Origin of the sequence: Kitasatospora sp. MBT66 (assembly GCF_000710405.2) — a bacterium.
Classification (GTDB): domain Bacteria; phylum Actinomycetota; class Actinomycetes; order Streptomycetales; family Streptomycetaceae; genus Kitasatospora; species Kitasatospora purpeofusca.
The window spans coordinates 415,134-470,716 of the sequence record NZ_JAIY01000003.1 but is presented as its reverse complement, the minus strand read 5'-3'; the positions used below and the strand labels follow the sequence as shown (position 1 = coordinate 470,716).

At 73.8% G+C, this 55,583-nt stretch carries 51 protein-coding genes, 1 pseudogene and 1 riboswitch (1 of these 53 only partly in view); of the genes and pseudogenes, 21 read left to right on the top strand and 31 right to left on the bottom strand.

All coding sequences use genetic code 11. The features are described from left to right. Window positions 1-807: the 5' portion of a substrate-binding domain-containing protein gene (locus tag BI06_RS04025; protein WP_051740200.1), read on the bottom strand. 207 nt of this gene lie to the left of the window's left edge; the window shows 807 of its 1,014 coding nt (coding positions 1-807); its start codon is at window positions 805-807; its stop codon lies off the left edge, out of view. Window positions 808-1,135: 328 nt separating this feature from the next. On the opposite strand from BI06_RS04025, the gene BI06_RS04020 reads away from it, so the two are divergent. Further along, window positions 1,136-2,296, top strand: coding sequence for an esterase family protein (locus tag BI06_RS04020; protein ID WP_030392059.1), 1,161 nt, complete (start codon window positions 1,136-1,138; stop codon window positions 2,294-2,296). Between the two features lie 140 nt (window positions 2,297-2,436). Here BI06_RS04020 and BI06_RS04015 read toward each other — a convergent pair whose 3' ends face one another. After that, window positions 2,437-4,029: a PucR family transcriptional regulator gene (locus BI06_RS04015; protein ID WP_043465091.1), complete on the bottom strand. Its 1,593-nt coding sequence runs from the start codon at window positions 4,027-4,029 to the stop codon at window positions 2,437-2,439. A gap of 438 nt (window positions 4,030-4,467) precedes the next feature. Between BI06_RS04015 and BI06_RS04010 the strand changes: the two genes are divergently transcribed. The 5 genes from BI06_RS04010 to BI06_RS03990 all read left to right on the top strand — a co-directional run bounded on the left by BI06_RS04010 (window position 4,468) and on the right by BI06_RS03990 (window position 11,606). Continuing rightward, a complete protein-coding gene (locus tag BI06_RS04010) occupies window positions 4,468-5,355 on the top strand; it encodes a xanthine dehydrogenase family protein subunit M (RefSeq protein ID WP_043465088.1) in 888 nt (295 codons plus the stop codon). Further along, window positions 5,352-5,852, top strand: a complete 501-nt coding sequence (locus tag BI06_RS04005) for a (2Fe-2S)-binding protein (RefSeq protein WP_030392056.1) — start codon at window positions 5,352-5,354, stop codon at window positions 5,850-5,852. Before BI06_RS04010 ends, BI06_RS04005 begins: the two co-directional genes overlap by 4 nt. Beyond that, window positions 5,849-8,305: a xanthine dehydrogenase subunit D gene (gene pucD / locus BI06_RS04000; RefSeq protein ID WP_233289995.1), complete on the top strand. Its 2,457-nt coding sequence runs from the start codon at window positions 5,849-5,851 to the stop codon at window positions 8,303-8,305. Before BI06_RS04005 ends, pucD begins: the two co-directional genes overlap by 4 nt. A 373-nt stretch (window positions 8,306-8,678) precedes the next feature. Further along, window positions 8,679-10,175, top strand: a complete 1,497-nt coding sequence (locus BI06_RS03995; RefSeq protein WP_043465085.1) for an NCS2 family permease — start codon at window positions 8,679-8,681, stop codon at window positions 10,173-10,175. Between the two features lie 219 nt (window positions 10,176-10,394). Continuing rightward, entirely contained in the window at window positions 10,395-11,606 is a 1,212-nt protein-coding gene (locus BI06_RS03990) for an XdhC/CoxI family protein (RefSeq protein ID WP_051740199.1), read from the top strand. A gap of 20 nt (window positions 11,607-11,626) precedes the next feature. On the opposite strand, the gene BI06_RS03985 is transcribed toward BI06_RS03990, so the two are convergent. Further along, window positions 11,627-11,923 (bottom strand): hypothetical protein, encoded by a 297-nt coding sequence (locus BI06_RS03985; RefSeq protein WP_030392052.1) that lies wholly within the window; start codon window positions 11,921-11,923, stop codon window positions 11,627-11,629. Between the two features lie 218 nt (window positions 11,924-12,141). Here BI06_RS03985 and BI06_RS03980 point away from each other — a divergent pair, with 218 nt between their 5' ends. Next, the gene (locus tag BI06_RS03980; protein WP_030392051.1) at window positions 12,142-12,435 is read left to right on the top strand and encodes a hypothetical protein; all 294 of its coding nucleotides are present in this window, start codon (window positions 12,142-12,144) and stop codon (window positions 12,433-12,435) included. A gap of 19 nt (window positions 12,436-12,454) precedes the next feature. Here BI06_RS03980 and BI06_RS03975 read toward each other — a convergent pair whose 3' ends face one another. Together BI06_RS03975 and BI06_RS03970 are read right to left on the bottom strand one after the other, a co-directional pair. Further along, window positions 12,455-13,108 (bottom strand): LysE family translocator, encoded by a 654-nt coding sequence (locus tag BI06_RS03975; protein WP_043465083.1) that lies wholly within the window; start codon window positions 13,106-13,108, stop codon window positions 12,455-12,457. Between the two features lie 109 nt (window positions 13,109-13,217). Next, entirely contained in the window at window positions 13,218-13,430 is a 213-nt protein-coding gene (locus BI06_RS03970) for a cold-shock protein (RefSeq protein ID WP_030392049.1), read from the bottom strand. A 118-nt stretch (window positions 13,431-13,548) separates the two neighbouring features. Here BI06_RS03970 and BI06_RS03965 point away from each other — a divergent pair, with 118 nt between their 5' ends. Further along, window positions 13,549-14,553, top strand: a complete 1,005-nt coding sequence (locus tag BI06_RS03965; protein WP_043465081.1) for a YafY family protein — start codon at window positions 13,549-13,551, stop codon at window positions 14,551-14,553. Here the strand turns inward: BI06_RS03965 and BI06_RS03960 are convergent. From BI06_RS03960 to BI06_RS03895, 14 genes and pseudogenes are all read right to left on the bottom strand, one after another. Then, the gene (locus BI06_RS03960) at window positions 14,544-15,461 is read right to left on the bottom strand and encodes an SDR family oxidoreductase (protein WP_030392047.1); all 918 of its coding nucleotides are present in this window, start codon (window positions 15,459-15,461) and stop codon (window positions 14,544-14,546) included. The two genes, BI06_RS03965 and BI06_RS03960, sit on opposite strands and share 10 nt — an antisense overlap. Window positions 15,462-15,725: 264 nt before the next feature. After that, a complete protein-coding gene (locus BI06_RS03955) occupies window positions 15,726-16,142 on the bottom strand; it encodes a PIN domain nuclease (RefSeq protein ID WP_043465079.1) in 417 nt (138 codons plus the stop codon). Beyond that, entirely contained in the window at window positions 16,135-16,332 is a 198-nt protein-coding gene (locus tag BI06_RS03950) for a type II toxin-antitoxin system VapB family antitoxin (RefSeq protein WP_043465077.1), read from the bottom strand. The genes BI06_RS03955 and BI06_RS03950 overlap by 8 nt, the downstream gene beginning before the upstream one ends. A 74-nt stretch (window positions 16,333-16,406) precedes the next feature. Next, window positions 16,407-18,143 (bottom strand): SDR family oxidoreductase, encoded by a 1,737-nt coding sequence (locus tag BI06_RS03945; protein WP_043465075.1) that lies wholly within the window; start codon window positions 18,141-18,143, stop codon window positions 16,407-16,409. Next, window positions 18,140-19,021, bottom strand: coding sequence for a M24 family metallopeptidase (locus BI06_RS03940; RefSeq protein WP_051740198.1), 882 nt, complete (start codon window positions 19,019-19,021; stop codon window positions 18,140-18,142). The genes BI06_RS03945 and BI06_RS03940 overlap by 4 nt, the downstream gene beginning before the upstream one ends. A 27-nt stretch (window positions 19,022-19,048) precedes the next feature. Next, a complete protein-coding gene (locus BI06_RS55030; RefSeq protein WP_030392042.1) occupies window positions 19,049-20,146 on the bottom strand; it encodes a PDR/VanB family oxidoreductase in 1,098 nt (365 codons plus the stop codon). A 92-nt stretch (window positions 20,147-20,238) separates the two neighbouring features. Beyond that, on the bottom strand, window positions 20,239-21,153 hold the full coding sequence (locus BI06_RS03930; protein WP_030392041.1) for a metal-dependent hydrolase: 915 nt from the start codon (window positions 21,151-21,153) through the stop codon (window positions 20,239-20,241). Between the two features lie 276 nt (window positions 21,154-21,429). Continuing rightward, window positions 21,430-22,209: an IclR family transcriptional regulator gene (locus BI06_RS03925; RefSeq protein WP_043465071.1), complete on the bottom strand. Its 780-nt coding sequence runs from the start codon at window positions 22,207-22,209 to the stop codon at window positions 21,430-21,432. A 306-nt stretch (window positions 22,210-22,515) separates the two neighbouring features. Further along, a complete protein-coding gene (locus tag BI06_RS03920; RefSeq protein WP_030392039.1) occupies window positions 22,516-23,976 on the bottom strand; it encodes a catalase in 1,461 nt (486 codons plus the stop codon). A 318-nt stretch (window positions 23,977-24,294) separates the two neighbouring features. Next, window positions 24,295-25,395 (bottom strand): annotated as a pseudogene (gene alc / locus BI06_RS03915) (allantoicase); the annotation flags it as partial. Continuing rightward, window positions 25,392-26,768 (bottom strand): allantoinase AllB, encoded by a 1,377-nt coding sequence (gene allB / locus BI06_RS03910; protein ID WP_030392037.1) that lies wholly within the window; start codon window positions 26,766-26,768, stop codon window positions 25,392-25,394. The pseudogene alc and the gene allB, both read right to left, overlap by 4 nt. Before the next feature lie 167 nt (window positions 26,769-26,935). After that, on the bottom strand, window positions 26,936-28,078 hold the full coding sequence (locus BI06_RS03905) for a glycerate kinase (protein WP_051740197.1): 1,143 nt from the start codon (window positions 28,076-28,078) through the stop codon (window positions 26,936-26,938). Window positions 28,079-28,490: 412 nt separating this feature from the next. Beyond that, window positions 28,491-29,378, bottom strand: coding sequence for a 2-hydroxy-3-oxopropionate reductase (locus tag BI06_RS03900; RefSeq protein ID WP_030392035.1), 888 nt, complete (start codon window positions 29,376-29,378; stop codon window positions 28,491-28,493). Window positions 29,379-29,431: 53 nt separating this feature from the next. Beyond that, window positions 29,432-30,283 carry a TIM barrel protein gene (locus BI06_RS03895; RefSeq protein ID WP_051740353.1) on the bottom strand — a complete coding sequence of 284 codons (852 nt, stop codon included), beginning with the start codon at window positions 30,281-30,283 and terminating at the stop codon, window positions 29,432-29,434. A 204-nt stretch (window positions 30,284-30,487) separates the two neighbouring features. Here BI06_RS03895 and BI06_RS03890 point away from each other — a divergent pair, with 204 nt between their 5' ends. The 7 genes from BI06_RS03890 to BI06_RS03860 all read left to right on the top strand — a co-directional run bounded on the left by BI06_RS03890 (window position 30,488) and on the right by BI06_RS03860 (window position 36,443). Further along, window positions 30,488-30,793, top strand: coding sequence for a thiamine-binding protein (locus BI06_RS03890; protein WP_063794907.1), 306 nt, complete (start codon window positions 30,488-30,490; stop codon window positions 30,791-30,793). Next, window positions 30,790-31,170, top strand: coding sequence for a helix-turn-helix domain-containing protein (locus BI06_RS03885; RefSeq protein ID WP_043465068.1), 381 nt, complete (start codon window positions 30,790-30,792; stop codon window positions 31,168-31,170). Before BI06_RS03890 ends, BI06_RS03885 begins: the two co-directional genes overlap by 4 nt. Before the next feature lie 201 nt (window positions 31,171-31,371). Next, window positions 31,372-31,875 carry a 2-oxo-4-hydroxy-4-carboxy-5-ureidoimidazoline decarboxylase gene (gene uraD / locus BI06_RS03880; protein WP_051740196.1) on the top strand — a complete coding sequence of 168 codons (504 nt, stop codon included), beginning with the start codon at window positions 31,372-31,374 and terminating at the stop codon, window positions 31,873-31,875. 98 nt (window positions 31,876-31,973) lie between these two features. Further along, window positions 31,974-32,309 carry a hydroxyisourate hydrolase gene (gene uraH, locus BI06_RS03875; RefSeq protein WP_030392030.1) on the top strand — a complete coding sequence of 112 codons (336 nt, stop codon included), beginning with the start codon at window positions 31,974-31,976 and terminating at the stop codon, window positions 32,307-32,309. Window positions 32,310-32,337: 28 nt separating this feature from the next. Beyond that, entirely contained in the window at window positions 32,338-33,258 is a 921-nt protein-coding gene (gene pucL, locus BI06_RS03870) for a factor-independent urate hydroxylase (protein ID WP_043465065.1), read from the top strand. A gap of 274 nt (window positions 33,259-33,532) precedes the next feature. Further along, a complete protein-coding gene (locus BI06_RS03865; RefSeq protein ID WP_078879673.1) occupies window positions 33,533-35,002 on the top strand; it encodes a nucleobase:cation symporter-2 family protein in 1,470 nt (489 codons plus the stop codon). Window positions 35,003-35,057: 55 nt separating this feature from the next. After that, window positions 35,058-36,443: an 8-oxoguanine deaminase gene (locus tag BI06_RS03860; protein WP_030392027.1), complete on the top strand. Its 1,386-nt coding sequence runs from the start codon at window positions 35,058-35,060 to the stop codon at window positions 36,441-36,443. A 239-nt stretch (window positions 36,444-36,682) separates the two neighbouring features. On the opposite strand, the gene BI06_RS03855 is transcribed toward BI06_RS03860, so the two are convergent. Then, a complete protein-coding gene (locus tag BI06_RS03855) occupies window positions 36,683-37,972 on the bottom strand; it encodes an MFS transporter (RefSeq protein WP_051740194.1) in 1,290 nt (429 codons plus the stop codon). Window positions 37,973-38,027: 55 nt separating this feature from the next. Between BI06_RS03855 and BI06_RS03850 the strand changes: the two genes are divergently transcribed. After that, window positions 38,028-39,038 carry a helix-turn-helix transcriptional regulator gene (locus BI06_RS03850; protein ID WP_043465062.1) on the top strand — a complete coding sequence of 337 codons (1,011 nt, stop codon included), beginning with the start codon at window positions 38,028-38,030 and terminating at the stop codon, window positions 39,036-39,038. A 186-nt stretch (window positions 39,039-39,224) separates the two neighbouring features. Here the strand turns inward: BI06_RS03850 and aceB are convergent, their stop codons facing one another. After that, on the bottom strand, window positions 39,225-40,874 hold the full coding sequence (aceB, locus tag BI06_RS03845) for a malate synthase A (protein ID WP_043465060.1): 1,650 nt from the start codon (window positions 40,872-40,874) through the stop codon (window positions 39,225-39,227). A 248-nt stretch (window positions 40,875-41,122) separates the two neighbouring features. Here aceB and BI06_RS03840 point away from each other — a divergent pair, with 248 nt between their 5' ends. Together BI06_RS03840 and BI06_RS47665 are read left to right on the top strand one after the other, a co-directional pair. Then, window positions 41,123-41,863: an IclR family transcriptional regulator gene (locus BI06_RS03840; protein WP_030392023.1), complete on the top strand. Its 741-nt coding sequence runs from the start codon at window positions 41,123-41,125 to the stop codon at window positions 41,861-41,863. Window positions 41,864-42,030: 167 nt separating this feature from the next. Beyond that, window positions 42,031-42,654, top strand: coding sequence for a hypothetical protein (locus BI06_RS47665; RefSeq protein ID WP_149030250.1), 624 nt, complete (start codon window positions 42,031-42,033; stop codon window positions 42,652-42,654). 24 nt (window positions 42,655-42,678) lie between these two features. On the opposite strand, the gene BI06_RS45870 is transcribed toward BI06_RS47665, so the two are convergent. Then, a complete protein-coding gene (locus BI06_RS45870; protein ID WP_255360184.1) occupies window positions 42,679-43,947 on the bottom strand; it encodes a family 16 glycosylhydrolase in 1,269 nt (422 codons plus the stop codon). Between the two features lie 3 nt (window positions 43,948-43,950). Further along, a riboswitch (cyclic di-AMP (ydaO/yuaA leader) is annotated at window positions 43,951-44,116 on the bottom strand. A 322-nt stretch (window positions 44,117-44,438) separates the two neighbouring features. On the opposite strand from BI06_RS45870, the gene BI06_RS47660 reads away from it, so the two are divergent. Continuing rightward, entirely contained in the window at window positions 44,439-44,768 is a 330-nt protein-coding gene (locus BI06_RS47660; protein WP_030392020.1) for a MoaF N-terminal domain-containing protein, read from the top strand. Between the two features lie 90 nt (window positions 44,769-44,858). Here the strand turns inward: BI06_RS47660 and BI06_RS03820 are convergent, their stop codons facing one another. Together BI06_RS03820 and BI06_RS03815 are read right to left on the bottom strand one after the other, a co-directional pair. Next, the gene (locus tag BI06_RS03820) at window positions 44,859-46,007 is read right to left on the bottom strand and encodes an esterase family protein (protein ID WP_043465056.1); all 1,149 of its coding nucleotides are present in this window, start codon (window positions 46,005-46,007) and stop codon (window positions 44,859-44,861) included. Window positions 46,008-46,279: 272 nt separating this feature from the next. Beyond that, complete coding sequence (locus BI06_RS03815; RefSeq protein WP_233289994.1) at window positions 46,280-46,900, bottom strand: TetR/AcrR family transcriptional regulator; 621 nt, start codon at window positions 46,898-46,900, stop codon at window positions 46,280-46,282. A 137-nt stretch (window positions 46,901-47,037) separates the two neighbouring features. Here BI06_RS03815 and BI06_RS03810 point away from each other — a divergent pair, with 137 nt between their 5' ends. After that, window positions 47,038-47,802, top strand: coding sequence for an SDR family NAD(P)-dependent oxidoreductase (locus BI06_RS03810; RefSeq protein WP_043465052.1), 765 nt, complete (start codon window positions 47,038-47,040; stop codon window positions 47,800-47,802). A 130-nt stretch (window positions 47,803-47,932) separates the two neighbouring features. On the opposite strand, the gene BI06_RS03805 is transcribed toward BI06_RS03810, so the two are convergent. The 5 genes from BI06_RS03805 to BI06_RS03785 all read right to left on the bottom strand — a co-directional run bounded on the left by BI06_RS03805 (window position 47,933) and on the right by BI06_RS03785 (window position 51,924). Further along, a complete protein-coding gene (locus BI06_RS03805; protein ID WP_043465049.1) occupies window positions 47,933-48,853 on the bottom strand; it encodes a phosphotriesterase in 921 nt (306 codons plus the stop codon). Continuing rightward, a complete protein-coding gene (locus tag BI06_RS03800) occupies window positions 48,850-49,386 on the bottom strand; it encodes a carboxymuconolactone decarboxylase family protein (protein WP_233289993.1) in 537 nt (178 codons plus the stop codon). The genes BI06_RS03805 and BI06_RS03800 overlap by 4 nt, the downstream gene beginning before the upstream one ends. A gap of 17 nt (window positions 49,387-49,403) precedes the next feature. Then, window positions 49,404-50,018, bottom strand: a complete 615-nt coding sequence (locus tag BI06_RS03795) for a DUF4865 family protein (protein WP_043465046.1) — start codon at window positions 50,016-50,018, stop codon at window positions 49,404-49,406. 40 nt (window positions 50,019-50,058) lie between these two features. After that, window positions 50,059-50,625 carry a TetR/AcrR family transcriptional regulator gene (locus tag BI06_RS03790; protein ID WP_043465043.1) on the bottom strand — a complete coding sequence of 189 codons (567 nt, stop codon included), beginning with the start codon at window positions 50,623-50,625 and terminating at the stop codon, window positions 50,059-50,061. Between the two features lie 267 nt (window positions 50,626-50,892). Next, entirely contained in the window at window positions 50,893-51,924 is a 1,032-nt protein-coding gene (locus BI06_RS03785; protein ID WP_043465040.1) for an LLM class flavin-dependent oxidoreductase, read from the bottom strand. A gap of 362 nt (window positions 51,925-52,286) precedes the next feature. On the opposite strand from BI06_RS03785, the gene mgrA reads away from it, so the two are divergent. Further along, on the top strand, window positions 52,287-53,279 hold the full coding sequence (gene mgrA, locus BI06_RS03780) for an L-glyceraldehyde 3-phosphate reductase (protein WP_043465037.1): 993 nt from the start codon (window positions 52,287-52,289) through the stop codon (window positions 53,277-53,279). A 234-nt stretch (window positions 53,280-53,513) separates the two neighbouring features. Here the strand turns inward: mgrA and BI06_RS03775 are convergent, their stop codons facing one another. Continuing rightward, window positions 53,514-54,590, bottom strand: a complete 1,077-nt coding sequence (locus BI06_RS03775) for an LLM class flavin-dependent oxidoreductase (protein WP_030392010.1) — start codon at window positions 54,588-54,590, stop codon at window positions 53,514-53,516. A gap of 3 nt (window positions 54,591-54,593) precedes the next feature. Beyond that, window positions 54,594-55,529, bottom strand: a complete 936-nt coding sequence (locus tag BI06_RS03770; protein WP_043465034.1) for an ABC transporter substrate-binding protein — start codon at window positions 55,527-55,529, stop codon at window positions 54,594-54,596. Window positions 55,530-55,583: the final 54 nt, after the last annotated feature.

Below are 55,583 nucleotides of genomic sequence, written 5' to 3'. Positions count from 1 at the left end.
CACCTGCGTGCCCAGGTCGAAGGTGTCGAGCTCGACCGGGCGGCGGGCGTCCTGGATCGCCTGGAGTCCGGTGGCGGCCATCGGGCCGGAGAGGGTGAGCACGGTGTCGATGGCGGGGTCGGCCTGGAGCTTGGCGGAGAGCGCCGCGCGGGCGTCGGGCATGTTGACGCCGTCGACGTAGAGCACCTGGAAGGCGCCGCCGGCGGTGCCCTTGGCGCCGCCGCAGCGCTGCTCCTGGCCGACGTTGCCCTGCTCGTGGATGACGCAGAGGACGTTCTTGCGGCCGCGGGCGGCCAGCTCGGTCCCGGCGGCCTGGCCGGCGGTGCTCTCGTCCTGGCCGATGTGGGTCAGCGCGCCGAAGCGGGCGGAGAACTCCTGACCGGAGTTGATCGTGATGACGGGGATGCCGGCGGCCTTGGCCTTGCCGAGCACGTCGGCCATCGCCTCGCCCTTGGCGAGGGTGACCAGCAGGCCGTCGACCTTCTGGTCGATGGCGGCCTGGACGAGCTGGACCTGGTTCTGGGTCTGCGCGTCGTTGGAGTACAGGAAGGTGATGTTGTCCTTGGCGGCGGCCTGCTCGGCGCCCTTGCGCACGGTGTCCCAGAAGGCGTCGCCGGCCCCGGCGTGGGTCACCATGGCGACCTTCCAGCGCGGGGTGGTGACGGCGCCGCCGGCGGCGGCGGAGGCCTTGGCGCGGGCCTCCTCGGCGCGTCTGCCTCCGGTGCTGCTGCAGCCGGCGACGGCGACCGTCAGGGCCAGGACGGCCAGCGCCGCAGCGACGGGCCGGAGCCGGCGGACGGGACTCATGCGGGTTGTGCTCATCCCCATAGTCTCGCTTCCCGGCGGACGGGCGTTCGCACCGCCTCGCCCGGCGGGCCGATCCGTCCGGACGGTATCGTGCCCTGCGGGGGGATTCCTGGGAGTCCGCTGGACGCCAGGTCCGGGCAGAGCCTGCCAGGGTGGCAGACTGGGGCGGACCCGAAAAGGGAGCTTCACGGAAACGTGATGTTCCTCTCAGGTTCCGCACAGATTCGGACGGCAACCGATCCCCGTTACGGGCCGTCTGATGCCATTGAGGTGGCGTTCCGGGCGAGTGGGGCCCGGGCGGCTTCGAACCCGGATACGAGAAACATTCATGCAACTGACAGGTACGCCGTTCTTCGTCTGCACGGTCATTCTCGTGCCGATCTCCATCGCCGTGGCGATGTGGGCCTGGGCCCGGGTCAAGGGACCGAAGCCCCTGCGCGTCCTGTCCAGGCTCGCCATGATCGTCTTCTGTCAGGCCACCGCGGTGGTCATGGTCTTCGTGATGGTCAACAACGCCAACCTGATCTACGGCAACTGGGACGACCTGCTCGGGACCGGCAAGCACGTGCGGGCGGTGCCGGTCGTGCCGCCGGCCGACCCGGCCGCGGGGGCCGGTCAGGGCGCTGCCACGGGCGCGCCCGCCCCGGCGGGCGACGCGGCGCACCCGCCGGCCAACAAGGTCCAGCAGGCCTTCCGCGGCGTCGACGACCCGAAGGTGCCGAACGACGTCCAGAAGACCGACCTCAAGGGCCAGCTGTCCGGTGTCGACGGCGAGGTGCTGGTCTGGCTGCCGCCGCAGTACAACGACCCCGCGTACAAGGACAAGAAGTTCCCGGTGGTCGAGCTGATCCCCGGCTTCCCCGGCTCCTCCTCCACCTGGTACGGCACGCTGAAGGTCTCCGAGCAGCTCAAGCCCCTGATGCAGCAGGGCAAGGTGGCCCCGTTCATCCTGGTCTCGCCGCGCACCCTGCTGCTGGGCAACCGCACCGACGCCGGCTGCACCGACGTGCCGGGCAAGGTCAACGCGGACACCTGGCTCACCCGGGACGTCCCGCAGATGGTCCTGGACAACTTCCGGGCCGACCCGTCCGCCGACCGCTGGGCGATCGCGGGCTACTCGGCCGGCGCCCACTGCGCCACCAAGCTCTCGCTGGCCCACCCGAACCGCTACCGGGCCGGCGTCAGCCTCTCCGGCTACAACGACCCGGCGAAGGAGCCGGACTCGCTGGTCGGCAAGGACGCGAAGCTGCGCGACGCCAACAACCCGGTGACCATCGTGAAGGCCGCGCCCCAGCCGCCGAAGGTCTCGCTGTACATCTCCGGCAACAAGGGCGACGGCTTCGAGGACGGCCAGGCCGTCGCCGGTGCCGCCAAGGCGCCGACCACGGTCCAGGTGGTCGAGACCACCGGGCCGCACACCAGCGATGTGTGGAAGGACATGGTGCCGGGCGTCTTCGAGTGGCTGACCGGCATCATCCCGGCCCACTGACGGAGCGCCCCGCACGAAGCACCACGCGCGAAGGACCACGCGCGAAGGACCTCGCACGAAGCACCCCGAGCGAAGCACCCCGCGTACGGCGGCGGCCCCGGAGCACCGAGCTCCGGGGCCGCCGGCGTGCGGAGGGGCCGTCAGGCGAGTTCGAGGGCCAGGTAGAAGTCCACCCGGTCCTCCAGCCGGGACAGGTCACGGCCGGTCAACTCCTCGATGCGGCCGATCCGGTACCGCAGGGTGTTGACGTGGACGTGCAGCTGCGCGGCGCACCTGGTCCACGAACCGTCCGAACGGAGGAACGCCTCCAGCGTGCGGACCAGGTCCGCCTGGTGCTCGATGTCGTAGGCGATCACGGTGTCCAGCAGCCGGCTGCGGAAGGCCCGGCGCACCTCGTCCGGGACGGCCGCGAGCAGCAGCACGTGCGAGGCCAGCTCCTCCGGCCCGGCCACGCAGACCCGGCCGACCCTGGCGGCGGCGATCCGGCGGGCGTGCCGGGCCTCCTCCAGCGCGCCGCGCAGACCGACCGCCTCCTTGGCGGGGGCCGAGACGCCGAGGGTGATCCGGCCCTCCGAACCGAGCCCGGCCTCCAGCGGGGCGAGCAGCTCGCGCAGGGTGTCGGCGGGCACCGGGCTGTCCAGCGCGGGCAGCACCACCACCGCGCCGGCCCCGGCGCCGGCGACCAGCGCCCGGTCGCTGGTACCTCCCAGCGCCTCCTCCAGGATCGCCCGCACCGCGCCCTCGGGCAGGCCGGTGCCCTCGGCGCTGAGCACCAGCCAGGAGCCCTCGGGCGCCTGCGGCTTCGGCTCGCGGCTCTCGTAGCGGGCGGCCATCGCCGAGGAGGCGTACAGGGTGCGGCTGATCTCGGCCGGGTCCGCGTCGCGCTGGAGCAGGGTGAGCACCTCGTCGGCGAGGCGGCGGCGCAGCCGGCGGCCCTCGTCCCGGCGCTGGCGTTCGGCGGCGACCAGCCGGGCCAGGTTCTCGGCGAGCTGCTGGCGCTTGGCGGTCCACTCGGTGACGTCGCCGGCGACCGCGAGCACCCAGTCGGCGAGCGGCGCCTCGGCCTCGGGCGCGGCCGGCGCGGGCAGCAGCGAGTAGGCGCCGGCCGCGAGGCGGGCCCGGTGCGGGGGGCGGCGGCGCTGGCGCTGGGCGGCGAGGTGGGCGCGGATCAGCTGGTCCCGGTCGGCGGGCGGGAGCCGGTCGACCGGGCCGGCGATCACCGCGCCGGTCGGGGTGAGCACCCAGCAGTCGAGGTCGAGGTCGCCGCCGAGCAGGTCGAGGACGGCGTCCAGACCGCCGCCGCCGGCCGCCGAGACCAGCAGCCGGTGCCGGTCGACCAGGGCCGCCAGGTCGGCGGCCCGGTCGGCGGAGACCTGGCGGCCGACGAACTCGGTGACGGTGCCGAAGGCGATGTCGTCGGGCACGGCCAGCAGCGGCATCCGGTGCCGGCGGCAGGCCTCGACGAGGTCCTCGGGGACGGGGCCGACCTCGGCCTCGCCGGCCGCCAGGGCGACCGCGCCGCCGGCCACGATGGTGCGCACGAAGCGCTCCGAGTCGGCCGGGGCGGTGCGCCAGAGCATGCCGGTGAGGACCAGCTCGCCGCCGTGCAGATAGCGCCCGGGGTCGTGCAGGTCGGTCGTCATCACCCCGCTGACCTGCCGGTCCAGCTCCTCCTCGGCCGCGAGCAGACGCAGGCGCGGGGCGCCGGGGGCGAGCAGGTCACGGACACGCATCCGGAGGCTCCTAACGGGCGGGCGGCGGGGGTGGGGGCGGTCCGAGGGCTCGGTCCGGGGTGACAGTGTGCCCGAACATCCGTGCTCGGCGTTACGTCCCAACGGGTGCCCGGATCACGAGGCCGTAGCTCGGGAATCACGGCCGGATTACGGTCGTAGGTGTGGCCCGGCCGACGGCTGGGCTGCGCGATCGTCCTTCTTAGAGGAACGTACAGGATGCCGGGCGGGACCACAGCCGGGGCTTCATGCCATCGGTGACTGCCAGTGGCCCCCGTCACAGCGGTTCACTGGCCACACGCCGCCGGACACACCCCGGTGACCGAAAACCGACGCGGAGGCGACGACGCGGAGGTGCCGGTCCGAACACCGGGGCCCGGGCGACCGGGCCGGGCACTGTGCCCACCCGTCCGGACGGTCACGACTTGAGGAGACACCCGCATGGAGTTCCTTCGGCCCGCCACCTGGGACGAGGCGCTCGCGGCGAAGGCCGAACACCCGACCGCGCTGCCCATCTCGGGCGGTACGGACGTCATGGTCGAGATGAACTTCGACGTGCACCGGCCACCCGCGATTCTCGACCTGAACCGCGTCACCGAGCTCACCGAGTGGTCGAACGACGGCGAGGTGGTCCGACTCGGCGCAGCCGTCCCCTACAGCCGGATCATCGACGAGCTGTCCGGACCGCTGCCCGGCCTCGCGCTGGCCGCCCACACCGTCGGATCCCCGCAGATCCGCAACCGGGGCGGCGTCGGCGGCAACCTGGGCGCGGCCTCGCCGGCCGGCGACTCCCACCCGGCGCTGCTGGCGGCCGGCCGGGACGTCCTGGTCGAGGCGGCCTCGGTCCGCGGGACCAGGCTGATCCCGATCGACGACTTCTACGTCGGGGTGAAGCGCAACTGCCTGGAGCCGGACGAGCTGATCCGGGCCGTGCGGATCCCGGTCGCGGACGGCCCGCAGCAGTTCTCCAAGATCGGCACCCGCAACGCGATGGTGATCGCGGTCTGCGCGTTCGGCTTCGCGCTGCACCCGAGGAACGGCACCGTCGGCACCGGCATCGGCTCGGCCGCCCCCACCCCGCGCCGCGCCGTCGAGGCCGAGGAGTACCTGCGGGACGTGCTCGCCGAGCGCGGCCTGTGGGAGAGCGGGGAACTGCTGGGCGCCGAGGTGATCCAGCGGTTCGGCGAGCTGGTCAAGGCCGCCGCCTCCCCGATCGACGACGTCCGGGGCACCGCCGACTACCGGCGGCACGCGCTCGCCGTGATGGCACGGCGCACGCTCACCTGGACCTGGAACGACTACCGCAAGCAGATCAGGAGCGCGGCATGAGGGTCACGTTCACCGCCAACGGCAAGCCGGTCGAGGCCGACGACGTGTGGGAGGGCGAGAGCCTGCTCTACGTGCTGCGCGAACGCGTCGGCCTGCCCGGTTCGAAGAACGCCTGCGAGCAGGGCGAGTGCGGTTCCTGCACGGTCTACCTGGACGACGTGCCGGTCTGCTCCTGTCTGGTCGCGGCCGGCCAGGTGCAGGACCGCGAGGTGCGCACCGTCGAGGGGCTCGGCGGCGAGGACGGCGAGCTGGGCCTGGTCCAGCAGGCGTTCGTGGACGCGGGCGCCGTCCAGTGCGGCTTCTGCACGCCCGGCCTGCTGGTGCAGACCGACGCGCTGCTGGAGCAGGACGCCCAGCCGTCGGACGCGGACATCCGCGAGGCCCTGTCGGGCAACCTGTGCCGGTGCACCGGCTACGAGAAGATCATGGACGCGGTGCGGCTGGCGTCCGCCCGCAAGTGCGCCGGCGAGCGTGCCGGCGGGGCGGTGGCGGAATGAACGCGCGGACGAGTGCCCAGAACAGTGCCGGGACCGGTGCCGGGACCGGTGCCCGGACCAGTACCGGAACCAGTACCGGGACCGGTGCCCGGACCATCCAGGGCCAGAAGAACCTCCAGGACATCCGGCAGTCCAGCAAGGACGGCATCGGCGGCTCGCCGCTGCGCCCGGACGGCACGCTGAAGGTGCGCGGCGAGTTCGCGTACTCCTCCGACATGTGGCACGAGGACATGCTCTGGGGCATGGCGCTGCGCTCGCCGCACCCCCGGGCGAACATCCTCTCCGTGGACATCTCCGAGGCGCTCGCCGTGCCCGGCGTGTACGCGGTGCTCACCCACGAGGACATCCCCGGCGCCAAGTACTACGGCCTGGAGATCGCCGACCAGCCGGCCCTGGCCATCGACAGGATCCGCTACCACGGCGAGTCGATCGCGCTGGTCGCCGCCGACCACCCGGAGACCGCCCGGCGCGCGGTGAAGAAGATCAAGGTCGAGTACGAGGTGCTCACCCCGATCGTCACCGAGGAGCAGTGCCTCGACCCGGAGACGTACGGCTACGTGCACGAGCCGCACGAGTACAAGTCGCACGCCTACGGCAACATCTGCCACGAGCAGAAGCTCGTCTCCGGCCTCGGTGTGACCGACGAGGTGCGGGCCCTGGCGGACGTCGTGGTCAGCGGCACCTACGAGGTCGGCATGCAGGACCAGGCCTTCCTCGGCCCGGAGTCCGGGCTCGCGGTGCCCGCCGAGGACGGCGGCATCGACCTCTACATCGCCACCCAGTGGCTGCACGTGGACCGCCAGCAGATGGCGCCGGTGCTCGGGCTGCCGGAGGAGAAGGTCCGGCTCACCCTGGCCGGTGTCGGCGGGGCCTTCGGCGGCCGCGAGGACCTCTCGATGCAGATCCACGCCTGCCTGCTGGCCCAGCGCACCGGCAAGCCGGTCAAGATCGTCTACTCCCGGGACGAGTCCTTCTTCGGCCACGTGCACCGCCACCCGGCGAAGATGTACTACGAGCACGGCGCCACCAGGGACGGCAAGCTGGTCTACGCCGACGCCCGGATCGTGCTGGACGGCGGCGCCTACGCCTCCGCCTCGCCGGCCGTGGTCGGCAACGCGGCCTCGCTGGGCCACGGCCCCTACGTCGTCCCGAACGTGCGGATGCACGCGATCGCGCTCTACAGCAACAACCCGTCCTGCGGGGCGATGCGCGGCTTCGGCGCGGTGCAGGCGGCGTTCGGCTACGAGACCCAGATGGACCGGCTGGCCGCCGAACTGGGCATGGACCCGGTCGAGTTGCGCCAGCTCAACGCCATGCAGCAGGGCGACCTGATGCCCACCGGCCAGGAGATCGACGCACCCGCGCCGGTCGCCGAACTGCTGCGCCGGGTCAAGGACATGCCGCTGCCGCCGCCGCTCGACACCGACGACCTGGACGTGCGGCTGCTGCCCGGCGCGCTGTCCAACACCTCGCACGGCGAGGGCATCGTGCGCGGTGTCGGCTACTCGGTCGGCATCAAGAACGTCGGCTTCTCCGAGGGCTTCGACGACTACTCCACCGCCCGGGTGCGGCTGGAGGTGATCGGCGGCGAGCCGGTCGCCATGGTGCACACCGCGATGGCCGAGGTCGGCCAGGGCGGCGTCACCGTGCACGCCCAGATCGCGCGGACCGAGCTGGGCGTCGAGCAGGTGACCATCCACCCCGCCAACACCGAGGTGGGCTCGGCCGGTTCGACCTCCGCCTCGCGCCAGACCTACATGACGGGCGGCGCGGTCAAGCTGGCCGCCGAGGCGGTCAAGCGCGAGCTGATCGAGAAGGGCCGGCGCCGCTACGGCTGGACCCAGCAGGACCTCACGCTGGCCGGCGGCAAGGTCGTCTCCGAGTCGGCCGGGGCGCTGGTCTCCATGGTCGACCTGCTCGGCGAGGACGCCATCGACCTCACCCGCGAGCACCACCACCGCCCGACCGTCCCGTTCGACAAGGAGACCGGGCAGGGCTTCGGCCACGTCCAGTACACCTTCTGCGCCAACCGCGCGGTGGTCGACGTGGACGTCGAACTCGGCCTGGTCAAGGTGGTCGAGCTGACCGCCGTCCAGGACGTCGGCAAGGCGCTCAACCCGCTGTCGGTGGTGGGCCAGATCCAGGGCGGCTGCACCCAGGCGCTCGGGCTCGCGGTGATGGAGGAGATCATCGTGCGGGACGGCAAGGTGCGCAACGCCTCCTTCACCGACTACCTCATCCCCACCATCCTGGACACCCCGCCGATCCCGGTGGAGATCCTCGAACTCCCCGACCCGCACGCCCCGTACGGGCTGCGCGGGGTGGGCGAGGCGCCGACCGTCTCGGCGACGCCGTCCATCGTGGCCGCCATCCGCAACGCCACCGGCCTCGCGCTGCGCCGGATCCCGGTGCGACCCGAGCACCTGACCACCGAACGGCCCGGGGAGCTGTGACCGGCTCCTGACCACCACGACTCCCCGGGGCGGCGTCCGGTCTTCCCCGCCGCCCCGGGGCCGAGCACCACCCGCACGACCCGCGTCACCCGCACGACCCGCGTCATCCGCACCACCCGCACGACCTGCGTCATCCGCGTCACCCGCTCAGCCTGCACGATCTGCACGGCACCACCCGGCACTACTGGCACCGCCGGCACCACCACGGCACTGCCACCGCACCAGGACCGCCGCCCGCCCACGCCGGGGCCCGGCGACGGCCCGAACCACCCGTGCAACCGTGAGTCGAATCGTCCCCCTGTGCCACGCCTTCGTCGCCTGGCTGCCAGGTCGGCTCGCCCACCCCAACCCCCTTTGACACTTGGGAGTGGACATGACCAGGATCCCCACGGAGCCCGGCACCACTGCAGACAGACCCACCGAGGCCGACGAGGCCACCGGGAACGACGCCCCCACGTCGCCCCCGGCCGCGCCCAGGAACGCGCTGGACGCCTACTTCAAGATCTCCGCCCGGGGCTCGACCCTCGCCAATGAACTCCGTGGTGGACTCACCACCTTCATGGCGATGGCGTACATCATCCTGCTGAACCCGCTGATCCTCAGCGGCGCCGACGTCACCGGCGTCAAGCTGGACCACGCGGCGCTCACCACCGCCACCGCGCTCGCGGCGGCCGTCACCACCATCCTGATGGGCGTGGTCGGCAATGTGCCGCTCGCCCTCGCGGCCGGCCTCTCCGTCTCCGGCGCCGTCTCGGCGCTGGTCGTACCGCACACCACCTGGCCGCAGGCCATGGGCCTGTGCGTCATCTACGGCCTGCTGATCGTGCTGCTGGTGGTCTCCGGCCTGCGCGAGAAGATCATGAACGGCATACCCCTGCCGCTCAAGCACGCCATCACCATCGGCATCGGCCTGTTCGTCACCGTGATCGGCCTCTTCAAGGCCGGCTTCATGCACACCGGCGGACCCACCCCGCTCTCGCTCGGCCCGGCCGGCGAGCTCACCGGCTGGCCGGTCCTGGTCTTCTGCCTCACCCTGCTCGCCATCTTCGTGCTGATGGCCCGCAATGTGCGCGGCGCGATCCTCATCGGCATCGCCGGCGGCACCGTGGTCGCGATGGTCGTCAACAAGCTCGCCGACGTACCCGCCGAGGCCTGGCGCAACTCCGCGCCGGTCTGGCCCGGTTCGCCGGTCGCCGCGCCCGACTTCAGCCTGTTCGGCGACGTCGACCTGTTCGGCGCCTTCGGCGGCCAGGGCCTGGGCGCGATCAGCGCCTCGGTGGCGGTCTTCACCCTCGTCCTGGCCGGCTTCTTCGACGCGATGGCCACCATCATCGGCGTCGGCACCGAAGCCGGACTCGCCGACAAGCGCGGCCGGATGCCCAGCCTGTCCAAGGCCCTGTTCATCGACGGCGCCGGCGGCGCGGTCGGCGGCCTGGCCGGCGCCTCCGGGCAGACCGTGTTCGTCGAGTCCGCGACCGGCGTCGGCGACGGCGCCCGCACCGGACTCGCCTCCACCGTCACCGGCGGACTGTTCGCCCTGATGCTGTTCTTCTCGCCGCTGGCCGCGATCGTGCCGGTCGAGGTGGCCTCGGCGGCGCTGGTCGTCATCGGCTCGATGATGATGAGTCAGGCCCGGCACATCGACTGGTCCGACCGCGAGGTGGCCATCCCGGCCTTCCTCACCTGCACGCTGATGCCGTTCACCTACAGCATCACCGCCGGTGTCGCGGCCGGTGTGATCTCCTACACGGTGATCAAGGCCGGCCGGGGGCGGTGGCGCGAGCCCGGGACGCTGATGTGGATCCTCACCGGGGTGTTCGTCGTGTACTTCGCGCTCGGCCCGGTCAAGTCCTGGCTCGGCGTGCACTGACCGACGCGCGCCGACCGGCCGACCCGGCCGTCGGAGCACCCGCCGCCGTACGGGATCGTTCTCCCGTACGGCGGCGGTCCCACCGGCCCGTCCCGTCCCCGACCTCCCCTGTCCTCCCGACCGTCTCGCCCTCCCCGACCGCACCGACCGCACCGACCGCCCCGAACGCCCCGAACGCACCCGATTGACTACCCTCGAAAGCGCAAAGGAGCTTCCGTCATGCAGGACATCGCCGAGCAGCTGCTGGCCTGGCACACGTCCGGCCGCTCCTTCGCCGTGGCCACCGTCGTCGGGGTCACCGGCAGCGCTCCGCGCGACCCGGGCGCCGCGCTCGCCGTCGACGCGGACGGCGAGGCGGTCGGCAGCGTCTCCGGCGGCTGCGTCGAGGGCGCCGTCTACGAGCTGTGCCGGGCCGCGATCGAGTCCGGCGAGCCCGTGCTCGAACGCTTCGGCTACAGCGACGAGGACGCCTTCGCCGTCGGCCTGACCTGCGGCGGGATCCTGGACGTCTTCGTCCAGCCGGTGCGCCCCGGGGCCGACCCGGCCCTCGACGCCGGTATCGCGCTGATCGCCGACGGCACCCCGGTGGCACTCGCCCGGGTCGTCGCCGGACCGGCCGGACTGCTCGGCGCCACCGTCGCCGTCACCGCCGACACCCACCACGGCCTGCTCTCCCCCGCACCCTCCGTGGCCGCCCCGCTGGACCGGGCGGTCGTCGCCGAGGCCCGGGCCATGCTGGAGGCCGGCCGCACCGGCCGGCTCGTCCTCGGCCTGGACGGACGCCCCTGCGACGAGCACGGGCAGGGCACCGTCACCCTCTTCGTGGAGTCCTACGTGCCCGCGCCGCGGATGCTGGTGTTCGGCGCGATCGACTTCGCCGCCGCGGTGGTACGGATCGGCAAGTTCCTCGGCTACGACGTCACCGTCTGCGACGCCCGGCCCGTCTTCGCCACCGAACGGCGCTTCCCCGAGGCCGACCGGGTGGTCGTCGACTGGCCGCACCGCTACCTGGACACCCAGCTGGACCGGCTGGACGGCCGGACCGTGCTCTGCGTGCTCACCCACGACGCCAAGTTCGACCTCCCGCTGCTGGAGCGCGCGCTGCGGCTCCCGGTCGGCTACATCGGCGCGATGGGCTCGCGCCGCACCCACCGCGAGCGCGAGGCCGGACTGCGCGCGGCCGGACTGACCGATGCCGAGATCGGACGGCTGCGCTCGCCCATCGGCCTCGACCTCGGCGCCCGCACCCCCGAGGAGACGGCCGTCTCCGTCGCCGCCGAGATCGTCGCCCACCGGCGCGGCGGCAGCTGCCTGCCGCTGAGCGCCGGGACCGGGCCGATCCACCACGACCTGGCGCAGGACCTGGCTGCGGCCGAGGACAGCCAGCAGACAGCGGCGGCCCGCCGGACCCGCAAGCCGCACGCCGCCTAGGGACCGTCCGCCCCGGGCGGTCAGCGCACCACGTTGTGGGCCTCGCAGATCAGCGGCGGGCCACTCACGATCCCCACCTCGCGGAGGATCGGCAGCAGCACCGCCGCGAAGTGCTCATAGGCGTCCCGGGACTCCCAGACGTCCGTCACGTGCCAGCCCGCGCCATCCGGCAGCGGGCCGGCCGCGTGCGTCAGCAGCCCGCGCACCGGCCAGTCCTCGGGCCGGTTCAGCCCGGAGCCGCCGGTCAGCCGGTCCACCGCCTCCTCGTACTGCTCCCGGCTGGCCCCGGGAAGGTCCGACACCACGATGACCGCCATCGGGAGACTCCTGTCCTGCGCCGCCCGCGTCTCCTGCGCCGCCGCGCTCCGGGGCGGCGTCCGCTCACCACCCGGCCGCCTCCCAGTGCAGCCCCGGAACCGCCCGGACGGCCACCCGGTACCGCCGAGCGGGTGAATTGCGGGCCCCACGGGAGCGGAGCACGCTGGAAACGAGGACTCGTCCGGGCCCTCGCCCGCGCCCGGGAAGGGGCATCGCCATGCGCGCCCTGCTGGAGATCGAACTCGACACCCAGACGGCCAACCGGGCCGTCGCGGACGGCGCCATCATGGCGAGGTTCAACCAGATCATGGCCGACCTGAAGCCCGAGGCGGCCTACGCCTTCCCGCGCAACGGCCGGCGCTGCCAGATCGTGGTGGTCGACGTCGCCGACGAGGCCGCCGTGGTCGCGATCTGCGAGCCGTTCTGGCTGGAGTTCAACGCCCACATCGACATGCACATCTGCATGACCCCGGACGACCTCCGCGAGGGCCTCGGCCGCGTGGCGCGCTGAGCCGTCCGACCGGTCGGAGTCAGTCCGAGACCGCGAGCTTCACGCCGAAGCCGACCACGGCCAGGCCCGTCACCCGGTCCATCGCCCGGCGCGCGGACGGGCGGCGCAGCCAGCCGCGCAGCGCCTGGGCGAAGCCCACCAGCACCGTCGACCAGAGCAGGCCCTCGACCACGTGCACGCAGGTCAGCGCGACCCCGGCGGCGAAGTGCGGCGCCCCCGCCGGGATGAACTGCGGCAGCACCGCGACGTAGAAGACGCCCACCTTGGGGTTGAGCAGATTGGTCAGCAGACCGCGCCGCCAGCCCGCGGCGAGGCCGTCGGCCGGACCGTGCGCGGGGGTGTTCGCCGGGGTGTCCGCCGCGGCGGCGTCCTCGGGCTCGGGGTGCGCGCGGGAGCGGAGCATGCCCACGCCCATCCACACCAGGTACGCGGCACCCGCCCAGCGGAGGATCTCGTAGCCCAGCTGCGAGGCGGTGAGCAGCGCCGTCACCCCGGCCGAGGTGAGGGCTCCCCAGAGCAGCGTGCCGGTCTGGATGCCGAGCACCACGCCCCAGGCCTGCCGCCGGTGGCCGAGCGCCGAGGTGCGGAGGATCAGGGCGGTGTCCAGGCCGGGGGTGAGCGTCAGCAGGCCCACCACGAGGGCGAAGGACCACAGGGCGGTCGTCATCTCCATGGCCCACGATCGTACGGGGGCCGGGCGGCCCGGCCGCAAGGAGATTTGCGACCGGGCCGGTGGAGGGCCGGGCCGGTGGCGGGCCGGGCCGGGCGGACGGCGGGAGGGGTCAGGCCGGGCGGCGTACCCGCTCGGCCACCCGGCGGCCCTCCTGCTCGGTCGGGTCGAACTCCACCCGCTGCCCCTCGACCAGCGTCCGGTCGCCGCCGTCCGCCGCCACGATCGAGTCGTAGTACACGTACAGCGCCGGGCCGTCGTCGTCGGGGGTGATCAGGCCGTAACCGTGGTCGGCCTGGTAGGACTGCACGATGCCGGTGGCCATCGGGGTCTCCTCGGGTCCGTTCGTCGGCACGCGGGCCGCAGGCTCCCCCCTCGCCACCCATGATCGGTGCAGAACCCGCCGGGCGCACGCCCCGGCCCGAACGGAAGGACGGCGACGGATGCGGACGGCCCGCGCGATCTCCCTGCTCCTGCTGCTCCAGGCCCGCCGCAGCATGACCGGCGCCGAACTCGCCACCGAGCTGGAGGTCTCCGAGCGCACCGTGCAGCGCGACGTCCTGGCGCTGGCCGAGGCCGGGGTCCCGGTGTACTCCGACCGGGGGCGGGCCGGCGGCTACCGGCTGCTCGACGGCTACCGCACCCGGCTGACCGGGCTGGACCGGACCGAGGCGGAGGTCCTGCTGCTGGCCGGGCTGCCCGGGCCGCTCCAGGACATGGGCCTCGCCGATCCGGCGCTCGCGGCCCGGCTGAAGGTGGCCGGCGAGCTGGGCGGGGCACCGGTCGCCGGGGCGCGGCGGTTCCACCTGGACGCGCCCGGCTGGTTCCGCGACGCCCCCGTGCCGCCGCTGCTGGCCGAGGTGGCGCGGGCGGTGTGGGGCGGGCGGCTGCTGCGGGCGCGCTACCGGCGGCGGCCGGAGGCGGACCCGGTCGAGCGGGTGCTGCGGCCGGCCGGTCTGGTGCTGAAGGCGGGCACCTGGTACCTGGTCGCCCGGCCGGACGAACAGGACGGTGCGCACCGGGTGTACCGGGTGGACCGGCTGCTCGCCGCCGAGCCCTCGGACCGGCCGTTCACCCCCGACGGGGCCGACGCGGACTTCGACCTGGCCGCGTTCTGGGAGGCCCGGGCGGCCGGCTTCGCCCGCTCGCTGCTCCGGGAGACGGTCACCCTGCGGCTCACCCCGCTCGGCCTGGACCGGCTCCCGAGGCTGCTCGAACCGCTCGCCGCCCAGGAGGCGCTGGCGAGCGCCGGGGAGCCCGACGGGCAGGGGCGGGTGACCGTCCGGCTGCCCGTCGAGTCGCTGGACGTCGGCTACGAGGAGGTGCTGCGGCTGGGGCCGGAGGCCGAGGTGCTGGAGCCCCCGGCCCTGCGGCGGCGGCTGGCGGAGGCGGCGGCCCGGGCCGCCGCCCTGTACGGCGTACCGCCCGCCGACCGGCCTCAGCGGTAGCCGGCCGGGTCCACCGGGCCGTCCGCGCCCTCGATGTCCACCAGGTAGCGCCAGGCGTCCGGGCGGCTCCCGTCCAGGTCGGTGAAGCCGTACTCCAGGGCCAGGCCGCCGCTGGACAGCGAGGTGCCGTTGAACCGCGCCCGCCCGGGATCGGCGGCCAGCGCGGCCACCGCGCGGCCCACGTACGCCGGGGACTCCGAGATGCCGAACTGCGGTTCGGCCGCCGTCGCCTCCCGCCACGTCGCCTCGGTGACGCCGAAGTGCTCCAGCATCATCTCCGAGCGCATCCAGCCCGGGGTGAGCGCCACCGCCGTCGCCCCGCGCGGGCCCAGCTCGTGCCCCAGCGCGAAGGCCATCCGCAGCACGGCGGCCTTGGCGATGTCGTAGAAGAAGGAGTTCCGGTAGCGGGTCGCGTTGTACTCGGCGGTGCCGTCGGTCATCTCGACCACCAGCCCGCCGGGGCGGCGCAGCAGCAGGGGCAGCAGGTGGTGGCTGGTGACGGCGTGCGTCTCGACGGCCAGCCGCAGCAGGCGCAGGCCCTTGTCGAGGTCGTGCTCCCAGACCGGGACGTTCCAGCCGAACAGCTCCTCGCCACCCCAGATGTCGTTCACCAGGATGTCCAGCCCGCCCTGCTCGGCCTCGACCCGGGCGGCCACCGCCGCCACCTCGGCCGGGACCAGGTGGTCGGCGCGCACCGCGATGCCGCGCCCGCCGGCGGCCGTCACCAGCTCCGCCGTCTCCTCCAGGGTCTCCGGCCGCCCGTACTCCCCCCGGTGGCCCTCGGCGCTGCGCCCCGTCCCGTACACCGTCGCCCCGGCGGCCCCCAACGCCACCGCGATGCCCCGCCCGGCTCCCCGGGTGGCTCCGGCCACCAGTGCGACCTTGCCCTTGAGCGGCTGTTCCGTCATGTCTCGCCCTTCCTCACGTGCTGCGGTGTCTCCACCCGTCGCGTCCGATACTCCCCGGGAATCCCGACACCTCCTGTCGGGATTCCCGGGGCGTCCTGGGTCGCGCGGCAGGTCGCCGCCCGTCCCGAACGGGATCAGGGCCGCTCGTGACCGGACCCGGGGCGCGCGGTGGCACCGCGCGCCCCGGGTTTCGGCGGTTCGGGTCAGGTGACGTTCAGGCGGGCGGCGAGGCGGAGGAGGCCGGGGGCGGGGCGGCTCCGGAGTTCAGTCGGCGGAGCCCGGAGGAAGGACCCAGCGGGTCGACTGACCCGTGACGGCGGCGATCATGTCGTAGTCACCGTCGTAGTGCAGGACGGTGGCCCCATGGCGTTCGGCGGTCGCGGCGATGACAAGATCGGCCACGGAGAGCGCCCGCCAGTTGCCGACCGCCGTGAGCATCGCCTGGACCTCGACCGCCCGGTCCCACACCTCGTCCGGAGTGGTCAGCCAGTCGAAGCCGCGCAGGCCCTCCCGGATCCGGTCGGCGTCACTCTTGGACCGGGCGCTGTGCATGATCTCCAGCTCGACGGCACCGCAGAGCGCGAGCCGTCCTTCGGCGAACAAGCGGTCGATCACGACCCGCACCGCCGGCTTGGGGTACCGGGCGAATGCCGACGTGTCGATCAGGAACCGCTCACTCACCGGTGCCCACCGGTCCGGTCAGGTCGGGCAGCCCGCCCTCGGCGAGCCAGTCGAGGAACTCCCTGCCCTTGCGGCGCTTGACGGCGTCCTCGAGGGCGGCATTGACGGTCGCGACCTTGGTCGTCGTCCCGAAGATCTCGGCGGCCTCCGCCAGGAGGGCGTCATTGACGTCTATCACGGTACGAGCCACGGTGGACCTCCCGGGGGCACAGGCCTGCGATATCAAATCCGAGTCTATTCGATATCACAGGCCTGTGGGGCCGCTCAGGTGACGTTCAGGCGGGCGGCGAGGCGGAGGAGGCCAGGGGCGAGGCGGCTGAGGAAGCGGGCGGCCTTGGCCTCGGGGGTGACGGGGACGACGGGGCGGCCGGTGCGGACGGCGGTGAGGACGGCGGTGGCGACCTTCTCCGGCGGGAAGCCGCGGCGGGCGTAGAGGCGGGCGGCGCGGGCCTGCTTGGCGGCCTGTTCGTCGGCCGTGGTGGCGGAGAAGGTGGAGGTGCGGGTGATGTTGGTGTTGACGAGGCCCGGGCAGATGGTGGAGACGCCGATGCCGTGGCCGGCGAGTTCGGCGCGCAGGCAGTCGGAGAGCATGAAGACCGCGGCCTTGCTGGTGGCGTAGGCGGTGAGGGCCTTCGAGGGCAGGTACGCGGCGGCGGAGGAGAGGTTGACGATGTGGCCGCCCTCGCCCCGGTCGGCCATCAGGGTGCCGAAGGCGCGGCAGCCGTGGATGACGCCCCAGAGGTTGACGTCCAGGACCCGCTGCCACTCCTTCTCGGTGGTCTCCAGGAAGGTGCCGGAGTGGCCGATGCCGGCGTTGTTGACGAGCACGTCGGGCACGCCGTGCTCGGCGGCGACCTGTTCGGCGAAGGCGTCGACGGCGGCGCCGTCGCTGACGTCGACCCGGTAGGCGTGGGCCGGCGGGCCGATCAGGGCGGCGAGTTCGGCGGTGCGGCGGGCCGCGTCGAGGTCGAGGTCGCAGACCACCACCCGGGCGCCCTCCGCGGCGAAGGCGAGCGCGGTGGCCCGGCCGATGCCGCTGCCGCCGCCGGTGACGACGACGAGCCGGCCGTCGTCGGGGGTGCCGGCGGGGGCGGTGTCCGCCCCGGCCCCGGTGCGGGCGACGTGCTCACGGACCAGTCCGGCCACGGTGGTTCCCTTCTCCAGCAGTGCGGACCAGTGGGTGGCGCGCAGGGTCCGGCGGGTCAGCCTGGGCACCCAGCGCTCCAGGCCCTCGGAGAGGTAGGTGCCGACGTAGTGGTCCTCGGTGAGGGTGATCAGCTGGACCGGCACCTCGGTGGGGCGCTCGCGCGGCCGGCGCAGGGCGGGCCGCATATTGGCCCGGTAGAGCTCGATGCCGCGCACCGCGTCGCGTCGCAGGGTGGGCTGCGGGTGGTCGGCGCGCGGGGTGACGCCCTCCAGGTCGCGCAGCACCCGGGGCCAGGCCCGGGCCAGGCCGAGCCGCCAGACGCCGGGGGCGAGGAAGGGCAGGTGGAAGGCGGTGATGTACCAGGAGTGGGCGCCCTGGGAGAGGAGCTGCCGCAGGTGGCGCGGGGTGGGGCGGCGCAGGCGCTCGCGCAGCCAGAAGCCCATGTGGTCGAGGCAGGGCCCGGACATCGTGGTGTAGGAGGCGAGGCGGTGTTCGGCGCCGGGGGCGGTGACGGCCTCCCAGGACTGCAGCGAGCCCCAGTCGTGGGCGACGAGGTGCACCGGGCGGTCGGGGCTGACGGCGTCGGCGACCGCGAACAGGTCGGCGGCGAGCTGCTCCAGGCGGTAGCCGGTGCGGTCGGCGGGGACGCCGGAGGCGCCGGCGCCGCGCACGTCGTAGCGGACCACGTGGTGGTCGCGGGCGAGGTCGGCGGCGACGTCGTCCCAGACCGCGTGGGTGTCGGGGTAGCCGTGGACCAGCAGCACGGTGGGGGCGGAAGGGTCGCCCTGTTCGAAGACCGCGAGCGGGAGGCCGCCGGACCGGACGGTGCGGGCGCGGGTGGCGCTGGTGCTCATCGGGCGGCTCCCTCGGGGGCGGAGGTGGTGGCGACGGCGGCATCGGCGTCGGCGTCGGCCCAGCGGCGGACGTGCGGGAGGTCGTCGTCGAGCCAGTAGGCGTCGTCCTCGGTCACCACCAGCAGTTCCTCGAACTTGATGCCGACCTCCCGGAAGCCGATGTGCGGCTCGACCGCCCACAGGCCGGGGGTGGGCGCGTGCCGGGAGGATCGGCCGTCCGCCCAGAGCGGGGAACGGCCCTGCAGGCGCTCGCTGATGAGCTCGCGGCCGAGCGTCTGGATGGTCCGCACGCCGAAGCCGAGCACGTTCACCCCGGCCGGGCCGCGGGCCGTCGTCCGGGTGACCTGGTGCCCGATCACCCGGCCCGGGTAGACGCGGTGGCGGTTGTCGTAGCCGTGCGCCTCGATCTGGGCGTCGACGGCGGCGTACACCTCGGCGAGCGGCTTGCGGGCCCGGACCTCGGCGAGGATCAGCTCGCGGTAGACCCGGAGGTCGGCGGCGAGGCGGTCCCAGACGCGGTTCTCGCCGACCTTGCCGCCGTAGCCGATGTCGGCGGTGTAGCCGTCCACGACGGGGGCGCAGTCCAGCACGTAGGGCATGCCCTCCTGGAGGCGGCGGTTGCCGGCGAAGAACTGCAGCGGGGTGTGGAAGTGGCGGAACGCCGTCCGGTCCCCGAACCAGGCGAACGGGACGTGGAAGAAGTCCTGCACACCGGCGGCGACCAGGCGGCGGCGCAGCTGGGCGGTGGCCTGGCGCTCGGTGACGCCGGGTTCGATCCAGGCGGCGACCTGCTCGGCGCAGTCGTAGGCGAGCTGCTGGGTCTCCCGGAAGCGGGCGAGGTCGCGCTCGGTGTACGGGAAGGCGGGAGTGCGCGGCACGGCGGGGGCTCCTTCTTGCACTAGTGGCTAGAGGTCCAGCACGAGGGTCTCGCCCGCGGCGGCGCGGGAGACGCAGGGCAGCAGGGCGCCGTCGGCGCGCCGTTCGGGGGTGAGGCGGCGGTCGCGGTGGTCGGGGGCGCCGGCCAGCAGCCGGACCTCGCAGGTGCCGCAGAAGCCCTGCTTGCAGGAGTACGGGAGGTCGGGGCGGGCCTCGCGGAGCACGTCCAGGGCGGAGCGGTCGGCGGGGACGGGCAGTTCGGGGCCGTCGGCGCCGAGGCGGACCGTGAACGGCTCGCCGTCGGTGACCGGGGCCGCGCCGAACCGCTCGAAGTGCAGGGAGGCGGCGGGCGAGGCGTCCAGGGCCCGCTGGACGGCGGTGAGCATCGGGGCCGGGCCGCAGCAGTAGACGGCGGCTCCGCGCGGGGCGTGCGCGAGGAGTTCGGCGCCGGTGGGCGGGCCGCCGTGCTCGTCGTCGGTGCGCTGGTGGACCCGGGCCGGGTCGAGGGCGCGCAGTTCGGCGGCGAACGGGAGGGTGTCGGCGCTGCGGCCGGTGTGGACGAGGTGCCAGTCCAGGCCGTTGCGCCGCGCCTCCCGGACCATCGGGAGCAGGGGCGTGATGCCGATGCCCCCGGCCAGGAAGAGGACGGCCGGCTCGGCGCAGAAGGCGAAGCCGTTGCGCGGGCGGCGGGCGGTCAGCCGGGTGCCGGGGTGGAGGGTGTCGTGGATCTCCGCGGAGCCGCCGCCGCCGTCGGGCAGGTGGCGGACGGCGATCCGGTAGCCGGACCGCTCGGCCGGGTCGGCCGGGTCGCCGCAGAGCGAGTAGTGGCGCTCGCGGCCGGAGGGGAGGGCGAGGCGCAGGTGGGCGCCGGGCTGCCAGCCGGGGAGCGGGCCGCCGGAGGGGTCGGCGAGGGTGAGCTCGACGACGTCGGCGGCGACCCGGCGGCGGGCGGTGACGACCAGTTGCAGGGCCTCGGTGGGGCGGCTGTAGGGGCGGCGCGGGTTGCGTCGCAGCAGCGGGCTGCCGAGGGCCGGGCTGTAGCGGTCGCCGAAGGCGGTGAGGAAGCGGAAGAAGGTGTCGGCGCGCGGGCGGCCGTAGAGGTCGGGGGGCGGGGTGCTCAGGTCCATCCGGCGGGGTCCTCGGTTCCGGTGGCGGCCGACGGCGGGGCGCGGGCGGCCGGGGTTGCGGGCGGGGAAGGGGCGGGGGTCTCCCCCGGGGGTCACCGCCCGGCGGCGGCGCGGGCGGCCGGGGAGGTCGCGAGGTAGCCGAGGGCCTGGCTGGAGGAGCCCTCCTGGGTGGGGTGGTAGCCGGGCCGCAGGTAGCGCAGTCCGGAGCGGATCGACCGGACCGGGTCGGGCAGCAGGCCGCGCTTGGCGATCCGGCCGGTCTCGCGCCAGGTGGGCCTGAGCCGCCCGTCGAGGGTGGGGTCGGCCGCCAGCAGGAAGCGGGCGCCGCGTACCCAGAGGTGGACCAGCAGCGGGCCGGAGACGAGCATGCCGCGGATCCGGCGGGCGTAGCCGGGGTCGAGGTGGACCATCAGGTCGAAGGCGACGCTGCGGTGCTCGACCTCCTCCGCGCCGTGCCAGCGCAGCAGGTCGAGCATCGTCGGGTCGGCCTGGGCGCGGTCCAGGCCCGGGGAGTTGAGCGCCCAGTTGCCGAGGAAGGCGGTGAAGTGCTCGATCGCGGCGACGAAGGCGACCCGTTCGATCAGGTTCTCGCGCTGCCGGGCCGGGCTGAGGCCGGGCTTGTCGCCGAGGACGCGCTGGAACAGCCAGGAGACCTGCCGGACGTAGGGGCGCGGGTCGAGGCCCTGGCCGAGCAGGTGGTCCAGGACCTCCTGGTGCGCCTCGGCGTGGATGGCCTCCTGGCCGATGAACCCGAGGACCTCCTCGCGGAGCTGCTCGTCGCGGATCAGCGGGAGGGCGTCCTTGAACACCTTCACGAACCAGCGCTCGCCCTCGGGGAGCAGCAGGTGCAGCACGTTGATGACGTGGGTGGCCATCGGCTCGTCGGGGATCCAGTGCAGCGGCAGCGCGGCCCAGTCGAAGCGGACGTCGCGGGGCTCCAGGACGAGGCTCTCGTGCACTCGGGCGGCGGGCGCGGCGAGGGCGGGGACGGGGGTGGTGCTGGGCATGGGAGGGCCCTCCTGACCTGCGGGTGGCGGCTCGACCCGGCAAAACGTACTCGCGGGTAGCCCGCGCCACAAGGGGTTCGGCACGCCTTATCGACATCGAGTCTAATAAGTGATGTGCACCGCGCGGACCACCGGGAAACGCGGACCGGCTGGAAACGCGGACCGGCTGGAAACCCGGACCACCGGGAAACCCGGACCCGCTGGGAGCCGGGACCGCCCGGAGGGCCGGAAACGCGAAGACCCCGCCGGAGCGGGGTCCCGTGGGCGCGCGGGGCGTCAGACCGCCATCGCCAGCATCAGCGGCGCGGCGCGCGCGGCCAGCAGTTCGGCGGCCGCCTTCAGCCGGTGCGCGTCGCCGACCGGCATCGAGGTGGCCAGGCAGCCGACCGTGCTGCCGGCGGTCACCGGGACGGCCGCGCAGACCGTGCCGACGGCGTACTCCTGGATGTCCAGCACCGGTACGGTGGCGGGCTGCCGCTCCAGCCGGTGCATCAGCTGGTCGGCGTCGGTGACCGTCCTGGAGGTCAGCCGGGCCACCGGGTGGCGGGACAGGTGGTCCCTCCGGCCGTCGTGGTCGAGCTGGCCGAGCAGGCACTTGCCGATCGCGCTGGCGTGCGCGGTGGCCCGGAAGTCCACCCACTCCTGCACCGCCGGCGCCAGGTCGGAGGCCGAGACCGCCACCACCGACAGCTCCCCGTCGTGGTACCGGGAGAAGTACACCGCCGCGCCCAACTCCTCGCGCAGCTCGTCGAGTTTGCGGTCCATCCGGGCGCGCACCAGCTGCTCGCGGTTGTACTGGCCGAGCAGGGCGAAGGTGCCGCCGAGCACCCAGCCGCCGTCCTGGCAGTCGAGATAGCCCTCGACCTCCAGGATCTCGGCGAGCCTGCGGACCGTCGGGAGGCCCAACGAGGTCTCCCGGGCGAGGGTCACCAGGGTGGCGCCACCGGGGTGCCGGTCGACCGCCTCCAGCAGTCTGAGGGCGTGTCGCAGCGAGGTGAACGGACCGGGCGCTCCCTGCTCCGGTACGGCGTGACGGCCCGGGGCTGGTGTCGACATGTCGTCCCCTTCCGATGTCCACCCGCCAGGTGACCCGCGGGTAGGGTCCACCCTATCCACCGCCCGCCTCCGCCCACTCCCCCTCGTGGAATATTCGGGTGGACACGGTGAATCGCTTGACTGGCATATGCCCCACCGAACACCCGCTCACTCCCGCCCGCTCCGCGCGAACACGGGGCCGAGGAACGCGGCCCGGGCCGCTCCCCCACTGCCATCGGGGGAACGGCCCGGTCGGGAGGGGCGGCCGGCGTGCGGGGCCGGCCGCCCTGGAACGGGGGGTGGGGACTCGGGGTCAGGACTTCGGGGTCAGGACTCGTCGACGGCCCGCAGCTTCGCCACCGCGGCCTCCAGCCGGGTGCCGTACTCCTCGTCGGCCGCGTGGAAGTGGGCGAGGTTCTTCTCCACGATGTCGTCCCGGGTGACCTGGGCGAGCGAGCCCGCCAGGTTGGCGACCAGCCGGCCCCGCTCGCCCTCCGACATCAGTCGGTAGAGCTCGCCGGCCTGGAAGAAGTCGTCGTCCTTGGTGTGGGCCGGGGTGGTGTAGGTGCCGGTCCAGCCGGTCAGCTCGGTCGGGGCGGCGAGCGCCGCGTCGGTCTGCGCCGGGCCGTCGTAGGAGTTGGGCTCGTAGTTCCGGCCCCGGCCGGCCGGGTTGAGCGCGCCGAGACCGTCGCGGCCGTAGTTGGCGGCCTCGGTGGCGCGGGGCGCGTTGACCGGCAGCTGGGTGTGGTTGACGCCGAGGCGGTAGCGCTGGGCGTCCGCGTAGGCGAACAGCCGGCCCTGGAGCATCTTGTCCGGGGACGGGCCGATGCCGGGCACGAAGTTGTTCGGGGAGAACGCGGACTGCTCGACCTCGGCGAAGACGTTCTCCGGGTTGCGGTTGAGCACCAGGCGGCCGACCTTGACCAGCGGGTAGTCGGCGTGCGGCCACACCTTGGTGAGGTCGAACGGGTTGAAGCGGTAGTCCGCCGCCTCGGCGACCGGCATCAGCTGCACGTAGAGCGTCCAGGTCGGGAACACCCCGCGCTCGATGGCCTGGTGGAGGTCGCGCTGGTGGCTGTCGGCGTCGCCGCCGACCGCCTCGGCGGCCTGCCCGGCGTCCAGCGAGCGGATGCCCTGGTTGGTCTTGAAGTGGTACTTCACCCAGAACGCCTCGCCCTGGGCGTTGACCCACTGGTAGGTGTGCGAGCCGTAGCCGTTCATGTGCCGGTACGAGGCGGGGATGCCCCGGTCGCCGAACAGCCAGGTGATCTGGTGCGTCGAGGCCGGCGAGTGCGCCCAGAAGTCCCAGACGTTGTCGGCCTCCTGGACGCCGGTGAACGGGTCGCGCTTCTGCGAGTGGATGAAGTCCGGGAACTTCAGCGGGTCCTTGATGAAGAAGACCGGGGTGTTGTTGCCGACGAGGTCGTAGTTCCCCTCCTCGGTGTAGAACTTGACCGCGAAGCCGCGCGGGTCGCGGACGGCGTCGTTGGAGCCCAGGTTGCCCGCGACGGTGGAGAAGCGCAGGAACAGCTCGGTGCGCTTGCCGACCTCGCCGAGGAACGCGGCGCGGGTGTACTGCGACACCTCGTCGGTGACCTCGAAGTAGCCGTACGCGCCGGAGCCCCGGGCGTGCACGACGCGCTCCGGAATGCGCTCGCGGTTGAACCGGGCGAGCTTCTCCAGCAGGTGCTGGTCCTGGATCAGCAGCGGGCCGTACGCGCCGGCCGAGGCCGAGTTCTGGTTGTCGGCGACCGGGGCGCCGGACTCCGTGGTCAGGATCTTGGGCATGACGGGTCCTTCGGTGTCGATAAGGGTCTTGCGTGAAGGGGGATGTGACGAGCCATCAGGTACGGCGCGGCGCCGCCGGACCGAGTGCTCGAATGCTCGGAACGCTCAGATGCCGAGCAGTCGCCAGGCGGCCGAGCGGCGGCGGGAGGAGTGCTCGCCGTCAGGTCCGTCGGACGGGCTGAGCCCGGCGACGGCGGCCCGGGCCGCGACCGGCCCGCCCAGCGGACGGGCGGCGGTGAGCTCGGCGGCCTCGGCGGCGGTCAGGCCGGCCTCGGTGAGCGCGCCCTCGGCCTCGGCGGCCGGGACGGCGTCGAACCAGCGCAGGGCGAGGGCGGCCCGGCCGGCCTCGGTGAGGCGGCCGGTGATCCGGAGGCGGGCGAGGCCGCCGTCCGGGTGGACGTCGATCCGTACATGGGTCACCGGGCGGCCCGGGGCGAGCCGCAGCCGGTGCCGGGTGTCGGGCTGGAGGCGGGTGCGCGGCAGCAGCGGGAACCAGCCGTCCGCGTCGGCCGCCGGGTCCCCGCCGGCGGAGGCGTCGTAGCCGACCAGGTCGGCCCAGCCGGGGGCATTGGCGACGAAGTGGGTGGTGTCCACCTCGACGGCCAGGGCCTCACCGCCCCCGGCCAGGGCGATCCGCACCCAGTCGTTGGCCTTGTCGCGCCGACGCCGGGTCTCCCAGCCCTCGCCCATGACGGAGGCGCGGCCGGGAGCGTTCAGGTTGTGCGGGGAGGAGTAGAAGCGGTCGGAGGCGGCCTCGGCGACACCGCCGTGCTCCTGGGCCGCCAGGTCGAAGGTGAGGCCGTCCAGGTCGCGCGGGTCGGGCAGGACCTCGCCGTGGACGCGGAGCCGGGCCACCCCGCCGTCGGGGAAGATGTTCAGCCGGACGTGGGTGAACCGGGCCGCGGAGTCGACCGCGAACTCGTGGGCGGTGTCGCCCCGCAGCGGGGTGCGCGGCAGGACCTCCACCCACTGGGCGTCGGCGAGCTCGGCCGGCGAGGGGTGGCCGGGTATCGAGGCGGCCTCGACGGAGGCGCTCTCCGGGTAGTTGCCGGTGAAGTGCGCGGTGTCGACGACCAGTCCGCGGATCACCCCGGCGACGCCGAGCCGCACCACCGCCCAGTCGTGGTCCTCGTCGGTGGGGTGCGGCTGCCCGGCGCTCGCGCCGCGGCGGCGGCGGGACTCCCAGCCGTCCATGATCTGGCCCTTGTGGCCGAAGGTGTGCGGGCGGAACTCGGCGGGCGCGGCGACCAGCAGGTTCTCGGCGTCGGCGAAGGTGTCCTCGTTGGTGGCGACGACGCCGGCGCCGAGGGCGCGGGAGGCGAGGTTCACCAGCTCGGTGAACGGCGCGCGGGCGGGCGCCGCGGCCGCGCCGGGAGTTCCGGCGGTGGCGGGAGCGCTCTGGGCGGGGACCGTGGTCACTGGATCTCCTCGGACGGGTTGCTGGGGCGGGTGAGCTGGACGCCGAACGGTTCGCCGCCCGGGTCGACGACCCGGCCGCGCAGCCAGGTCGTGCGCACGGCGCCGGTGAGCGTCCGGCCCGCGTACGGGGTGACGGGGTTGCGGTGGTGCAACTCGGCGGCGTGGACGGCGAAGTCGGCGTCCGGGTCGAAGGCCACCAGGTCGGCGTCGTGGCCGACCGCGACGGCGCCCTTGCGCCCGTCGAGGCCGACCAGCCGGGCCGGGCCGGACGACATCCAGCCGACCACCTCGGCCAGGGTGCGACCGCGCCGCCGGGCCTCGGTCCAGACGGCCGGCAGGCCGAGCTGGAGAGAGGCTATGCCGCCCCAGGCGGCCGCGAAGTCGCCGCTGCCGCCGTGCTCGGGCAGCAGCTTGAGGTCCGGGGTGGAGGGCGAGTGGTCGGACACCACGGCGATGAACTCCCCTGCCGCCAGGGCCTCCCAGAGCGCGTCGCGGTTGGCCTCGTCGCGGATCGGGGGGCAGCACTTGAAGGCGGTGCCACCGTCCGGTATTCGCTCGGCGGCGAGGGTCAGGTAGTGCGGGCAGGTCTCGGCGGTGACCTGGACGCCGTCGGCCCTGGCTTGGCGCAGCAGCGGCAGCACGGCGGCCGAGGACACGTGCAGGACGTGCACCCGGGCGCCGGTGCGGCGGGCCGCGTCCAGCAGTCGGGCGACGGCGGCGGTCTCCGCGTCGGCGGGGCGGGAGGCGAGAAAGTCCCGGTAGTGGACGCCGGGTTGCTGCGGCGCGGCGGCCAGGACGGCCGGGTCCTCGGCGTGGATGATGGCGAGCGCCCCGAGCCGGGCCTGCTCGGCCAGCGCGGCTTCCAGGCCGGCCGCGTCGAGGTGCGGGAACTCGTCGACGCCGCTGGGCGCCAGGAAGGACTTGAAGCCGAACACGCCCGCCCGGTGCAGGGGTTCGAGGTCGGCGAGGTTGTCGGGGACGGCGCCGCCCCAGAAGCCGAGGTCGACCCAGGCCTGGCCGTCGGCGGTCTTCCGCTTGGCTTCGAGCCCGGCGGGGGTGGTGGTGGGGGGCACCGAGTTGAGCGGCATGTCGACGATCGTGGTGACGCCGCCGGCGGCGGCGGCCCGGGTGGCGGTGGCGAAGCCCTCCCACTCGGTGCGGCCGGGCTCGTTGACGTGCACGTGGGTGTCGACCAGGCCGGGGAGCAGGGCGGTGTCGCCGAGGTCGGTCACCCGGTGGCCGTCGGCCGGCAGGGTGCCGTGGGGGGCGATCCGCGCGATCTTCCCGTCCCGGACCAGCACGTCCGCGGGACGCTCGCCGTCCGGCAGGACCACCCGGCGGGAGCGGATCACCTCGGTCTCGCTGATGGGCATGGGGAACCTCCGAAGCCTGATGAGGGGATGGCTGGTACGAGTGGGTACGCCGAAGGATGGCCCGGAGCCTAGGCCCGCCTTCAACAAAACGTCAATGGAGGAAACTACGAGGAGCGCGGCGGACGGGAGCCGGAGCGGGCAGGGCCCGGAGGCCGGAACCGGACGGGTCAGCGGCGCAGGAGTTCCGCGGCCAGCCGCTCCCCCGCGACCTCGGCCAGCTCCCCGGCCCTGGTCATGCCCTCGCCCGGGGTCTCGCCCAACTCGGCGAGCGCGTAGGCCGCGACGAAGCCGGCGGACCGCCACTCCCGTTCGGAGAGCTCCACCCGGCCCGCGACGGCGGCCACCCGAACCCCCGCCCGGGCAGCCGCCGCGGCGACGCCGGCGGGGGCCTTGCCGTGGAGCGTCTGTGCGTCCAGGCAGCCCTCGCCGGTGACGACGAGGCGTGCCCCACGCACCGCCCCGTCGAAACCCAGCAGGTCGAGCAGCAGCTCGATGCCGGGTCGCATGGTGGCGCCGAGCAGGGCCAGGGCGGCGAAACCGACCCCGCCCGCGGCCCCGGCGCCGGGGGCCTCCCGCACGTCCCGGCCGAGGGTCGCGGCGACCACGTCGGCGAACCGGGTCAGACCTTCCTCCAGGACCAGCAGGTCCTCGGCGCTCGCGCCCTTCTGCGGGCCGTAGACGGCGGCGGCCCCGCGCGGGCCGAGCAGCGGGTTGTCGACGTCGCAGGCGACGACCACCTCGACGCCCGCCATGGTGCGGGCCGAGGTGCCGAGGTCGATCCGGGCCAGTCGGCGCAGCGAGGCGCCGCCGGGCGGGAGTTCGACGCCGTCGGCGTCGAGCAGCGAGACCCCGAGGGCCTGGAGCATGCCCGCCCCGCCGTCGGTGCCGGCGCTGCCGCCGAGGCCGAGGACGATCCGCCGGGCCCCCTGGGCGACGGCCCTGGCGATCAGCTGGCCGACGCCGTAGGAGCCGGCCGCGAGCGGGGCGGTCCGCCCGCCGGGGAGCCGGGCCAGGCCGGAGGCCTGCGCCAGCTCGACCACGGCGGTGGTGCCCCGGACGGCGAGCGCTGCGTCCACCGGCAGGCCGGTGGGGCCGGCCACCTTGGCGGCGACCCTGGTGAAACCGGCCGCGAGGGCGGCGGCCAGGGTGCCCTCGCCGCCGTCGGCGACGGGCAGTTCGCGCACCTCGGTGCCGGGCGCGGCACGGCGGATGCCGGCGGCGATCCGGGCGGCGGCCTCGGCACCTTCGAGGGTGCCCTTGAACTTGTCGGGAGCTACGACCACATGGCCCTGGTGGGGGGTGGCGGGCATGGCGTGGGCCTCACTTCCGGGCTGGTCTGGCAATGGTTCGTCAAGCATGGGCCCGGGCGGCCCGGGAGCGGCTCCCTCCCCGCCGTTCCCCTCGCCCGCTTCCGACGTACGAGGGGCTCCCCTCGGTGAGGGAGGGAGCCGGTGCGACGCGCCGGGTGCACGACCGAAGTGCCCCGTGAGGGTGGGCGCGTCGCAGCCTGGTCGATCGACGGGCGGGCGGATGAGCCCCGGCCCGCCCGCCGATCGGGTCTGGAGTCGGCCGGCGGCCGACGAACGCCGTCGGCCGTCGGCCGCCGGTCGGCCTCCCGGTGGCGCGGGCACGACCGGACAGGGTCACGCCACCGGGAGGAGCTGTTGGGGTCGCGGGGCTGCTCCGCCCCGCGACCGGTGGTGGCCGGCGAGGCCGGAGGGGCTACTTCACCTCGCGGCCGGAGAGCCGCTCGACGCCGCGCAGCAGCGCCGAGTGGTCGAGGGAGCCGTCGCCGTTGGCGCGGGCGGAGGCAACCAGCTGGGCGACGACCGCGCCGACCGGCAGCGCCGCGCCGACGGCCCGGGCGGCGTCGGTGACGATGCCCATGTCCTTGTGGTGCAGGTCGATCCGGAAGCCGGGGGCGAACTCGCGGTCCAGCATGTTGGCCTTCTTGCGGTTCAGCACGGTCGAGCCGGCCAGGCCGCCGCCGAGCACGTCCAGCGCGGCGGCGAGGTCCACGCCCGCGTTCTCCAGGAAGACCACGGCCTCGGCCAGCACCTGGATGTTGACCGCGACGATCAGCTGGTTGGCGGCCTTGACGGTCTGGCCGGCGCCGGCCGGGCCGACGTGGACCACGGTGGTGCCGAGCGCGGCGAACAGCGGCTCGGCCTCGGCGAAGTCCTCGGCGGCGCCGCCGACCATGATCGACAGTACGGCCTCGACCGCGCCCGCCTCACCGCCGGAGACCGGGGCGTCCAGGGCCCGGACGCCCTTCTCCTTCGCGGCGGCCTCGACCTTGATCGAGGTCTGCGGGGTGATGCTGGACATGTCGATGAGGAGCGTGCCCGGGCGGGCGTGCTCCAGGACGCCGCCCTCGCCCAGCACGGCCTGCTCGACGTGCGGGTCGGCCGGGACCATGGTGATCACGACCTCGGCGTCCTTCACCGCGTCGGCGATGCTGGTGGCGCCGTGGCCGCCGGCCGCGACCAGGGCGTCGATCTGCGGCTGGGTGAGGTTGTAGCCGGTGACGTGGTGGCCGGCCCGGACCAGGTTGGCCGCCATCGGGCTGCCCATGATGCCGAGGCCGATGAAGGCGATCTTGCGGCTCATCGCGTCGTTCCTTCTGTTGCGTGCGTGCGGGGTGCGGAGGGAGGGGAAGGGGATCAGAGCGCCGCCGCGCGGTGCTCCCGCGCGAGCCACTCGAAGCTGTCGGCGCTGACGCCGGTGGACGGCCGGTACTCCAGGCCGATCCGGCCGGTGTAGCCGGCCGCGGTGAGGCGGGCGAAGAGGTCCTCGAAGTCGAGCTCGCCGGTGCCCGGCTCGTTGCGGGCGGGCGTGTCGGCGATCTGCACGTGGCCGATCCGGTCGGCGTAGGTGTCGATCACCGCGGCGAGGTCCTCGCCGTTGCGGGCCAGGTGGTAGAGGTCGCAGAGGAACTTCGCGTTGCCCAGGCCGGTGGCGGCGTTGACCTTGTCCACCACCTCGACCGCGGCGGCCGCGGAGACCAGCGGGTAGTCCGGGGACTCCGGCCGGTTCAGCGCCTCGACCAGCAGGATCGCGCCGATGCCGTGGGCGGCCCGGGCGGCGAGGACGAGGTTCTCCAGGGCGAGCGCGTCCTGCTCGGCCGGGTCGACGCCCTCGACGCGGTTGCCGTAGAGGGCGTTCAGCGCCGGGGTGCCGAGCGAGGCGGCGAGCGCGGCGGCGACCGGCACATTGGCCCGGAAGCGGTCGCGCTCCGAGGGCAGCGAGACGGTGCCCCGGGCGCCCCGGGTCAGGTCGTCGAGGAAGTTGAGACCGGTGAGGCGGACCCCGGCATCGGTGAAGGCCTTGCGCAGCGCGTCGAGTTCGGCCTCGGACGGGTCGTGCTCCTCGCCGAACGGCCACCACAGCTCGGCGGCGGTGAAGCCGGCGGCGGCGGCCGCGGCCGGGCGCTCCAGCAGCGGGAGCTCGCCGAACAGGATCGACAGGTTGACCGTGAAGCTGTGCCGGGCGGCGGCGCTCGTTCCGGCGGCCATGTCCATCACCTCGTAATCTCTCTTCCGACATCCACAACTTCCACGATCCGGAAGAGGGATTCTGTCTGGTGGAAGCATGTCCGGGGCATCGAGCGACTGTCAAGGCATCTGCAACAAATTGTTGAAGCGCCCCTCCCGCAGGCCGGGCCCCCTTGACCGGCCCACCGCCGCACCCGCGCTCGCTAGAGTGGCCGCGTGCGATTGATGGTGGAGTTCACGACAGAACCGTTCGAACTGGACACGTTCCCGCCGCACGCCGTGGCGGCCCGCAAGGTGGTCGACGAGGCGGGCCTCGACGTCGCGGTGGGCCCCTTCGGCACCGGCGCCGAGGGTGAGGCGGACCGGATCCTGGAGGCCGTGTCCAAGCTGCTCCGGGAGAGCCTGGACGCCGGCGCGACCCGGATCTCGGTCCAGGTCAGCGTCCTCGCCGAGGGCGAAGCCGAGCCCGAGGCCGAGGCCTCGGTCGAGGCCGGGAACGAGAGCGCAGCCGGGGAGGGCGGTACGCCGTGACCGAGCAGACCGAACACCCGCTCGCCGCGGCGATCAAGCCGCTGCTGGACGCGGTCGGCGCGACGCCCGTCCCCCTGGACGAGGCGAAGGCCGAGGACGTCGTCCTGGAGTGGGAGGGCGAACGGGCGCTGGCCGTCCGACTGCCGCACCTCAGCAGCGCGCTGGACCGCCTGCTGGCCGAGATGGCCCGCCAGTTCGACGGCCGCCCACTGACCGAGCTGGACCGCTGGGAGAAGCAGCGCGTGGTCGCGCTGCTGGAGGAGCGCGGTGCCTTCACCGTCCGCCACGGCGTCGAGACCGTCGCCACGGCGCTCGGCGTGAGCCGCTTCACCGTGTACAACTACCTCAACCGCCAGGACGGCGCGAAGCCGAACTGACCCCTCCCGCAGGGGTGCGCCCCGCCGGTCCGGCCAGTCTTGCCCGGGCCCCGGCGGGGCGCACTTGTCTCATCACACACGAAACACCCCGCGACCAGGGCCGCTCCGAAACGTAACCACCAACCGTTCAACAAAGTGTTGACGGCCTGATCCCGCCGATCTAGCTTGTGCGGGTGGCACCACTCTCCAGGAGGTCCACCCGTGACCAACCACCCCCACGCCCTTGACGCCCTGGCGGCGACCGACTCCGCCGAGCTCAAGGAGATCCTGCTGGACGTCTGCACCAGCCCCGCCTGGGCCGACGCCGTCGCGGCGGCCCGACCGTGGAAGGACCGCCGGGCCCTGCTCGAGGCCAACGCCGAGGCGATGGCCGGGCTCTCCGTCCCCGACCTGCACGAAGCGATGGCCGGCCACGCCCGGATCGGCGCGCCCAAGCCGGGCGACGTCACCTCCGAGCGCGAGCAGGCCGGCGTCCACGGCGCCGACGAGGCCCTGCTCGACGAACTGCGCCGGGCCAACGCCGCCTACGAGGCCAAGTTCGGCCATGTGTTCCTGATCTGCGCGACCGGCCGCACCGCGGCCACCATGCTCGACGCGCTGCGCGAGCGCCGGCCCAACGACCCCGCCACCGAGGCGGAGATCGTCCGGGGCGAACTGCGCAAGATCAACGACATCCGGATCAACCGGCTGCTCGACGACAACTGACGGTCGGTCGGACGCCTCCGGCGCCGCCTCAGGTATCACTGACGCAGCACCTACGCGTCCCCCGCACCACCTCTGCCATCAGTAAGGTCACCTCACCCATGACTGGCATCTCCACCCACGTGCTCGACACCAGCCTCGGCCGCCCGGCCGAGGGCGTCCCGGTCGAGCTCGCACTGCAAACCGAGGGTGGCTGGCAGGTGCTCGGCACCTCCGCCACGGACTCCGACGGCCGGGCCAAGGACCTGCCGGCCGTGGAGGCGGGCTCGGTCGTCCGGCTGCTCTTCGACACCGGCGCGTACTTCGCCCGGAAGTCCGCGGAGCCGCCGTTCTTCCCCGAGGTCACGATCGTCTTCACGGTCGCGCCCGCGCAGCACCACTACCACGTGCCGTTGCTGCTGAACCCGTTCGGATACTCGGTCTACCGCGGAAGCTAGACCGATCGATTGATATGGGAGCCATGTCATGGCCCACGTGCTCGGTCAGAACCAGTACGGCAAGGCGGAGAACCGGATCGTCCGCGTCTACCGCGACTCGACCCGCCACGAGATCAAGGACCTGAACGTCTCGGTCGCCCTCTCCGGCGAGTTCGACGACGTCCACCTCACCGGGTCGAACGCCAACTGCCTGCCCACCGACACCACCAAGAACACCGTCTTCGCCTTCGCCAAGGAGTACGGGATCGACTCGGCCGAGGCCTTCGGCATCCTCCTGGCCCGGCACTTCGTCGACGACACCGAGCGCGGTGTCGTGCACCGGGCCCGGATCCGGATCGAGGAGTACTCCTGGGACCGGATCCGCACGCCCGACAGCAGCGCCCGCTTCATCGGCTCCGAGGAGGTCGGGCACTCCTTCGTCCGCACCGGCCAGGAGGTCCGCACCAGCGAGATCGTCTACGACGGGGACTCCGTCCAGGTGATCTCCGGACTGAAGGACCTGGTCGTGCTGAACTCCACCAACTCGGAGTTCTGGGGCTACATCAAGGACAAGTACACCACCCTCCAGGAGGCGTACGACCGGATCCTCGCGACCCAGGTCACAGCCCGCTGGAAGTACGGCTTCACCGGCCGTGACAACGAGGCCCAGCCCAACTGGAACCGCAGCTACACCCACGTCAAGCGGCACCTGCTGGAAGCCTTCGCCGAGACCTACTCCTACTCGCTGCAGCAGACCCTGCACGCGATGGGCACCCGCGTCCTCAACAACCGCGCCGAGGTCGACGAGGTCCGGCTCGAACTCCCCAACAAGCACCACTTCCTGGTCGACCTGGAGCCGTTCGGCCTCAAGAACGAGAACGAGGTCTACTACGCCGCCGACCGGATGTACGGCCTGATCGAGGGCACCGTGCACCGCGAGGGCGTCGTACCGGTGATCCCGGTCGCCTGAAACCGGCCCGCCGGCCTCCCGCCGGCACCGGGCACCACCTGCTCCACCTGCTCCACCCGCTCCACCCGCTCCACCTGCTCCACCCGCAGCACCACCTCCTGCACCACCTGCTTCTCCACCCCCACCCATCGGAGACCGTGCCCAGCCTCACGGCGGCCGGCCCGGGGAGCTGGAGAACCCGCCCCGAGGGACTCCTGCACCGCCGTCCCCGCCCTCGGGGGACACCTCCAGCGTCACGGGCGCGCCGAGAGCCGAGGCACAAGAGGGGCTCGACATGGCACCCAGCACCACCGGCAGCAACGACGGCGGTTCCACCCCTGCGAGAACTCCCGGCCCGGACGGCGCACCGGCACGCCCCGCCGGCACGCCGTCCGGACCGGAGGTCCACCCCGTGGACCAGCTCCTGCCCCCGGTGAGGCTCCTCACCAGCGGGCTCCAGCACGTGGCCGCGATGTACGCGGGAGTCGTCGCTCCCCCGCTCATCGTCGGCGCCGGCGTGGGCCTGAGCCCCGCCGAACTCGCCCTCCTGATATCGGCCAGCCTGTTCACCGCCGGACTGGCCACCCTGCTCCAGACCATCGGCTTCTGGCGGATCGGCGCCCGGCTGCCGTTCGTCAACGGCGTCTCGTTCGCCGGCGTCGCCCCCATGATCGCCATCGCGAAGGAGCACGGGCCGAAGGACGCCCTCCCGGTGATCTTCGGCGCGGTGATCGTCGCGGGGATCCTGTGCCTCCTCGCGGCACCGTACTTCTGCAAGCTGATCAGGTTCTTCCCACCGGTCGTCCAGGGCACCGTGATCACCCTCATCGGGGTGTCCCTGCTCCCGGTGGCCGTCAACTGGGCCCGCGGCGGTTCGCCGGACGCGCCCGGTTACGGCTCCACCAAGGCCATCGGGCTGGCCGCGCTCACCCTCGGCGCGGTGGTCCTCGGCAACCGGCTGCTGCGCGGCTTCTGGCAGCAGCTCTCCCTGCTCGTCGGCCTGGCGGTCGGCACCCTGCTCGCCTTCCCGCTCGGGCTGGCGGACTTCGGCGCCGTCCACGAGGCCCGGGTCTTCGCCCTGCCCTCGCCCTTCCACTTCGGCGCGCCGATCTTCGACGCTGCCGCGATCGCCTCGCTGTGCATCGTCATGGTGGTCGCCATGACCGAGTCCACCGCCGACATGCTCGCCCTGGGGCGGATCGTCGACCGCGAGGCGGACGAGAAGACCCTCGCCGCCGGACTGCGGGCCGACGGCCTCGCCACCGCCGTCAGCCCGGTCTTCAACGGCTTCGCGGCCAGCGCCTTCGCCCAGAACATCGGGCTGGTGGCACTGACCGGGATCCGCAGCCGGTTCGTGGTCGCCACCGGCGGCGGACTGCTCGTCCTGCTCGGGCTCTTCCCGGTGCTCGGCGCGGTCGTCTCGCTCGTCCCGCAGCCCGTCCTGGGCGGCGCCGGGATCGTGCTCTTCGGCACGGTCGCCGCCAGCGGCATCCGCACCCTCGCGGAGGCCGGCCTGGACTCGGGCGCCAACACCGTCCTGGTGTCGGTCTCGCTCGGGGTCGGCATCATCCCGATCGCCGCGCCGACCTTCTACGACGCCTTCCCCGAGGCCGCCCGCACCCTGCTCCACTCCGGCATCTCGGCCGGCTGCGTCGCGGCCGTCCTGCTCAACCTGCTGTTCCACCACCTCGGCGCCACCCGCCGGGCCGCCACCGAGGGGTCTCCCGACCCGTCGGTGCCGACGGCGACGCCGTCACCCTCCTGACCCACCGGGCGGGCATGCGCCCCGTGCCCGCCCGGCCCTCCCCCTTGGAGTCACCATGGCAGTCCAGCCCCCGCCCGCCGATCAGCGGATCGTCATCGAGAACGCCGCGATCGCCACCGTCGACGCCCACGACACCGAGTACGCCCGCGGCCACGTGGTGATCCTCGGCAACCGGATCGAGTCGGTCGGCAACGGCCCCGCCCCGGCCTGGCTGGACAACGTGGTACGCCGGATCAACGCCGAGGGCCACCTCGTCACCCCCGGCCTGGTCAACACCCACCACCACTTCTACCAGTGGATCACCCGCGGCCTCGCCCAGGACAACATCCTCTTCGACTGGCTGGTCGCCCTCTACCCGACCTGGGCCCGGATCGACGACCGGCTCGTGCACGCCGCCGCCCAGGGCTCCGCCGCCGCGCTCCTCAAGTCCGGCTGCACCACCGCCTCCGACCACCACTACGTGTTCCCCAAGGACGGCGGCGACATCCTCGGCGCCGAGATCGAGGCCGTCCAGGAGCTGGGCCTGCGGTTCACCGCGCTGCGCGGCTCGATGGACCGCAGCAAGAAGGACGGCGGCCTGCCCCCGGACCACGCCGTCGAGGAGCTGGACGCGATCCTCACCGCCTCCGAGGAGGCCGTCGACCGCTACCACGACGCCTCCGCCGACTCGATGCTGCAGATCGCGCTCGCGCCCTGCTCGCCGTTCTCGGTCTCCACCCGGCTGCTGCGCGAGTCCGCCGAACTCGCCCGCCGCAAGGGCGTCCGGCTGCACACCCACGGCTCCGAGACGGCCGAGGAGGAGGCCTTCTGCAAGGAACTGTTCGGGATGGGCCCCACCGACTACTTCGAGTCGGTCGGCTGGCTCGGCGAGGACGTCTGGATGGCGCACTGCGTCCACATGAACGACTCCGACATCGCCAAGTTCGCCGAGACCGGGACCGGCGTCGCCCACTGCCCGTCCTCCAACGCCCGGCTGGCCGCCGGGATCGCGCGGGTCCCCGACATGCTGGCGGCCGGCGTCCCGGTCGGCCTCGGCGTCGACGGCACCGCCTCCAACGAGTCCGGCGAACTCGGCACCGAGCTGCGCAACGCCCTGCTGATCAACCGGCTGCACGGCACCCCGACCGCGCTCACCGCCCGGCAGGCGCTGCGCCTGGGCACCATGGGCGGCGCCCGGGTGCTCGGCCGGCACAACGAGATCGGCTCGATCGAGGCCGGCAAGCTCGCCGACCTGGCGCTGTGGAAGGTCGACGGCATCATGCACTCCTCGATCGCCGACCCGGTCGCGGCGCTCGCCCTCGGCGCGCTGCCGCCGCTGGCCGTGCTCTTCGTCAACGGCAACGCCGTCGTCGAGAAGGGTCAGCTCACCACGGTGAACGAGGACCGGATCGCACAGGCCTGCGCCCGGGCCGCCAAGGAGCTTGCGGCCCGCCCGATCTGACGATCCGTCCTCTCAATTCCGCCGCTCCACCCGAACTCCGGGCCGCCCCAGGGACGGTGCGTCACCCGGACTCCGCCGGTCGGTCGGACCCGGGCTCTCCCGGTCCGGCCCGCCCGGCCGGCGGACCGCGGCCCCGGACCCACGGCGAGGGTCCGGGGCCGCGGCGTGCCGCCGCACCGGAGCCGGCTCCCACCCCCGTGGGGCGCCCGCACCGGTGCGCGACGGGCCGGGTCCCGGCCTCAGCCGGGGCGGACGGCCGCAGCCGGGGCGGCACCCGGGGCCGGTCCCCGCGCGGCCGCCGTCAGCGCCGGTCCAGCGAGCGCGAACACCCCCGCCAGCACCACCCAGCCGACCGCCCCGTGGTCCACCGCCGTCAGCGTGACCACCAGCGGCCCGATCACATGCGCCGCCGCCTGCCCGCTCATGAACACCCCCTGGTACTCGCCGTGCGAGCGCGGGTCCGCCAGGTCCAGGCTGAGCGTCCACCCGCCCGCCGAGGTCAGCAGCTCCCCCAGGGTGTGCACCAGCGCCCCCACCAGCAGCGCGCCGGCCGCCGCCCAGGCCGGGCCGTACTGCGCCGCCGCGTAGACCAGGCACCCGCCCGCCAGCAGCAGCGCCCCGCGCGCGCAGGCCCGCGCCGCCGACGCCACATCGGTGACACCCCGGCTCGCCCGCACCTGGAACACCACCACCAGCAGGCAGTTGACCACATTGACGGCCGCGACCATCGCCGCCGGGGCCCCGGTGCCGAGCACGATCCAAAGCGGCAACCCCACCATCAGCACCGCGAGTTGGAGCTCCAGTACCGCGTGCAGCGCCGTGACCAGCAGGTACCGGCGGTCGCGCAGCGCCGTCCGGGGACCGCGCGATCCGTCGGCGGCGGCACCCCCGGTACCCGTTCCGGCCGTGGTGGTCGCCGACACCGGCAGGCCCGCCAGCAGCACCGTCACACCCAGGAAGCTCAGCGCGTCCAGCACCATCATGGTCACGTATCCGGTGTAGCTGTCGGCCTGCAGCGCGAGCACCGCACCGCCGGAGCCGACCACCAGGCCCGCGTTCATCACCGAGCGCAGCAGCGCCCGCGACCGCACCTGCCCCTCGGCGGGAAGTGCCCGGGCGATCAGCGCGCTGCGCACCGCCGCCCCTCCGCGCGACAGCACCGTCGCGGCGCAGGTCAGCACCACGAAGACGGCCAAGGAGTGCACGAAGGCGTAGCCGAGCACGGCCGCCGCCTCCAGCGGGCCCACCACCAGCAGCAGTTGCTTGCTCCCGACCCGGTCGGCGAGCCGCCCCATCGGCACCCCGGCGAACACCCCGCACACACCGGCGACGGTGAGGCCGAGCGCCACCGAAGTGGGCGTCAGACCGATGGAGCGGGTGAAGAACAGCACGTTCACCGTGACGAAGAGCCCGTCCCCGACGGAGTTCACCAGCGCCATCAGGACGAGTCTGCGCAGCAGCGGGTCGGCGGGCAGGAGGCGTCGGCCGGAGGCGCGCGGGCGCGCCCCCGTGCGGGGGGAGGAAGTCATGCACCAAGGACAGCGGGGTTCCCGGACGGGCGGAATTCTTTTACCGTTACGGTCAATGTTCGAGTTCCGCCTCGGGGTCGAGGACCTCGCCGCCACCTGGTTCGCCTACTCCCCCCTGCAGGAGGCGGTGCTGGGCCTGCGCGCCCGCCGCTGGACGTGGTACTACCCGGAGCAGCAGCCCTGGATCGCCGGCTGGCAGGACCGCTGGGAGACCCTGGACACCGCGCTGCTGGACGCGCTGATCACGCCGAACGCCTTTGTGCCGGACTTCCTGACGCCCCGCCCCGCGGTGCCCCGGCCGGACTTCCACGACGAGCTCGCGGAGCTGGCCGGGACCCCGCCGGAGGAGGTCAGGACGGATGTGCTGGCCGCCTACTCCGGCGACGGGAGTCCGCTGCCGCCGGTGCTCACCGCGCTGGTCGACCGCCCGGTGGAGCTGCGGGACCGGGTGGCGGAGGCGCTGTCGGCGTACTGGACGCGCTGCCTGGCCCCCGCCTGGTGGCCGCGGGCGCGGGAGGTGCTGGAAGCGGACCTCGCCCACCGGGGCCGGATGCTCTCGGAGCGCGGTTCCGAGGGGTTGTTCGCGGACCTCGACGGCCGGATCTCCTGGCGGGCCGGGGTGCTGCGGCTGAACGACTCCAATCCGGCGGTCCAGGCGCTGGGCACCTCGGTGGACGTGGCCGGGCGGGGCCTGGTGCTGATCCCGACGCTGGCCGGGCTCGGTGCGCAGACCGACATCACCCAGGACGGCCCGCCGCTGATCGTCTATCCGGCGCGCGGCCGGGCGACCATGGCGGAGGGCCTGGCCGCACGGGCCGGGCCGGGCGGGGCGCCGGCCGCCCTGGTCGGACTGGTCGGCGCGGCGCGGGCGCGGCTGCTGGTCCTGCTGGCGTCGCCCGCCACCACCACCGAGCTCGCCCACCGGCTGGGGGTGACGCCCGGCGCGGTCAGCCGCCACCTGGGGGCGCTGACCGCGGCCGGTCTGCTGGACCGCACCCGGCACGGCCGCCGGGTGCTCTACCGGCGCAGCTCCCTCGGTGACGCACTGACCTGCCGCAACGGGTGACGGGCCGCGACGCCCTGTCGAGTGCCGCTCCACCGAGTACCGCCGGGCGGAGCGTCGCCGGACCGGGTGTCGTCGTACGGAACGGCGCACCCGGCGGCCCGAGTGCGCCGCCCCGGCGGGGACCCGGCGGCGTGCCCGGCCGGTAGCGTGGGCCTCGGCCGGGCAGGGGCGGTGCGGGCCGGGACCTCAGCCGAGCAGGGGCAGTGCGGGCAGGGTCAGGAAGTCCGCGAACTCCTCGGCCAGCGCGACCTGTTCGAAGAGCTGGGCGGCCTCGCGCCAGCGCCCGGCGGCGTACACCTCGTCGCCGACCTCGGCCCGCAGCGCGGTGAGTTCCTCGGCGACCAGGCGGCGGACCAGGTCGGAGGTGGCCTTCTCCCCGGTGTCGGCGAGGACGACGTCGTTGTGGATCCACTGCCAGATCTGCGAGCGGGAGATCTCGGCGGTGGCGGCGTCCTCCATCATGTTGAAGATGGCGACCGCGCCGAGGCCGCGCAGCCAGGCCTCGATGTAGCGGATGCCGACCTGGACGGCGTTGTGCAGCCCGTGCCGGGTGCAGCTGCCGCCGGCGCCCGCGATGTCGAGCAGCTGGTCGGCGGTGACCGGCCCGTCCGGGCCGGGGTTGTCCTTCTGGTGCGGGCGGTCGCCGAGCACGGCGTCGAAGGAGGCGCGGGCGACCGGGACGAGGTCCGGGTGCGCGACCCAGGAGCCGTCGAAGCCGTTGCCGGCCTCGCGGTCCTTGTCGGCCTGGACCTTCTCCAGCGCGGCCGCGTTGACCTCGGGGTCCCTGCGGCTGGGGATGAACGCGGCCATGCCGCCGATGGCGTGCGCGCCGCGCCGGTGGCAGGTCCGCACCAGGAGCCGGGTGTAGGCGGCCATGAACGGCGAGGCCATGGTGACGGTGTTGCGGTCGGGCAGGATGTAGTGCTCGCCGGCGTCGCGGAAGTTCTTGACGATGGAGAACAGGTAGTCCCATCGGCCGGCGTTGAGGCCGGCGGCGTGGTCCCGCAGCTCGTGGAGGATCTCGTCCATCTCGAAGGCGGCGGTGATGGTCTCGATCAGCACGGTGGCGCGGACCGTGCCGTGCGGGATGCCCAACTCGGCCTGGGCGTGGGTGAACACGTCGTTCCAGAGCCGGGCTTCGAGGTGGCTCTCGGTCTTCGGCAGGTAGAAGTACGGCCCGGAGTTCGGGTCGCCCGCGCCGCGGGCGAGCAGCCGGGCGGCGTTGTGGAAGAAGTAGAGGCCGAAGTCGAGGAACGCGCCGGCCACCGGCTCGCCGTCGACCAGCAGGTGGTTCTCGTCGAGGTGCCAGCCGCGGGGGCGGACCACGACGGTGGCGAGTTCGGCGGCCGGGCGCAGGGTGTAGCTCTTGCCCGCGTCGGTGGCGAAGTCGATCCGGCCCTCGAAGGCGTCGATCAGGTTGATCTGACCGCTCACCACGTTCTCCCAGGTCGGGGAGGTGGCGTCCTCGAAGTCGGCGAGCCAGACCTTCGCGCCGGAGTTGAGCGCGTTGATCACCATCTTGCGGTCGGTGGGGCCGGTGATCTCGACCCGGCGGTCCTGGAGCGCCTTCGGCGCCTCGGCGACCCGCCAGTCGGCGGCGCGGACGTCGGCCGTGCCGGGCAGGAAGTCCAGGGTGCCGGTGCGGGCGATCTCCGCACGGCGCTCCCGGCGGCGGGCGAGCAGTTCGCGGCGCCGGCCTTCGAAGGAGCGGTGCAGGCCGACGACGAAGGCGACCGCCTCCGGAGTGAGCACCTCCTCGGCCCGGTGGACGCGCGGACCCGCGACCGTGACGACCGGAGCGGTGGGGGAAGCTCCGGGTCCCTGATCTGCAGCCATGAGCAGGACACTCCTAAGTGGAGGGCTTGATTCTGTAAGGTGGAGACTAGTTTCCGCGATACAGAATTTCAACGGTTTGTTGAGATGATCGCTGGGACTGTACTCCTCCTCCGACCGCGAAGGGAACGCCGGTGGCCCCGACCTCCGAGAGCAGTGAGAGCACCGAAAGCAGCGGGAGCACCGCGAACGGCGAGGGCGGCGCCCCGAAGGCGCCCGCCACGACGGCGCCGGAGCGCACCGGCGGCGGGGTGCAGTCCGTCGAACGGGCCTTCCAACTGCTGGAGGCGCTCGCCGACTCCGGCGGCGTGGCGACGCTCAGCGAGCTCTCCACCTCCTCCGGACTGCCGATGCCGACCATCCATCGCCTGGTTCGTACCCTCGTGCAGCAGGGCTATGTCCGCCAGGACACCGCGCGCCGCTACACCCTCGGCCCGCGGCTGATCCGGCTCGGCGAGACCGCCGGGCGACTGCTCGGCAGCTGGGCCCGCCCCTACCTGGCCGAACTCATGGAGGCCACCGGCGAGACCGCCAACCTCGCGGTACTGGAGGGCGGCGAGGTGGTCTACGTCGGGCAGGTGCAGTCGCGGCGCTCGATGCGGATGTTCACCGAGGTCGGCCGCCGGGTGCAGCCGCACTGCACCGGCGTCGGCAAGGCGCTGCTGGCGCAGCTGCCCGACGAGGAGGCGCGCGCCGTGCTCGGCCCCAACCCGCTGCCCGCGCACACCCCGCACACGGTCACCGACCCGCAGGAGCTGATGGCCCAGCTGGCCGAGGCGCGCGAGCGCGGCTATGTGGTCGACGACCAGGAGCAGGAGATCGGGGTGCGCTGCATCGCCCTCGCCGTGCCCGGCGCTCCGACCCCGACGGCGCTCTCCGTCTCCGGTCCGGAGGCCCGGATCAGGGCGCTGGAGGAGCAGGCCGGCGCGGCCTCGCTGGTGCCGGTGATGCACGGGATCGCGGCCCGGCTGGGGCAGGTCCTGGCACCCTGACGTACGTTCAGTGCGAGCGACGCGCCCGGGCGTTCACCCGTTCGAGCCACCCTTCGGGCCGTCCGAGGGCGGGTCGCCGCGGCCCCGGAGACCCTTCGGCGACGCTGGTCCGGATGCCGCCCGCGACGACGCGGGTGTGCCGGACACGAAGGGTTGGGTGAGCGGCGATGACCCGCAGCGGTTCCGTTCGGAAGCTTCTCGGCAGGTCGTTGGTGACGGGGTGCGTGGTGGCGGTGCTGGCCGCCGGACAGGCCGGGGCGGTCTGTCCGCCGGACGACAAGGCGCCCGCGCCCGGGGCGAGCGCCCCGGCACCGGGGGCCGGTGACCCCGGCGCCTCGGCCCCGGGCACGACCGCCGACCCGGCGGTGGCGGCCGTGCCCTCGAACTCCGACCTCTACGTCGTCCGGATCGACCCGGACCCGGCCGCGCCCGGCGGCACCACCGTCCTGCACGCCTTCGTCGGCAACCTCGGCCCGGACCGGACCGCCTCGCCGTTCACCGTCGTGATCACCCTGCCCGAGGGGGTCACGGCCGAGCCGCCGTTCTTCCCGGAGAACTGCTACGAGTTCCAGAACGGCCACCGGGTGCGCTGCACCTTCCCGGCCGGTCTGCCGAAGTTCCGCAGCGCGACCGCGCTGATCCCGCTCCGGCTCTCCCCCGAGGTCCCCCTCGGCACGCTGGCCGGCGGTTATGTCGCGGTGCGCGGCGACGACGACCGGATCGAGAGCAACAACCGGCAGCCGTTCACGATCGAGGTCGTCGAGTCCACCGGTCCGAGGCCGATCGTCTGACCGTCGGCCCCGGACCGGTGACTGCTACCGGTAGACCCGGACGTAGTCCGCCGCGAAGGTGATCGGCGTGGTGCCCGAGGGCGCGGGGTGGTAGTTCCCCGCGCTCAGGGACAGGTTGAGGATCGGGTACGCGGTCCAGCCGGCGCCGACGCCCTTGCCGTCGGAGAAGACCTTGGTGCCGTTGATGTACCAGTCGACCGAGGTGGCGCCGTAGTGGGTGCCGACGGTGACCCAGCTGTCCTTGGCGATCGCCTTGGCGTCGGTGACGTACAGGTGGCCCGGGTTGATGTGGTTGGTCAGCTCCAGCAGGTTCGGGTTGTCGCTGTGGTACTCGAAGGAGTCGATCTCCCCGTGGGTGCCGCTGGTGCTGTTCCACGTCCACAGCGCCGGCCAGGCGCCGGTGCCGGCCGGGAGCTTGACCCGGGTCTCGATGTAGTCCCCGGTCTTCACCTTGAAGCCCTCGCTGGAGTACTCGGTGGTGAGCAGGCCGGTGTCCCAGGCCTGCTTGCCGTTCTCCAGCGTGTGCGTGCCCGGCCGGGCGGTGAAGGTGGCGACGCCGCCGGAGACGGCGACGTTGTTCTTGTTCAGCCAGTCGAGCTTGTTGTCGTTCGGGTTGTGGTCGCCGTAGTGGTAGGAGCTGCTCCGGTCGGCGGTCCAGCGGGAACCCAGGGCGAGGCTGTTGAAGTCGTCGGACCAGGTGAGCGTCTTGCCCGCGACCGGGGCACCCGTGGTGGGGGTGGTCGGCGTCGGCGTGGGGGTGGGCGTCGGCGTGGGGGTCGGCGTCGGCGTCGGGGTGGCGGCGGAGACGACGAGCTCGCGGGAGGGCAGGTTGTGCCAGCCGCCGGTGCTGTCCTGCCAGAAGCCGAACTGGGTGTAGGTGCCGGCGGCCAGGGTGCGCGCGCCGGTGGTGACCGTCAGGCCGGCCGGGCAGACCTGGACGTTGCTCTTGTTCCCGGGGAAGTCGAGGTTGTGCCCGGCCGCGTCGCGGATGCCGACGCCGACGGTCTTCGCGGTGAAGCAGGACGAGGAGTGCAGGGTGAGCGAGCCGGTCGCCGCCTTGCCCGCGACCATGGCGGCCGGGGCGAGCTTGTCCTGGGTGACGGTCGGCAGGGCGGCGGCCTGGGCGCCGGTCACGGCCGGCAGGCCGAGCAGTCCGGCACCGGTGACGGCGAGCGCCCCGGTGGCGGCGAGGGCGGCGCTGCGGCCCCGGTGGGAGGGACGGGCGTGGCGGGGCGCGGGGTGGCGGCCGAGGGCGCGCCGGTTCGGCGCAGGCTGCGGGGAGGCAGTGGGCATGGCAGTGGTCCTCTGCGACGCCTACGAGGTGAGCTGTCGGGTTCGGGCGCGAGGTTGCCCGGCCGTCCGGAGAGCGGCTTCACCCCTAGCCGCGACTCGCACGCTCTGGGCGCGCGGCCGGGCACTGACCTGGGTCCCCCGCTCCCGTCCGCTGTGGTGCTCGATTGCCGGCCGGCGGGTGGACGGGACTCGGCGTCCCGACGGCGGGGCTCCGCTGCGGCGGAAGCCTCTGCAGGCTAGGCAGGCCGTCCGCGCACGGACAACCTTCCGGGGGCTGTTGTCGCGCAGCTCACACCGCCGCCCCGCGCTCCCGAGCGGCCGTTCCGGGTCGCCGTGGGGGCCGCGGTGGCCGTGGTGGCGGGTCCGGCGGGGAAAGTGCGCCACGGAGGCGGGGTGGTCGGATAGGTTGGAGATCCATCCGCGTCCGGAACCGTCCGGGTCGCAGCGAGCACCACGACAGCACGTCCAGAGACGAGGAGACCCGCCCCGCCATGACCGCGTCCCCGCCCGCCTTCGCCGGCCGTACCTTCCTGTTCCGGGTCGACAACGGCGCGGCGTTCCGCAACGCGTACTCGGCCGACGGCAAGCGGCTGCGCTGGGAGGGCCTCGGCGAGTCGGCGGGCCAGTGGGAGGACGTCTCCCTGCACGTCGCCGAGGTCGGCCCGCAGCTCTACTTCGTCAGCTGGACCGAGGTGAGCGGCATCACCGTGAGCCACGTGATGGACCTGGCCCGGATGACGGTCCGCGCGTTCTGGACGTACGAGGGCGAGGGCGGCCGGGTCGGCGAGCTGCACACCGGCACCCTGGAGCAGGTGGCCTGAGCGCCTGCCCGCACGGACGCCTTCCCGGACGGACGCCCGGCCGTACCGGTCGGGCCGACCGGCCGACCGGCCGACCGGCGGCAGGGACGGTCAGGCCGACGGGCTCGCGGCCGGGACGGTCAGGCGCTGGGAGATCCACTCCAGTGAGGACGGGAGCAGCTTGCTCCAGGTCTCGAAGTTGTGGCCGCCGGCCTCCAGCATGCTGTAGGAGACCTTCATCGGGGCGTGCGCGGCGGCCACGAACGCCTCGGTCTCGCGCCGGTAGTTGCCGTCGCCCTCCCGGGTGCCGGCCAGCAGCACGGAGATCGCGGGCTGCGGCAGGTTCTTGAGACGCCACATCAGGTCGGCCTCGTTGCGGCGCTGTTCGCTGCCGTTGTAGAGGTCGCCGGTGCTCGGGTCGTCGGCCGCCTGGTAGTAGCCGGAGAGCGAGACGGCGGTCGGGTAGACGTCGGGGTGGCGCATCGCCAGCTTGAGCGCGCAGTAGCCGCCGGTGGAGTTGCCCATGAACGCCCAGGACTTCGGGTCGGCGGAGACCCGGTAGGTGGCCTGGATCGCCGAGGGCACGTCCTTGGCGAAGTAGGCGTCGGTCTGCGCGCCGTTGGGGACGTCCTCGCACTCGGTGTCCTGCGGCAGCGCGGGCGAGGGGCGCACCAGCACCAGCACGGTCGGCTGCATCCGCCCCTCCTGGAGCAGCTTCAGCGCCGCGCCCGGGTAGTTGAGGCGGGTGACGAGGTTCTTGGCGATGCCCGGGAAGCCGGTGCTGACGACCAGGACCGGGAACTGCTTCTGCTCGTACTCGGGCTGGAAGTACTGCGGCGGCAGGTAGACGTAGCCCTCGGTGGAGAGCCGGGTGGTGGCGCCGTCGATGCGGACCTCGCGGATCTCGCCGGACTTGTCGCGGTCGCGGCCGAGCGCGCCGCCGCCCTGCACCTCGGCGTGGCCGATGGTCTCGACGCGCAGCCGGCCGGAGGCGTCCACCTTGTTGTGGATGACCACCGGCCCGCTGTCCCCGGTGCCCAGCAGGTCGTCCCAGCTGCTGTAGAACGCGAAGTAGTTGTTGGCGACCAGGCCGAGCGCGGCGAGCACCGCCAGCTGGGTGGCGAGCAGGGCGCCGATCCGGCCGAGGACGGCCTTCCAGCTCTTCTTCGACAGTCTCGGCCACAGCCAGACCGTCCCGACCATCGCCGCGACGGCGATCAGAACGGTCAGTGCCAGCACCTTGTGGCTCGTCAGACCCATGTCGTGTTTGCTCCCACGCCTCGTACTCCCCAGCCCCCGGGGGAAGGACACCCGGGAGGGCCGCCCCGGTTCCCCCGTCCGCAGTGGGGCACCGTCGCCGAGGCGCGACCACCCAGCCTAGCCGCTCCGGAGTGCCCCCCGCCCCCGCCGACCAGCGGTGACGCCCTCGGTCTTGAGGAGGAGAAGCGGGCCGTGGGGATGTGCTTCCGGCCCTTGCTCCGCCTGCTGCGGCCGCTGCGGCTGCTGCGGCGGAGCGGGTGACGGAGGCGGCGTCAGTTGACGCGGGTCCACAGGTCGAGGCCGGCGGTGAGCTCGCGCATGCAGCGGGCACCGAGGTCGCGCGGCGAACCGGGGCCGGTGGCCGGGGCGCCGGAGCGTGCCCATTGCTCCAGCGCGACCCGGATCGCGGCGGTGGCGGCCGCGGCGGCGAGTCGGATCTCCAGCAGGTCGGTGCCGGGCGGGCAGCGGTCGGCGATCGCGGCCCGCAGCCGCTCCTCGGAATCGGCGTGCACCCGCTGCCAGACCGTGGCCAGCCGGGGGTCGCGCAGCAGGTCGCGGGTCCAGCGCAGGGCCTCGACGGCGGTCGCGTCGGACGGGCTCAGGGACTCCGCCGCCGAACGCTCCAGCGCCTCGCGGACCGGCAGGTCGGAGGCGCTCTCCGTGAACAGCCGCACCCAGCGTTCACCGCCGGCCGCGAGCAGCGGGGCGACGGCGTCCTCCTTCTCCGAGAAGTAGCGGTAGAAGGTGCGCAGCGAGATGCCGGAGGCGGTGGCGATCTCCTCGGCGGTGGTCGCCTCGGCCCCGCGGGCGGCGAACAGCTCGGCCGCGGCCTGGGCGATCTCCAGCCGGGTGCTCTCGCGGCGGCGCTGGTTCAGGGTCGGACGTCCGGTCACGGGCACAGCGTACGCGGACGAAGGGATCGGTGGCATCTCACGTCGATACGGCGTGTCGAGCCTTTTTGGCACGACGTGTCATTCAGGCGTACCGTGTCAGCGAGGTCGAGAGACCACGAACGGAACGGAGAACCACCATGGAGCGCTTCACCGGACGGAACGTCCTGATCACCGGCGGCGGCTCGGGCATCGGCCGGGCCACCGTGCACCGGATCCTCGCCGAGGGCGGCCGGGTCGTCGCCGTCGACGTCAACGAGGACGGCCTGAAGTCCACCCTGGACCGCGCCACCGCCGACGGCACCGTTGACCGCCTCACCACCACGGTGCTGGACGTGTCGGACGAGGCCGCCGTTCGGACCGTCGTGGCCGAGGCGGTCGCCGCGCTCGGCGGTCTGGACGTCCTGGTCAACGCGGCCGGCATCCTGCGCTCCGCCCACACCCACGGGACCAGCCTGGAGTTCTGGAACAGGATCGTGGCGGTCAACCTGACCGGGACCTTCCTGATGACCCGGGAGGCGCTGCCCGCGCTGCTCGCCGGCGGCAAGGGCGTGGTGGTGAACTTCAGCTCCACCTCCGCCACCTTCGCCCACCCCTACATGGCCGCCTACGCCGCGACCAAGGGCGGCATCCAGTCGTTCACCCACGCGATCGCCGCCGAGTACGCCAAGCAGGGGCTGCGTGCGGTGTGCGTCGCGCCGGGCAGCATCGACAGCGGCATGACCAACAACCCGGGCCTGCCGGCGGACGCCGACTTCAGCCTGCTCGCCAAGCTCTCGCCCGCGCTCGGGCAGGGCTTCGCCGGGCCGGAGACCGTCGCCGGTGTGATCGCCATGCTCGCCTCGGACGACGGCGCGTTCGTCACCGGGACCGAGCTGCGGATCGACGGCGGCACCCACATGTGACGTCGGCTTTGTGGCGCCGGCTTGGTGACGTCGGCCTTGTGGCGCTGGCTTGGTGACGTCGGCCTTGTGACGTCGGCCTTGTGACGTCGGCGGGCTCCGGGGCCCGGCCCCCGGACGGCGGTGGCCGGGCTCAGCCCCGCCACTCCACCGCGAACGCCCGGGCCGGGTTGGCGGTGAGGATGCCGTGCGGGACCTCGGGGCCGAACGCCCGGGCCAGCCGGGGCGCGAGGGCGGTGAGCAGGTGCGTGGGCCCGGGGGCGGAACGGGCGGTACGGGTGGTGGTGTCGCCGCCGAGGAGCACCCGGTCGCCGTACCCGGCCTCGACCAGGGCCGCCACCGTGTCGAAGAGGTGGTGGTCGGTCGCGTGGTTGGCCCGCGAGGGACCGTCCAGGGCCACGAAGGCGCCGCGGGCGGCGAGTTCGCGGTGCAGCCGGAGGTCCGGGAAGCGGTTGAGGTGCCCGAGCACCACCCGCTCGGGCGGCACGCCGAGGCGCTCGCAGAGCAGGTCGAGCACATCGGGTGCGGCGGTGCCGAGTTCGTGGTGCACGGCGATCGGCGCGCCGGTGGCGTGGTGCGCCTCGGCGGCCGCCGCCATCACCCGGCGGGTGTGCGGGTCGAGGCCGTGGTAGTCGCCCGCCACCTTGACGAGTCCGGCGCGGACGCCCTCGGGGGCACCCCGCAGCCCGGCGGTCAGCTCGGCGGTGAAGAAGGCGGCCAGGCCCTCGTACCGCCGGTCGAGTTCCGCCGGGTCGTAGTGGACCGCCTGGTGCAGCCCGGTGGCCGCGACCAGGTGGACCCCGGTCGCCCGGGAGAGTCCGGGCAGCGCGTCGGCCCGCCGCCCCATCCCGGCGGGCGTCCACTGGACGAACGCCCGGCCGCCGGCGGCCGCGAAGCCCCGCAGCACCGCCTCGGCGGCGGCGGGATCGTCCAGTTCCTCCCCCGGCAGCCTGGGGCTGCGCAGGAAGAGGTGGTCGTGGGCGTCGCAGACGCCGAGTTCGGCCGGATCGAGGTCGCCGAGGACGGTGCGGACCCGGCTGCCGGGGGCGTTCACTCCGCCGCTTCCCCGGTCCCGGGCGCCCCCGCAGCGGCGGCGGCCGCTTCCGCCTCGGTCTCGGTCTCTGTCTCGGCCTCGGTCTCGGTCTCGGTCTTGGTCTCGGTGAAAACGGCGGCGGCGACGCGCAGTCCGGCCAGCGCCTTGGGCACGCCGACATAGGGCGCGAGGTGGACCAGGACCTCGGTGACCTCCGTCCTGGTCAGGCCGATCCGCAGGCTGTTGCGCACATGGTCGGCGAGTTGCGGCTCGACGCCGCCGAGCGCGGTGAGCGCCGCCAGGTTGGCCACCTGGCGGTCCCGCAGGGCGAGTCCGGGCCGCTGGTAGGTGCCACCGAAGAGCGCGGTGACGATCCAGTCCGCGAAGCCCGGCGCGAGCTCGTCGAGCGGACCGAGCGTGCCGGAGCGGGTCCGCTCGCCGGCCAGTTCGGCGAGCAGGGCGTGGCCGGCGGCGCGGTCGAACGGGGAGGGCACCAGGCCCGCGTCGAGGTGGCGGTCGGCGGGCGGTGTCGGAGTGGTGGCTGCCGAATTCACGGGACGGGACGGTCCTTTCACCAGTGGCGGCCGACGGGCAGCCGGTCGAGTTCGGGGCTGGAGAGGTGGTGCACCCGGTAGCGGGTGCCGGGCGCCCCGGCCGGGGCGTCCGCGCGCCAGAGGGCGATCCGCAGCAGTTCCCAGCGGGCCGGGTCGAGGGCGACGGCGGCGGTGTGCAGGTCGGGGTGGTCGGGGAGCTCGGCCAGGGCCCGTTCGACGGCCTCGGCCGGGTCCGCGCCCTCCGGCAGCCGCTCCGTCAGCCTGGTGGCGGCGACCGGACCGGCCGGACCGACCGCGGCCGGGCCGTCGGCCGCGGGGGCGCCCGTCGCCGGACCCCGGCGGAGGCCCGCGCCGATCCAGTGCCGGACGGCGGGGCGGCCGAAGTCCGCGCAGAGGGTGCGGAATCCGGGACCGAGCAGGAAGGCGTTCAGGCCCTCGGTGGTGCGCCAGAGGTAGAACGGCGCGTACTGGTTGACCGGCGAACCGTCCAGGCCGCGTTCGCGCACCAGGTACGCCTTGAGGCCGAGGCCGGGCCAACTGTCCAGCAGTGGGCCCTTGGTGGCGATCCGGCGGTGGACGGTGCGCATGTCGTAGTCGGCGGGCAGGGTGATCTCGTACTGCATCGCGTGCACGGCGGACTCCGGGTGGACGTGTCGGGAGCTGTGCCGCCGCTCAGTCGCGGCGGTGGGCGGCGAACAGGGCGAGGGCGCCGCGGGCGGCCCGCTCGAACGGTTCGGCGCTGTCGGCGGCGCGGGCGAGCACATAGCCGCCCTGCACCACGGCGACCACGGCGGCGGCGAGGTCGGCGGGCTCGGCCCCGGGCCGCAGTTCGCCGTTCGCCTGCCCCTCGGCGATCACGGCGGCGAGCCGCCCGCGCAACCAGTCGAAGGTCTCCTCGACGGGCGCGCGCAGCCGGGGGTCGGCAACCACGTCCGGGTCCTGGGCCATCCGGCCGATCCGGCAGCCGCGCAGGGCGTCGCGCTCGCGCCCCAGATAGGCGGCGACCCGCTCGTAGGCCGTCCCGGGACCGGCGAGGTCGGCCTCGGCGACGGCCCGCATCTGCTCCGCGCTGCGGCGCAGGGCGGCGGCGGCGAGGTCGGACTTGCCGTCGAAGTGGTGGTACATGCTGCCCTGGCCGACGCCTGCCCGCTGCTGGATGGCCTTGGGGCTGGTGCCGACGTAGCCGCGCTCCCAGAGGAGTTCCTGGGTGGTCTCGATGAGGCGGTCCTGGGTTGCCATGGCCGCCACTGTACCTACTGGTACAGCTTGCTGTACATACCAGTAGGTACAGAACCTCGGGACGCGCCCCACGAACCGGGTCCGGTCGACCCGCGACCGTGGACGGTGGACCGTGGGCCGCCCCCCGGCGGTCCACAGCCCTGCGAGATCGTCGTCCCCAGGAAAACCGCACGGCACTCGCCCGCGGACCGTGGCGCGCGTCACCTCACGGGCCACCGCCGGCCACGGTGCGTCACCGACGGCGGAGCGGCGCCCCGTCGGAGCCGATCAGGGCCGCCGGGACGGCAGTTCACGCCGGACCACCGGCGCGACCTCGCCCGCGAACAGCTCCAGCTGCTCGCGCTGGGCCCCCTCGGTGAGCAGGTCCACACCGACGCCCACCACCTCGTTGCCGAAGGCCTCGTGATAGCGGTGGATCTTCTCGATCACCTGCTCCACACTGCCGACCAGCAGGGAGCCGCGCTCGACGGCGTCCTCCAGCGAGGTGAACGTCGAGCCGCCCCGCCGCCCCGCCGCCCACTTCGCCGTCGCCTCCCAGTACGGGCGGAAGCCGGCGAACGCGTCCTGCGAACGCCGGGCGACGAACAGTCCGCCGAAGCCCGTGCCGACCCGGGCGTCCTCCGGGGCGCGGCCGTAGTGCTCCCAGCGCTCCCGGTAGTGGTCCACCAGCGCCTTGTACTGCTCCATCGGGTGCGAGGTGTTGGCCGAGAACAGGGGATCGCCGTAGCGGGCGGCCAGGTCGGTGGAGAGCGTACTGGTCGCGCTGCCGTGCCAGACCGGGATCGGCTCCTGGTGGGGCCGCGGCCAGGTGGTGACCGCGTGCAACGGCGGCCGGGTGCTGCCCTCCCAGGTCACCTTCTCCTCCCGCCAGAGCCGGCGCAGCAGACCGTAGTTCTCGGCGAGCGCCTCCCACTGCCGTTCCTCCGCCAGGCCGAACTGCTCGAAGAGGCGCGGATCGTTGCCCTTGCCGATGATCAACTCGAGGCGCCCGCCGGAGATCTGGTCGACGAGGGCGTACTCCTCCGCCGCCCGGACCGGATCCGCGACGGACAGCACGGTGACGGTCGTGAACAGCCGGATCACCGAGGTGCGGGCGGCGACGGCGCTCAGCAGCACGGCCGGAGCCGGGGACAGGAACGGCTCGCCGTGCCGCTCCCCCACTCCGTAGCCGTCGAAGCCGAGACGCTCGGCGGTGACGGCCTGGTCGATGATGTTGTGCACCTTCTCGTGCGGAGTGCGCCGCACGCCCGTGACGGGATCGGGCACATTGGACGCGAGGGACGAGACGATGAACCGCACAGCGGTCTCCTTGGGGGCGCTCGGTGGGCGGACGGCCGGCGCGGCGGCCCGGCGGAGCGCCCCGCGATCGGCCGCTCACGCAGGGGCAGCACCGAAGGGTCGGATCGCGCGGGGCCGGTCGGGAGTTCGGGGACCGGCGTTCAGCACGCGGCGCTGCGGGGGCGACAACAGCGCAGGTCGACGGCACGGACGCACATCGCTCCGGCCCCCTCCGCTCGCACGCGCACGATCCACGATCTCCCGCGAGCATAGGCACCGGCCCGCGCTCCGGGCAAGGGCCGTCCCCGGCACCCCGGGTGCGGCTCCCGGCGGCCGCGGCCCGTCCCTCGGCCGGCCGGTCCCCACCTGGCAGGATGTCCGGCATGAGCTACCTCGCTGCGGATGACCGCTATGCGTCGATGACCTACCGCCGGGCCGGCCGCAGCGGTGTGCTGCTCCCGGCCGTCTCCCTGGGCCTGTGGCACAACTTCGGCGACACCCAACCGCTGGACGTCCAGCGGGCGGTGCTGCGCCGGGCCTTCGACCGGGGCATCACCCACTTCGACCTGGCCAACAACTACGGTCCGCCGTACGGCAGCGCCGAGCGCAACTTCGGCCACCTGTTCGCGCAGGACTTCCGCCCGTACCGGGACGAGCTGTTCATCGCCTCCAAGGCCGGCTACGACATGTGGCCCGGGCCGTACGGCGACGGCGGCAGCCGCAAGTACCTGCTGGCCAGCCTGGACCAGTCGCTGGGCCGAATGGGCCTCGACTACGTGGACGTGTTCTACTCGCACCGCTACGACGCGAACACCCCGCTCGAGGAGACCATGGGCGCGCTGGCCTCCGCCGTCCGGTCCGGGAAGGCGCTCTACGCGGGCATCTCCAACTACCCGGCGGAGCAGCACCGGGAGGCCGTGGCGATCCTGCGCGACCTGGGCACGCCGGTGCTGATGAACCAGTGCTCGTACTCGATCCTCAACCGCCACGTCGAGGACGAGGGCGTGCTGGACGCGGTCGCCGACACCCGGACCAGCCTGATCGCCTTCTCGCCGCTCGCCCAGGGGCTGCTGACGGACCGCTACCTCTCCGGCGAGGTGCCGAGCGGGTCGCGGATGTCGGTCGGCAAGTTCCTCCGCGAGGAGGCGCTCACCGGGGCGAAGCTCGACCAGCTGCGGGCGCTGAACAAGGTGGCCGAGCGGCGCGGGCAGACCCTGGCGCAGCTGGCGCTGAGCTGGGTCCTGCGGGACGAGCGGGTGGTGTCGGTGATCATCGGGGCCAGCAGCGTCCGGCAGCTGGACCAGAACCTCGACGCGCTGGCGGGCGGTCCGCTGACGGACGAGGAGCTCGCGGAGATCGACGCGCTCAGCCGCTGAGGCGCGCGCCGGGCCGCCGGAGCGCCCCCGGGACGGAACACGCGGTGCCCCGCCGGTCGATGCGTGACCGGCGGGGCACCGCGCTCGTTGGACCGCGGGTACGGGACCGTCCGTACGCGTCCTTCGAGATCTCGGGAGCCCGTCGTGCGGATGTACCTCCTCCGGACCGCCGCCCGCTTCGCCCGGCAGCTGGCGCTGACCTCGCCGCTGCCGTTCCCCCTCCTCCCGGGCGCCCTACCGGCGTCGGACGCCCAGCGCCGGTAGCACCGTCTCGGCGACCCGGTGGGCCTCCTCCAGCAGTGGATTGCCGGAGAGGATGAAGGTGTCCACCCCGAGCGACTCGAACTCCTGGAGCCGCTCGACCACCTGGGCCGTCGATCCGACCACGGCGGTGCCGGGGCCGGGGCGGAACAGGCTCATGCCGGGCCACATGTTCGGGTGGACCTCCAGCTCCCGGGCCCGCGCCGGCACCTTGCCGCCGTGCTGCCGGAACTGCCGCTGCCAGCCGACGCCGTCCTCGCCGCGCACCCCGCCCAGCTGGCGGGCGTAGGTGGCCTCGCTGGTCACGTCGAGGAGCCGGTCGGCGGCGGCCCAGGCCTCGTCCTCGGTGTCGCGGACGATCAGGTGCAGCCGCAGGCCGATCCGCAGGGTCCGTCCGTGCGCGGCGGCGCGCTCCCGGACCAGGTCGAGCTTCTCCTTGAGCTGCTGCGGCGGTTCGCCCCAGGTGAGGTACACGTCCACGTGCTCGGCGGCCATCTCGATCCCGGCCGCCGAACTGCCGCCGAACCAGAGCGGGATGCCGCCCGGCTGGACCGGGGTGAGCTCGCGCAGGCTCGCCCCGGCGTTCCGGAGGTCGTAGAACTCCCCCTTGTGGTCGAAGACCTCGCCGGCGGTGAGGCGCTTGACGATCGACCAGTACTCGGCGCTGAGGCGGTAGCGGTCGTCGTGCTCGACGTGCAGGCCGTACTCGCGCAGCTGCTCGGTGGAGCCGTTGACCACGTTGAAGCGCAGCCGGCCGCCGTGCAGGTGGTCGAAGCTGAGCGCCATCTTGGCCAGCAGGGTGGGCGAGATCAGCCCGGGGTGCACGGCGAGCAGCGGCTTGAACGCCGGGGTGGTGGCGGCGGCGAGCGCGTTGCCGAGGTCCCACACGTCGTGCAGGTCGGTCGCCAGCAGCGCACCGGTGTAGCCCAACCGCTCGACGCTGCCGGCGAGTTGCTGGAGGTAGCGGAGGTCGACCGGGCGGCGTCCGGACGGCTCCCAGGGGTAGTGGCCCTCGCGCGGGATGATGTACCAGAGGAATTCGGAGGCCATCGGTCAGACCGCCCGGGTGTCGGCGGCGGCGGCCGTCGGGTCCGCGGTCGCCGCCGCGGCCACCGGGGCCTCCAGGGCGGGCAGATGGGCGTCGGCGACGACCACCTGCCGGTCGACGAAGCCGACCCGGTGGAAGATGTCGGCCGCCTCCTGCTGCTCGGCGACGAACCCGGCGGTCGCCGGCTCCAGCCGCCACGGCAGCCCGGCCAGGGCGGTCCGCCAGTCCTCGGCGCTGCCGCCGAGGTCAGCCGCGGCGATCGCGGCCGCCTCGGACAGGTTGGCGGCCACCCAGGCGTCCGCGCGGCGCAGGGCGGTGACGATCGCCGCGACCACCTCGGGCCGGTCGACGGCGAAGCCGCGCCGGGTGAAGAACACCGAGCGGTCGGTGATGACGTCGCCGGTGCGGACCAGCTCGCGGAACCCGCCCTCGCGCCGGGCGGCCGCCAGTTCGGCGCCCTGGGCGATCCAGCCGGCGATCGCGCCCTCGCGCAGCCGCCGCGCCTGGTCCTCCCCCGCCGCCGGGCGGACGGCCGTGACATCGGTCGCGTAGGACAGGCCCTCCGCATGCAGGGCCTTGGCGAGCAGGTGGGTCTGCCAGGAGCCGATGGCCAGGACGACGGTGCCGCCCTTGAGGTCCGCGACCGACTTCACCGGTCCGTCGGCGCTCACCAGCAGCGCGCCGTGGTCGGGCCGGGGCGCCGAGACCGCAGCGTAGACCAGGTCGTGGCCGGCGGCCTGGGCGGTCACCGGCGGGGTGGAGCCCGTGCCGCCGAAGTCGATCACGCCCTCCGCCAGCAGCTCGCCGGTGCGGGTCCCGTCGGTGTAGCGGTGGAACTCGCCGGTCTCCCCGAGCGGTGCCAACTCCTCGGCCAGGTAGTCGAGTCGGGAGAGGTAGTAGAGGGAGGGATTGCTGGCGTGGACGCCGAGGGTGATGGCCATGGGATCAGCTCCTGTGGTGCGGGTGGGGCGGGGGGCGGGACGAGGGGGAGGCGG

Coding starts and splice junctions, on each gene's coding strand:
- BI06_RS47660 (WP_030392020.1), top strand. CDS start 44,439: ATGACCGCGTCCCCGCCCGCCTTCGCCGGCCGTACCTTCCTGTTCCGG.
- BI06_RS03970 (WP_030392049.1), bottom strand. CDS start 13,430: ATGGCCACCGGCATCGTGCAGTCCTACCAGGCCGACCACGGTTACGGC.
- BI06_RS03895 (WP_051740353.1), bottom strand. CDS start 30,283: ATGGCCGCCGGAACGAGCGCCGCCGCCCGGCACAGCTTCACGGTCAAC.
- mgrA (WP_043465037.1), top strand. CDS start 52,287: ATGAGCTACCTCGCTGCGGATGACCGCTATGCGTCGATGACCTACCGC.
- BI06_RS47665 (WP_149030250.1), top strand. CDS start 42,031: ATGACCCGCAGCGGTTCCGTTCGGAAGCTTCTCGGCAGGTCGTTGGTG.
- BI06_RS03965 (WP_043465081.1), top strand. CDS start 13,549: ATGCGGACGGCCCGCGCGATCTCCCTGCTCCTGCTGCTCCAGGCCCGC.
- BI06_RS03980 (WP_030392051.1), top strand. CDS start 12,142: ATGCGCGCCCTGCTGGAGATCGAACTCGACACCCAGACGGCCAACCGG.
- BI06_RS03865 (WP_078879673.1), top strand. CDS start 33,533: ATGGCACCCAGCACCACCGGCAGCAACGACGGCGGTTCCACCCCTGCG.
- BI06_RS03975 (WP_043465083.1), bottom strand. CDS start 13,108: ATGGAGATGACGACCGCCCTGTGGTCCTTCGCCCTCGTGGTGGGCCTG.
- BI06_RS03930 (WP_030392041.1), bottom strand. CDS start 21,153: ATGCCCAGCACCACCCCCGTCCCCGCCCTCGCCGCGCCCGCCGCCCGA.
- BI06_RS03925 (WP_043465071.1), bottom strand. CDS start 22,209: ATGTCGACACCAGCCCCGGGCCGTCACGCCGTACCGGAGCAGGGAGCG.
- allB (WP_030392037.1), bottom strand. CDS start 26,768: ATGCCCATCAGCGAGACCGAGGTGATCCGCTCCCGCCGGGTGGTCCTG.
- BI06_RS03920 (WP_030392039.1), bottom strand. CDS start 23,976: ATGCCCAAGATCCTGACCACGGAGTCCGGCGCCCCGGTCGCCGACAAC.
- BI06_RS04010 (WP_043465088.1), top strand. CDS start 4,468: ATGGAGTTCCTTCGGCCCGCCACCTGGGACGAGGCGCTCGCGGCGAAG.
- BI06_RS03860 (WP_030392027.1), top strand. CDS start 35,058: ATGGCAGTCCAGCCCCCGCCCGCCGATCAGCGGATCGTCATCGAGAAC.
- aceB (WP_043465060.1), bottom strand. CDS start 40,874: ATGGCTGCAGATCAGGGACCCGGAGCTTCCCCCACCGCTCCGGTCGTC.
- BI06_RS03810 (WP_043465052.1), top strand. CDS start 47,038: ATGGAGCGCTTCACCGGACGGAACGTCCTGATCACCGGCGGCGGCTCG.
- BI06_RS03890 (WP_063794907.1), top strand. CDS start 30,488: ATGGTGGAGTTCACGACAGAACCGTTCGAACTGGACACGTTCCCGCCG.
- BI06_RS03995 (WP_043465085.1), top strand. CDS start 8,679: ATGACCAGGATCCCCACGGAGCCCGGCACCACTGCAGACAGACCCACC.
- BI06_RS04015 (WP_043465091.1), bottom strand. CDS start 4,029: ATGCGTGTCCGTGACCTGCTCGCCCCCGGCGCCCCGCGCCTGCGTCTG.
- BI06_RS03945 (WP_043465075.1), bottom strand. CDS start 18,143: ATGAGCACCAGCGCCACCCGCGCCCGCACCGTCCGGTCCGGCGGCCTC.
- BI06_RS03775 (WP_030392010.1), bottom strand. CDS start 54,590: ATGGCCTCCGAATTCCTCTGGTACATCATCCCGCGCGAGGGCCACTAC.
- BI06_RS45870 (WP_255360184.1), bottom strand. CDS start 43,947: ATGCCCACTGCCTCCCCGCAGCCTGCGCCGAACCGGCGCGCCCTCGGC.
- BI06_RS03905 (WP_051740197.1), bottom strand. CDS start 28,078: ATGCCCGCCACCCCCCACCAGGGCCATGTGGTCGTAGCTCCCGACAAG.
- uraH (WP_030392030.1), top strand. CDS start 31,974: ATGACTGGCATCTCCACCCACGTGCTCGACACCAGCCTCGGCCGCCCG.
- BI06_RS03985 (WP_030392052.1), bottom strand. CDS start 11,923: ATGGCGGTCATCGTGGTGTCGGACCTTCCCGGGGCCAGCCGGGAGCAG.
- BI06_RS03960 (WP_030392047.1), bottom strand. CDS start 15,461: ATGACGGAACAGCCGCTCAAGGGCAAGGTCGCACTGGTGGCCGGAGCC.
- BI06_RS03820 (WP_043465056.1), bottom strand. CDS start 46,007: ATGGGTCTGACGAGCCACAAGGTGCTGGCACTGACCGTTCTGATCGCC.
- BI06_RS03850 (WP_043465062.1), top strand. CDS start 38,028: ATGTTCGAGTTCCGCCTCGGGGTCGAGGACCTCGCCGCCACCTGGTTC.
- BI06_RS03855 (WP_051740194.1), bottom strand. CDS start 37,972: ATGACTTCCTCCCCCCGCACGGGGGCGCGCCCGCGCGCCTCCGGCCGA.
- BI06_RS03770 (WP_043465034.1), bottom strand. CDS start 55,529: ATGGCCATCACCCTCGGCGTCCACGCCAGCAATCCCTCCCTCTACTAC.
- BI06_RS03900 (WP_030392035.1), bottom strand. CDS start 29,378: ATGAGCCGCAAGATCGCCTTCATCGGCCTCGGCATCATGGGCAGCCCG.
- BI06_RS04020 (WP_030392059.1), top strand. CDS start 1,136: ATGCAACTGACAGGTACGCCGTTCTTCGTCTGCACGGTCATTCTCGTG.
- BI06_RS04005 (WP_030392056.1), top strand. CDS start 5,352: ATGAGGGTCACGTTCACCGCCAACGGCAAGCCGGTCGAGGCCGACGAC.
- pucL (WP_043465065.1), top strand. CDS start 32,338: ATGGCCCACGTGCTCGGTCAGAACCAGTACGGCAAGGCGGAGAACCGG.
- pucD (WP_233289995.1), top strand. CDS start 5,849: ATGAACGCGCGGACGAGTGCCCAGAACAGTGCCGGGACCGGTGCCGGG.
- BI06_RS03790 (WP_043465043.1), bottom strand. CDS start 50,625: ATGGCAACCCAGGACCGCCTCATCGAGACCACCCAGGAACTCCTCTGG.
- BI06_RS03990 (WP_051740199.1), top strand. CDS start 10,395: ATGCAGGACATCGCCGAGCAGCTGCTGGCCTGGCACACGTCCGGCCGC.
- BI06_RS55030 (WP_030392042.1), bottom strand. CDS start 20,146: ATGGACCTGAGCACCCCGCCCCCCGACCTCTACGGCCGCCCGCGCGCC.